The 50,066-nt window shown below is 66.9% G+C and carries 52 protein-coding genes and 1 tRNA gene; 21 read left to right on the top strand and 32 right to left on the bottom strand.

From position 1 onward, the window contains the following. Nucleotides 1-17: 17 nt before the first annotated feature. The 4 genes from hutU to hutI are packed head-to-tail and all read right to left on the bottom strand — an operon-like array spanning nt 18 to nt 5,294. Entirely contained in the window at nt 18-1,685 is a 1,668-nt protein-coding gene (gene hutU, locus QRO93_RS02135; protein ID WP_180880111.1) for a urocanate hydratase, read from the bottom strand. Beyond that, nucleotides 1,682-2,536, bottom strand: coding sequence for an N-formylglutamate deformylase (hutG, locus tag QRO93_RS02130; RefSeq protein WP_053450187.1), 855 nt, complete (start codon nt 2,534-2,536; stop codon nt 1,682-1,684). Before hutG ends, hutU begins: the two co-directional genes overlap by 4 nt. After that, nucleotides 2,533-4,074, bottom strand: coding sequence for a histidine ammonia-lyase (gene hutH / locus QRO93_RS02125; RefSeq protein ID WP_180880113.1), 1,542 nt, complete (start codon nt 4,072-4,074; stop codon nt 2,533-2,535). Before hutH ends, hutG begins: the two co-directional genes overlap by 4 nt. Next, nucleotides 4,071-5,294, bottom strand: coding sequence for an imidazolonepropionase (gene hutI, locus QRO93_RS02120; protein ID WP_180880115.1), 1,224 nt, complete (start codon nt 5,292-5,294; stop codon nt 4,071-4,073). Before hutI ends, hutH begins: the two co-directional genes overlap by 4 nt. Before the next feature lie 67 nt (nt 5,295-5,361). On the opposite strand from hutI, the gene QRO93_RS02115 reads away from it, so the two are divergent. After that, nucleotides 5,362-6,732 (top strand): formimidoylglutamate deiminase, encoded by a 1,371-nt coding sequence (locus tag QRO93_RS02115; RefSeq protein ID WP_180880117.1) that lies wholly within the window; start codon nt 5,362-5,364, stop codon nt 6,730-6,732. Nucleotides 6,733-6,759: 27 nt separating this feature from the next. After that, complete coding sequence (hutC, locus tag QRO93_RS02110; RefSeq protein ID WP_180880119.1) at nt 6,760-7,488, top strand: histidine utilization repressor; 729 nt, start codon at nt 6,760-6,762, stop codon at nt 7,486-7,488. Nucleotides 7,489-7,589: 101 nt separating this feature from the next. Here the strand turns inward: hutC and QRO93_RS02105 are convergent, their stop codons facing one another. From QRO93_RS02105 to QRO93_RS02095, 3 genes are all read right to left on the bottom strand, one after another. Continuing rightward, nucleotides 7,590-8,573, bottom strand: coding sequence for a restriction endonuclease (locus QRO93_RS02105; RefSeq protein WP_180880121.1), 984 nt, complete (start codon nt 8,571-8,573; stop codon nt 7,590-7,592). A 237-nt stretch (nt 8,574-8,810) separates the two neighbouring features. Then, complete coding sequence (locus QRO93_RS02100; RefSeq protein ID WP_180880123.1) at nt 8,811-9,302, bottom strand: phasin family protein; 492 nt, start codon at nt 9,300-9,302, stop codon at nt 8,811-8,813. 80 nt (nt 9,303-9,382) lie between these two features. Further along, nucleotides 9,383-9,658 (bottom strand): polyhydroxyalkanoic acid system family protein, encoded by a 276-nt coding sequence (locus tag QRO93_RS02095; protein WP_005417302.1) that lies wholly within the window; start codon nt 9,656-9,658, stop codon nt 9,383-9,385. Between the two features lie 125 nt (nt 9,659-9,783). Here QRO93_RS02095 and QRO93_RS02090 point away from each other — a divergent pair, with 125 nt between their 5' ends. The 4 genes from QRO93_RS02090 to aroA all read left to right on the top strand — a co-directional run bounded on the left by QRO93_RS02090 (nt 9,784) and on the right by aroA (nt 14,528). Then, entirely contained in the window at nt 9,784-10,590 is an 807-nt protein-coding gene (locus tag QRO93_RS02090; protein ID WP_180880125.1) for an FHA domain-containing protein, read from the top strand. Nucleotides 10,591-10,807: 217 nt separating this feature from the next. Next, entirely contained in the window at nt 10,808-11,893 is a 1,086-nt protein-coding gene (gene serC, locus QRO93_RS02085) for a 3-phosphoserine/phosphohydroxythreonine transaminase (RefSeq protein WP_180880127.1), read from the top strand. A gap of 51 nt (nt 11,894-11,944) precedes the next feature. Continuing rightward, nucleotides 11,945-13,144 carry a prephenate dehydratase gene (pheA, locus tag QRO93_RS02080; RefSeq protein ID WP_180880129.1) on the top strand — a complete coding sequence of 400 codons (1,200 nt, stop codon included), beginning with the start codon at nt 11,945-11,947 and terminating at the stop codon, nt 13,142-13,144. Between the two features lie 76 nt (nt 13,145-13,220). Then, nucleotides 13,221-14,528, top strand: a complete 1,308-nt coding sequence (gene aroA / locus QRO93_RS02075) for a 3-phosphoshikimate 1-carboxyvinyltransferase (RefSeq protein ID WP_053450177.1) — start codon at nt 13,221-13,223, stop codon at nt 14,526-14,528. A 158-nt stretch (nt 14,529-14,686) separates the two neighbouring features. Here the strand turns inward: aroA and QRO93_RS02070 are convergent, their stop codons facing one another. Both QRO93_RS02070 and QRO93_RS02065 read right to left on the bottom strand, forming a co-directional pair. Further along, a complete protein-coding gene (locus QRO93_RS02070) occupies nt 14,687-15,259 on the bottom strand; it encodes an energy transducer TonB (RefSeq protein WP_006452398.1) in 573 nt (190 codons plus the stop codon). A 119-nt stretch (nt 15,260-15,378) separates the two neighbouring features. Then, nucleotides 15,379-16,017 (bottom strand): energy transducer TonB, encoded by a 639-nt coding sequence (locus QRO93_RS02065; protein ID WP_180880133.1) that lies wholly within the window; start codon nt 16,015-16,017, stop codon nt 15,379-15,381. Nucleotides 16,018-16,130: 113 nt separating this feature from the next. Between QRO93_RS02065 and serS the strand changes: the two genes are divergently transcribed. Beyond that, complete coding sequence (gene serS / locus QRO93_RS02060; protein WP_049458692.1) at nt 16,131-17,411, top strand: serine--tRNA ligase; 1,281 nt, start codon at nt 16,131-16,133, stop codon at nt 17,409-17,411. A gap of 142 nt (nt 17,412-17,553) precedes the next feature. Here the strand turns inward: serS and QRO93_RS02055 are convergent, their stop codons facing one another. Next, nucleotides 17,554-17,904 carry a ligand-binding protein SH3 gene (locus QRO93_RS02055; protein ID WP_180880135.1) on the bottom strand — a complete coding sequence of 117 codons (351 nt, stop codon included), beginning with the start codon at nt 17,902-17,904 and terminating at the stop codon, nt 17,554-17,556. A gap of 136 nt (nt 17,905-18,040) precedes the next feature. Beyond that, a complete protein-coding gene (locus QRO93_RS02050) occupies nt 18,041-18,628 on the bottom strand; it encodes an FMN-dependent NADH-azoreductase (RefSeq protein WP_049458690.1) in 588 nt (195 codons plus the stop codon). 127 nt (nt 18,629-18,755) lie between these two features. On the opposite strand from QRO93_RS02050, the gene QRO93_RS02045 reads away from it, so the two are divergent. The 3 genes from QRO93_RS02045 (at nt 18,756) to QRO93_RS02035 (ending at nt 20,599) form a co-directional block, all read left to right on the top strand. Beyond that, a complete protein-coding gene (locus QRO93_RS02045) occupies nt 18,756-19,748 on the top strand; it encodes a LysR family transcriptional regulator (RefSeq protein ID WP_005410175.1) in 993 nt (330 codons plus the stop codon). A 104-nt stretch (nt 19,749-19,852) separates the two neighbouring features. Further along, nucleotides 19,853-19,942, top strand: a tRNA-Ser gene (locus QRO93_RS02040). 174 nt (nt 19,943-20,116) lie between these two features. After that, nucleotides 20,117-20,599, top strand: coding sequence for a hypothetical protein (locus QRO93_RS02035; protein WP_164087413.1), 483 nt, complete (start codon nt 20,117-20,119; stop codon nt 20,597-20,599). A gap of 62 nt (nt 20,600-20,661) precedes the next feature. On the opposite strand, the gene QRO93_RS02030 is transcribed toward QRO93_RS02035, so the two are convergent. Together QRO93_RS02030 and QRO93_RS02025 are read right to left on the bottom strand one after the other, a co-directional pair. Next, the gene (locus QRO93_RS02030) at nt 20,662-23,415 is read right to left on the bottom strand and encodes a UvrD-helicase domain-containing protein (RefSeq protein WP_180880163.1); all 2,754 of its coding nucleotides are present in this window, start codon (nt 23,413-23,415) and stop codon (nt 20,662-20,664) included. A 120-nt stretch (nt 23,416-23,535) separates the two neighbouring features. Further along, the gene (locus tag QRO93_RS02025) at nt 23,536-24,525 is read right to left on the bottom strand and encodes an MDR family oxidoreductase (RefSeq protein ID WP_180880137.1); all 990 of its coding nucleotides are present in this window, start codon (nt 24,523-24,525) and stop codon (nt 23,536-23,538) included. Between the two features lie 102 nt (nt 24,526-24,627). Between QRO93_RS02025 and QRO93_RS02020 the strand changes: the two genes are divergently transcribed. Further along, nucleotides 24,628-24,975, top strand: coding sequence for a helix-turn-helix domain-containing protein (locus tag QRO93_RS02020; RefSeq protein ID WP_006452252.1), 348 nt, complete (start codon nt 24,628-24,630; stop codon nt 24,973-24,975). A 590-nt stretch (nt 24,976-25,565) separates the two neighbouring features. On the opposite strand, the gene QRO93_RS02015 is transcribed toward QRO93_RS02020, so the two are convergent. After that, nucleotides 25,566-26,858 carry a PAAR domain-containing protein gene (locus QRO93_RS02015; RefSeq protein ID WP_258011006.1) on the bottom strand — a complete coding sequence of 431 codons (1,293 nt, stop codon included), beginning with the start codon at nt 26,856-26,858 and terminating at the stop codon, nt 25,566-25,568. Nucleotides 26,859-27,391: 533 nt separating this feature from the next. Between QRO93_RS02015 and QRO93_RS02010 the strand changes: the two genes are divergently transcribed. Together QRO93_RS02010 and QRO93_RS02005 are read left to right on the top strand one after the other, a co-directional pair. Beyond that, nucleotides 27,392-27,799, top strand: a complete 408-nt coding sequence (locus tag QRO93_RS02010; RefSeq protein ID WP_180880139.1) for a hypothetical protein — start codon at nt 27,392-27,394, stop codon at nt 27,797-27,799. A gap of 102 nt (nt 27,800-27,901) precedes the next feature. Next, nucleotides 27,902-28,357 carry a hypothetical protein gene (locus tag QRO93_RS02005; protein ID WP_180880141.1) on the top strand — a complete coding sequence of 152 codons (456 nt, stop codon included), beginning with the start codon at nt 27,902-27,904 and terminating at the stop codon, nt 28,355-28,357. Nucleotides 28,358-28,514: 157 nt separating this feature from the next. Here QRO93_RS02005 and QRO93_RS02000 read toward each other — a convergent pair whose 3' ends face one another. The 7 genes from QRO93_RS02000 to QRO93_RS01970 form a co-directional block, all read right to left on the bottom strand. Then, nucleotides 28,515-28,892 carry an EF-hand domain-containing protein gene (locus tag QRO93_RS02000; protein ID WP_133935032.1) on the bottom strand — a complete coding sequence of 126 codons (378 nt, stop codon included), beginning with the start codon at nt 28,890-28,892 and terminating at the stop codon, nt 28,515-28,517. 30 nt (nt 28,893-28,922) lie between these two features. Then, nucleotides 28,923-29,309, bottom strand: coding sequence for a hypothetical protein (locus tag QRO93_RS01995; protein WP_180880143.1), 387 nt, complete (start codon nt 29,307-29,309; stop codon nt 28,923-28,925). Nucleotides 29,310-29,400: 91 nt separating this feature from the next. After that, on the bottom strand, nt 29,401-31,371 hold the full coding sequence (locus QRO93_RS01990; protein WP_180880145.1) for a MacB family efflux pump subunit: 1,971 nt from the start codon (nt 31,369-31,371) through the stop codon (nt 29,401-29,403). Next, a complete protein-coding gene (locus tag QRO93_RS01985; RefSeq protein WP_180880146.1) occupies nt 31,368-32,558 on the bottom strand; it encodes an efflux RND transporter periplasmic adaptor subunit in 1,191 nt (396 codons plus the stop codon). Before QRO93_RS01985 ends, QRO93_RS01990 begins: the two co-directional genes overlap by 4 nt. A gap of 135 nt (nt 32,559-32,693) precedes the next feature. Beyond that, nucleotides 32,694-33,119 carry a hypothetical protein gene (locus QRO93_RS01980; protein WP_285303931.1) on the bottom strand — a complete coding sequence of 142 codons (426 nt, stop codon included), beginning with the start codon at nt 33,117-33,119 and terminating at the stop codon, nt 32,694-32,696. Nucleotides 33,120-33,432: 313 nt separating this feature from the next. Next, nucleotides 33,433-34,782 carry a HAMP domain-containing sensor histidine kinase gene (locus tag QRO93_RS01975; protein WP_053450162.1) on the bottom strand — a complete coding sequence of 450 codons (1,350 nt, stop codon included), beginning with the start codon at nt 34,780-34,782 and terminating at the stop codon, nt 33,433-33,435. Continuing rightward, on the bottom strand, nt 34,782-35,456 hold the full coding sequence (locus QRO93_RS01970; protein ID WP_053510310.1) for a response regulator transcription factor: 675 nt from the start codon (nt 35,454-35,456) through the stop codon (nt 34,782-34,784). The genes QRO93_RS01975 and QRO93_RS01970 overlap by 1 nt, the downstream gene beginning before the upstream one ends. Nucleotides 35,457-35,650: 194 nt before the next feature. Between QRO93_RS01970 and QRO93_RS01965 the strand changes: the two genes are divergently transcribed. Beyond that, complete coding sequence (locus QRO93_RS01965) at nt 35,651-35,932, top strand: hypothetical protein (RefSeq protein WP_180880148.1); 282 nt, start codon at nt 35,651-35,653, stop codon at nt 35,930-35,932. Between the two features lie 54 nt (nt 35,933-35,986). On the opposite strand, the gene QRO93_RS01960 is transcribed toward QRO93_RS01965, so the two are convergent. Further along, nucleotides 35,987-38,128 carry a TonB-dependent receptor gene (locus tag QRO93_RS01960; protein ID WP_285303930.1) on the bottom strand — a complete coding sequence of 714 codons (2,142 nt, stop codon included), beginning with the start codon at nt 38,126-38,128 and terminating at the stop codon, nt 35,987-35,989. A 75-nt stretch (nt 38,129-38,203) separates the two neighbouring features. Next, nucleotides 38,204-38,848 (bottom strand): TetR/AcrR family transcriptional regulator, encoded by a 645-nt coding sequence (locus QRO93_RS01955; protein WP_180880150.1) that lies wholly within the window; start codon nt 38,846-38,848, stop codon nt 38,204-38,206. Nucleotides 38,849-38,931: 83 nt separating this feature from the next. Here QRO93_RS01955 and QRO93_RS01950 point away from each other — a divergent pair, with 83 nt between their 5' ends. Next, nucleotides 38,932-40,464, top strand: coding sequence for an FAD-dependent monooxygenase (locus tag QRO93_RS01950; protein WP_180880152.1), 1,533 nt, complete (start codon nt 38,932-38,934; stop codon nt 40,462-40,464). A gap of 45 nt (nt 40,465-40,509) precedes the next feature. On the opposite strand, the gene QRO93_RS01945 is transcribed toward QRO93_RS01950, so the two are convergent. From QRO93_RS01945 to QRO93_RS01930, 4 genes are all read right to left on the bottom strand, one after another. Next, nucleotides 40,510-40,755, bottom strand: a complete 246-nt coding sequence (locus QRO93_RS01945) for a hypothetical protein (protein ID WP_053450157.1) — start codon at nt 40,753-40,755, stop codon at nt 40,510-40,512. A 126-nt stretch (nt 40,756-40,881) separates the two neighbouring features. Further along, complete coding sequence (locus tag QRO93_RS01940; protein ID WP_053450156.1) at nt 40,882-41,151, bottom strand: hypothetical protein; 270 nt, start codon at nt 41,149-41,151, stop codon at nt 40,882-40,884. A gap of 89 nt (nt 41,152-41,240) precedes the next feature. Continuing rightward, nucleotides 41,241-41,717 (bottom strand): hypothetical protein, encoded by a 477-nt coding sequence (locus QRO93_RS01935; RefSeq protein WP_053450155.1) that lies wholly within the window; start codon nt 41,715-41,717, stop codon nt 41,241-41,243. Nucleotides 41,718-41,809: 92 nt separating this feature from the next. Then, entirely contained in the window at nt 41,810-43,048 is a 1,239-nt protein-coding gene (locus tag QRO93_RS01930; protein WP_053450154.1) for an NADH:flavin oxidoreductase/NADH oxidase family protein, read from the bottom strand. Nucleotides 43,049-43,137: 89 nt separating this feature from the next. Between QRO93_RS01930 and QRO93_RS01925 the strand changes: the two genes are divergently transcribed. Further along, nucleotides 43,138-43,617, top strand: coding sequence for a MerR family transcriptional regulator (locus tag QRO93_RS01925; RefSeq protein ID WP_164241865.1), 480 nt, complete (start codon nt 43,138-43,140; stop codon nt 43,615-43,617). Nucleotides 43,618-43,633: 16 nt separating this feature from the next. On the opposite strand, the gene QRO93_RS01920 is transcribed toward QRO93_RS01925, so the two are convergent. Further along, nucleotides 43,634-44,845 (bottom strand): MFS transporter, encoded by a 1,212-nt coding sequence (locus tag QRO93_RS01920; protein WP_180880154.1) that lies wholly within the window; start codon nt 44,843-44,845, stop codon nt 43,634-43,636. Between the two features lie 119 nt (nt 44,846-44,964). Further along, nucleotides 44,965-45,639 carry an HD domain-containing protein gene (locus tag QRO93_RS01915; protein WP_258011008.1) on the bottom strand — a complete coding sequence of 225 codons (675 nt, stop codon included), beginning with the start codon at nt 45,637-45,639 and terminating at the stop codon, nt 44,965-44,967. A 265-nt stretch (nt 45,640-45,904) separates the two neighbouring features. On the opposite strand from QRO93_RS01915, the gene QRO93_RS01910 reads away from it, so the two are divergent. Then, nucleotides 45,905-46,162 (top strand): YjhX family toxin, encoded by a 258-nt coding sequence (locus QRO93_RS01910; RefSeq protein WP_040007459.1) that lies wholly within the window; start codon nt 45,905-45,907, stop codon nt 46,160-46,162. Nucleotides 46,163-46,235: 73 nt separating this feature from the next. After that, nucleotides 46,236-46,742: a GNAT family N-acetyltransferase gene (locus QRO93_RS01905; RefSeq protein WP_053510293.1), complete on the top strand. Its 507-nt coding sequence runs from the start codon at nt 46,236-46,238 to the stop codon at nt 46,740-46,742. A 22-nt stretch (nt 46,743-46,764) separates the two neighbouring features. Here the strand turns inward: QRO93_RS01905 and QRO93_RS01900 are convergent, their stop codons facing one another. The 3 genes from QRO93_RS01900 to QRO93_RS01890 all read right to left on the bottom strand — a co-directional run bounded on the left by QRO93_RS01900 (nt 46,765) and on the right by QRO93_RS01890 (nt 48,302). Next, entirely contained in the window at nt 46,765-46,971 is a 207-nt protein-coding gene (locus QRO93_RS01900; protein ID WP_006452125.1) for a hypothetical protein, read from the bottom strand. A 58-nt stretch (nt 46,972-47,029) separates the two neighbouring features. Further along, nucleotides 47,030-47,467 (bottom strand): acetyltransferase, encoded by a 438-nt coding sequence (locus tag QRO93_RS01895; protein WP_053450149.1) that lies wholly within the window; start codon nt 47,465-47,467, stop codon nt 47,030-47,032. A 67-nt stretch (nt 47,468-47,534) separates the two neighbouring features. Then, nucleotides 47,535-48,302 (bottom strand): NAD(P)H-dependent oxidoreductase, encoded by a 768-nt coding sequence (locus QRO93_RS01890; protein ID WP_180880156.1) that lies wholly within the window; start codon nt 48,300-48,302, stop codon nt 47,535-47,537. Nucleotides 48,303-48,380: 78 nt separating this feature from the next. Between QRO93_RS01890 and QRO93_RS01885 the strand changes: the two genes are divergently transcribed. From QRO93_RS01885 to orn, 3 genes are all read left to right on the top strand, one after another. Continuing rightward, nucleotides 48,381-48,740, top strand: a complete 360-nt coding sequence (locus QRO93_RS01885; RefSeq protein ID WP_053510287.1) for a helix-turn-helix domain-containing protein — start codon at nt 48,381-48,383, stop codon at nt 48,738-48,740. A 75-nt stretch (nt 48,741-48,815) separates the two neighbouring features. Beyond that, nucleotides 48,816-49,340, top strand: a complete 525-nt coding sequence (gene tadA / locus QRO93_RS01880) for a tRNA adenosine(34) deaminase TadA (RefSeq protein WP_053450147.1) — start codon at nt 48,816-48,818, stop codon at nt 49,338-49,340. A gap of 75 nt (nt 49,341-49,415) precedes the next feature. Beyond that, nucleotides 49,416-49,988: an oligoribonuclease gene (orn, locus tag QRO93_RS01875; protein WP_008268480.1), complete on the top strand. Its 573-nt coding sequence runs from the start codon at nt 49,416-49,418 to the stop codon at nt 49,986-49,988. Nucleotides 49,989-50,066: the final 78 nt, after the last annotated feature.

Raw genomic sequence — 50,066 nt, 5'->3', positions numbered from 1 at the left:
GCCCGGCACCCCTGCGATCAGCCCAGGATTCCCGGCAGATCCAATCCCTTTTCCTTCGCGCAGTCGATCGCGATGTCATAGCCGGCATCGGCGTGGCGCATCACGCCGGTGGCCGGGTCGTTCCACAGCACGCGGCCGATGCGCTTGGCGGCGGCTTCGGTGCCGTCGCAGACGATCACCATGCCGGCGTGCTGCGAGAAGCCCATGCCGACGCCGCCGCCGTGGTGCAGCGACACCCAGGTGGCGCCGCTGGCGGTATTGAGCAGGGCGTTCAGCAGCGGCCAGTCGGATACTGCATCGGAGCCGTCGGCCATGGCTTCGGTTTCGCGGTTCGGCGACGCCACGCTGCCGCTGTCCAGATGGTCGCGGCCGATCACCACTGGCGCCTTCAGTTCACCATTGGCGACCATTTCGTTGAAGGCCAGGCCGAGGCGATCGCGGTCACCCAGGCCCACCCAGCAGATGCGCGCCGGCAGGCCCTGGAACTTGATCTTCTCGGCGGCCATGTCCAGCCAGCGATGCAGGTGCGGGTTGTCCGGAATCAGTTCCTTCACCTTTGCATCGGTCTTGGCGATGTCTTCCGGGTCACCGCTCAATGCCGCCCAGCGGAATGGGCCGATGCCGCGGCAGAACAGCGGACGGATATAGGCCGGCACGAAACCGGGGAAGTCGAACGCGTTCTCCACGCCTTCTTCCAGCGCCATCTGCCGCAGGTTGTTGCCGTAGTCCACGGTCGGCACGCCCAGCGCGTGGAAGCCGAGCATGGCGCGGATGTGGTTGGCCATCGACGCGCGTGCAGCCTTCTCCACTTCCTTGGGAGCGGATGCGCGCTTGTCGTCCCATTGCTCGACCGTCCAGCCCTGCGGCAGGTAGCCGTTCACCGGGTCGTGCGCGGAGGTCTGGTCGGTCAGCAGGTCCGGCTTGATGCCACGCGCCAGCAGTTCGGCCAGTACATCGGCCACATTGCCCAACAGGCCCACCGACTTCGGTGTACCGGCCTTGCACGATTCGTCGATCAGGCGCAGCGCTTCGTCCAGGTTGTCGGTCCACGTATCCAGATAGCCGGTGCGCAGGCGCATGTCGATGCTGCTCTTGCGGCATTCCACCGCCAGGCACGAGGCGCCGGCCATCACCGCGGCCAGCGGCTGCGCGCCGCCCATGCCACCGAGGCCGCCGGTGAACAGCCACTTGCCGGTCAGGTCGCCCCCGAAGTGCTGGCGGCCCATCTCCACGAAGGTCTCGTAGGTACCCTGCACGATGCCCTGCGCGCCGATGTAGATCCAGCTGCCGGCGGTCATCTGGCCGTACATGGCCAGGCCCTTCTTGTCCAGCTCGTTGAAGTGGTCCCAGTTGGCCCAGCGCGGCACCAGGTTGGAATTGGCGATCAGCACGCGCGGTGCGTCGGCGTGGGTGCGGAACACGCCCACCGGCTTGCCCGACTGCACCAGCAGGGTCTGGTCGTCGTCCAGGCGCTTGAGCGTTTCGACGATCGCATCGAAGCTCTCCCAGTCGCGCGCGGCGCGGCCGATGCCGCCGTACACCACCAGTTCCTGCGGCCGTTCGGCCACGTCCGGGTGCAGGTTGTTCATCAGCATGCGCAGCGGCGCTTCGGTCAGCCAGCTCTTGGCGTTCAGCGTGGTGCCGGTCGGCGCGGCAATGGTGCGGGACGGGTCGTTGCGGGTCATGCGGCGCTCCGGTTCGTTGCGAATTCAAGGCAGGCATTGAGCACCTGCGCCAGGGTGTGGCGCAGCGGTGCGGCGTGGTCGGGGTCGAGCGGGGTGGGCCAACTGTGTTCGTCCACCTGGTCGGGCAGCGGCTCGTGCATGTAGCCGCGGCAGGCCAGTTCCATCTGCAGGCTGTGCACGCCGCCGGCGACGTTGCTGTAGTGGCGTGTGATCCAGCCGCCCTTGAAGCGGCCGTTGCGCACCTGGCTCATGCCGCTGATTTTCAGCAGGTTCTCCACTACATCGCTCAACGCGTTGTCGCAGGACGTGTCCGGCGCACCGGAGGGGCCGGCGGTGCCCAGGTTGAACTGCGGCAGTTCGCCGTCGAACAGGTGTGGAATGTGCGAGCGGATCGAGTGCGCGTCGTACACCACCACGGTGCCATGGCGTGCGCGCAGGCGGGTGATCTGCGCGGCCAGCGCATCGTGGTAGGGCAGGAAATAGGTATCGCGGCGGCGCGCGATTTCCGCGTCGTCCGGTTCGCGCCCGGCGTGGTACAGCGGCTGGTTGTCGAAGGTGGTCAGCGGGCACAGCCCGGTGGTGTTCTGGCCCGGGTAAAGCGAGACACCGCTGGGATCACGATTGAGATCGATCACCGAACGTGAGATCGCCGAGCGCACGGTGGTTGCGCCCATGCCACGCACGAAGTCGTACAACTCGTGCACCCACCAGTCGGCATCGCGGCGTGCCAACCACGGCGAGTGGTAGTGGCCGATCAGGTCATGCGGCAGCTCGCTGCCGGTATGCGGGAAGCTGACGATGAGGGGGGCGTCGCCCTCGTGCACGGTCAGCCATTCGGGATGGGCATTCATGCCTGCGGTTCCACGGTCGGCAACAGATCGCTCAGGCCCTGCGCCAGCGCGCCGCTGCGCACCAGGTTCGTGGCGGTCACCATGTCCGGGTGGAAGTAGCGATCTTCTTCCAGCGTCGGCACCTGTGCGCGCAGGGTGGCGCGCACGCTTTCCAGCGCGGTGCTGGAGCGCAGCGGGGCGTGGAAGTCGCAGCCCTGCGCGGCGGCCAGCAGCTCGATGCCGATCACGTTGGCCGCGTTCTCGGCCATCTGCATCAGGCGGCGCGCACCGTGCGCGGCCATCGACACATGGTCTTCCTGGTTGGCCGAAGTCGGGATCGAATCAACGCTGGCCGGGTAGGCGCGCTGCTTGTTTTCCGAGACCAGTGCGGCGGCGGTCACCTGCGGAATCATGAAGCCGGAATTCAGCCCCGGGCGCGGGGTCAGGAACGCCGGCAGGCCGGACAGCGCCGGGTCCACCAGCATCGCCAGGCGGCGCTCGCTGATCGAACCGATCTCGCACACCGCCATCGCCAGCATGTCGGCGGCAAAGGCGACCGGCTCGGCGTGGAAGTTGCCACCGGAAAGGGCTTCGCCGGTGTCGGTGAACACCAGCGGATTGTCGGACACGCCATTGGCTTCGATTTCCAGCGTGGTCGCGGCCTGGCGCAGGATGTCCAGTGCGGCGCCCATCACCTGCGGCTGGCAGCGCAGGCAGTACGGGTCCTGCACGCGCACGTCGTTGTCACGGTGCGATTCGCGGATGTCCGAGCCCTGCATCAGCGTGCGCAGCGTGGCCGCAGTGGCAATCTGCCCGCGCTGGCCGCGGATGGCGTGGATGCGCGGATCGAACGGCGTATCGGAGCCCTTGGCCGCTTCCACCGACAGCGCACCGGTGACCAGCGCGGCCTGGAACACGGTCTCGATCTCGAACAGGCCGGCCAGCGCATAGGCGGTGGAGAACTGGGTGCCGTTGAGCAGCGCCAGGCCTTCCTTTGCACCCAGTTCGATCGGCTGCAGACCGGCGCGTGCCAGTGCATCGATCGCCGGCAGGCGTTCGTCGCCGATGAAGGCTTCGCCCACGCCCAGCATCACGCTGGCGAGGTGCGAGAGCGGTGCCAGGTCACCCGAAGCACCCACTGAGCCCTGTGCCGGCACCACCGGCAGCACGCCCTTGACCAGCATCGCTTCCAGCAGCAGCAGGGTTTCTTCGCGGATGCCCGAAGCACCCTGCGCCAGGCTGACCAGCTTCAGCGCCATCATCAGGCGCACCACGCTGGCCGGCATTGGTTCGCCGACGCCTGCCGCATGCGAGAGCACGATGTTCCGCTGCAGGGTGGCCAGGTCCTCGCGCTCGATGCGCACGCTGGCCAGCTTGCCGAAGCCGGTGTTGATGCCATAGACCGGCGCGCCCTTGGCGACGATGGCGGCCACGGCCGCGGCACTGGCACGCACCACCGGCAGCGCGGCCGGGTCCAGTGCCAGCGGTGAACCGCGATAGACCTGCCGCCACTGGGCGAGAGTGACGTGGCCGGGGCGAAGAACCAGGGTGTTGCTCATGTGTTGCTCCAGGAGGCAGGCAGGTCGGGCTGTCCGCGCACCACGCGCGCGTGCAGCGGGTTGAATCCAATGCGATAGACCAGGTCGGCGGGGGCGTCGATGTCCCAGATCGCCAGGTCGCAGTCCATGCCCACGGCCAGGCGGCCGATACGGTTGCCATGGCCCAGTGCACGCGCCGCTTCACGGGTGAAACCGGCGATGCACTCGTCCACGGTCAGGCGGAACAGGGTGGCGCCCATGTTCATCGCGAGCAGTGGGCTGGTCAGGGGCGAGGTGCCCGGGTTGCTGTCGGTGGCCAGCGCCAGCGGCACCCCGGCCGCACGCAGCGCCGCGATCGGCGGCAGGGTGGTATCGCGGGTGAAATAGAAGGCGCCGGGCAGCAGCACGGCGACGGTGCCGGCGGCGGCCATCGCGGCGATGCCGGCGTCATCGAGGTGTTCGATATGGTCGGCCGAGAGTGCACCGAAGCCGGCCGCCAGTTCGGCGCCATGCTGGTTGCTCAGCTGCTCGGCATGGATCTTCACCGCCAGCCCGTGGGCACGTGCCGCCTCGAACACCTGCCGCGCCTGTGCGGGCGAGAAGGCGATGTTCTCGCAGAACACGTCCACCGCTTCGGCCAGGGCTTCGGCGGCGATGGCCGGAATCATCACGTTGCACACCTCGTCGGTGTACTCCTGTGCCTCGCGGCCCGGCGGGATGGCATGTGCGCCGAGGAAGGTGGTCACCACGTTGACCCGGCATTCCTCGCCCAGCGCACGCGCCACCTGCAACTGCTTGCGTTCGTCGGGCAGGGTCAGGCCGTAGCCGGATTTGATCTCGAGCGTGGTCACGCCTTCGGCGCGCATCGCCAGCAGGCGTGGGCGGCTTTCGCGGGCCAGCTGTTCCGGCGTCGCGGCGCGGGTGGCGCGTACGGTGGAGACGATGCCGCCGCCGGCACGGGCGATCTCCGCATAGCTGACGCCCTGCAGGCGCTGCTCGAACTCGTTGGCGCGGTTGCCGGCGTAGACCAGATGGGTGTGGCAGTCGATCAGTCCCGGCGAGATCCAGCGGCCTTCGCCGTCGATGCGGGTGGTCGGTTGCAGGTGGGCATCGCTGCCGGCGGTGCCGACATGGACGATGCGTCCGTCGGCGCAGGCCAGCACGCCATCGCGGATGACGCCCAGGCCGTCGCCGTCGAGGGTGATCAGGTGGACGTTGGACCAGAGGGTATCGACGTGCATGGCATCCACAACGCGGCTGTGCTTATATGTCTATACAATATAGGCGTCCATTTCGGGTTGTCCAGCCATGTCCGATTCGCGTTCCCCCCACAGATTCCATGCCGCCCACGCCCTGCTAGCCGGGGGCTGGGCCCGCGATGTCCAGCTGCAGGTGCAGGACGGCCGCATCACGGACATCCGCGCGGGCCAGGGTACGCAGCCGGGCGATACCCGGGTCGGCATCCTGGTGCCGGGCCTGCCCAACCTGCACAGCCACGCGTTCCAGCGCGGCATGGCCGGCCTGACCGAGATCGGCGGCGGTGACGGCGACAGTTTCTGGAGCTGGCGCGAGCTGATGTACCGCTTCCTGGCCCACCTGCGCCCGGATGCGGTGCAGGCCATCGCCGCCCAGGCCTATATGGAAATGCTGGAAAGCGGCTTCACCCGCGTTGGCGAATTTCACTATCTGCACCACGATGCCGACGGCCGCCCGCATGCCAACCGTGCCGAGATGAGTGCGAGGATTGCGGCGGCGGCCGATCAGACCGGCATCGGCCTGACCCTGCTGCCGGTGTTCTATGCCCATGCCGACTTTGGCGGTGCGGCGCCGAATCCCGCGCAGCGTCGCTTGATCCACGATGTGGACGGCTTCGCGCAGCTGTTGGAGGCCGCCAAGCCGGCATTGGACGCGCTGCCCGATGCGGTGCTCGGCATCGCTCCGCACAGCCTGCGCGCAGTCACGGGCGAGGAACTGGGTGCATTGTTGCCGCTCACCGAAGGCCCGGTGCATATCCATATCGCCGAGCAGGTGCGCGAAGTCGAGGCCTGCCTGGCCTGGAGCGGCCAGCGCCCGGTGCAGTGGCTGTTCAACCATGCGCCGGTGGATGCGCGCTGGTGCCTGGTGCATGCCACCCACATCACCGATGACGAGCGCGCAGCCATCGTAGCCAGCCAGGCCGTGGCCGGCCTGTGCCCGATCACCGAGGCCAACCTGGGCGACGGCCTGTTCCCGATGCAGGCGTTCGCACGCGAAGGCGGTCGCTTCGGCGTCGGTTCCGATTCCAATGTGCTGATCGATGCCGCCGAAGAGCTGCGCCTGCTTGAGTACGGCCAGCGCCTGACCCTGCGCGGGCGCAATGTGCTGGCCCCGGATGCCACCCGCAGCACCGGTCGCTTCCTGTTCGAGGGCGCACTGCACGGCGGTGCGCAGGCGCTGGGCGTGGCCGCCGGACTGCGGGTCGGTGCCAGTGCCGACCTGGTTGAACTGGACGCTGCGCATCCCGCGCTGCAGGCGCGACAGGACGACGCATGGCTTGACAGCTGGGTGTTCGCCGCACGTAATGGCGCGCTGCGATCGGTCTGGCGCCATGGCCGCCAGTGCGTGGCCGACGGCCGCCACCTGCAGCGCGAGGCGATCACCACCGCCTTTGCCGCCGCCCTGAAGGGCGTGCTGGGCTGATCGCCCCCGCCACCGAGACCCCATTACGTGAAGGCCAGCAAGTCCGCCACGCTCAACCAGCGTATCCGCAGCGATCTGGAAAGCCGCATCCTCAGCGGAGAGTGGGCGCCGGGCTTCCGTATTCCGTACGAGCACGAGCTGATGGAGCAGTACGATTGCTCACGGATGACGGTGAACAAGGTGCTGACCGCACTGGCCGAGAGCGGCATGATCGAGCGCCGCCGTCGCGCCGGCTCGTTCGTGGCGCGGCAGCCGCCGCACCTGGAGCAGGTGGCGCTGGAGATCCCCGATATCGCGATGGAGGTTGGTTCGCGCGGTCATCAGTACGGCTACCAGCTGCTGCAACGCGAGCTGCGCCTGGCCGACGCCGGCAATGCCGGTGAAGTGGAGCTGGCCGGCCAGCAGAAGCTGTTGGCGATGCGCTGCCTGCACCTGGCCGATGGTCGCCCGCTGGCGCTGGAACACCGCTTGATCAGTCCGGTGGGCGTGCCCGAGGTGCTGGAGGTCGATTTCAACACCACAGCGCCGGGTAGCTGGCTGCTGCAGAACGTGTCATGGACCCGGGCCCAGCACCGCATCAGTGCCTGGGGCGCGGACACCGCCACGGCCAAGCTGCTGGAGGTGAAGCCCGGCACCGCCTGCCTGGTGATCGAGCGGCTGACGTGGCGCGGTGAACAGCCGATCACCCGCGTGCGGCAGGTGTTCCTGGGCGACGCCTGGGATCTGGTGGCGCGGTTTGCGCCGGGGGCGCGGTAAGGGCGGATCCACGCATCGCGTGGATCTACTGAATCCCGGTTGGGATTACGCGATGCGTGCGAACCCTTGGTAGATCCACGCCATGCGTGGATGCTGCCTCATCAATAGGTAGCGCACTGCCGCCAGCGCACCGGCTCATCCACGCCGGGGCGGGCATTGAGCTGGATGCGCACGTTGCGCAGCGCGGGGTAGTGCAGCACTTCCTCGCAGACCCGTGGCCACACCGCGTCCAGTTCACCAGTGCGGTTGATCGCCAGGGTCTGGCGGGTCAGCCACACGCCGCTGGCAATGCCGGGCTTGCCGGCCAGCGCACGGGCCAGCTCGGCCTGGTAGCGATCCAGGGTGGCCGCATCCGGGTTCGGATTGCGGCGCGCGTCAGTGTCCGAGGGGGCCGGTGGAGTGGCCGGTGCGGCCGGGGCCGGCTCGGTTGCAGGCGCGACCGCAGGCGTCGCCGCCATCGGTGCAGCGGCAACAGGTCTGGCCTCTTCCATGTGCAGCCCCTGCAGGCCCAGGCCGACCAGCAACCCGAGCGTGACCGAGCCCAGTGCGGCTATGGCGATCCGGCGCAGCGCCTCATGCCTGGCGCTGGCGCGCACGCGCGCTTCGATGTCGCCCGGCAGGTAGGGTTGCAGCAGTGGCCACAGGCGTGGGCCGTCCAGCACTTCAACCGCCTGCTTTTCCGCAGCACTGCGGCCATCGCGTTCGATCCGGCCCTCGGTCAGCAGCACACCGCCCCTGGCGCCGGCCAGGCGTGCAGCCGCGCCCAGTTCATTCACTGCGGCGGTGCCGATGCGGTAGGCCAGGCCATGCTTGCATGACACCAGCCACTGGTTCGGGCCGTCGCTGAGCAGGAAATCACTGCTCGGCTCGCGGGATTCCTCGGCAGGGTCATTCAGTTCGCGCAGGCCACGCTGCTCGCGCAGCATGCGCTTGACCAGTACCGAGAATTCGCGCCAGTGCATGCCGGCCAAGGCCTGCAGGCCGAGTTGCATCTCCTTCTGCCGCCGCTTGATCCACCACAGATAGACAACGGCAAGGGAACAGCTAAACAGGGCCGACAGCAGGGCCAGGATCCAGGGGAGCATGCAGGAGGTGCGCGGAGGGGACGAGTGCGGAAGACGACAGTGTAAAGGTCGTATCGCGCCGCTGGGTCAGGAGGTTCCTGACAGGAAACGTGACGGCGCACGCAGATTCGGCATACGACGGACACGAAAAACCCGCCAATCCTGAAGCCGTGAGGGGAGGGAACAAACGGCAGCCGAAGCGATTGGCGGGTTGCTCGCGATTGTCAATCAAAATTTATTGCATTGCAACAATGGCGGTCAGGGCACGCTGTCCGGTGACTGATGGCTGCCCGGGGCGGGAGCGTCGGCACCGGAGGCGGCGCGGTTCTCCAGCTTTGCCAGGCGCGCATGCAGGGCATCGATGCGGGCTTCCAGCGCCGTCACTTCGTCGGCGGTGGGTACATGCAGGCGCTTGAGGACGCCCTGCACCTGGTCGTCGAAGGCCTTTTCGACCTTGTTCCAGGTGCCGGAGGCCTTTTCGCGGGCTTCGTCCAGCGACGATTCCACGTTGTCACGCCAGCCCGGGCCCTGCTCGCCGCTGCGTTCACGGCGGCGCGACTCCCAGGCCTCGCCTTCCTTCACCAGGCCATCAAAGAAACGGCTGCCTTCGGCCTGGGCACGTCCCAGCGCGCCGAGGCCGGCCAGCCAGACCTGCTGGGCCGAGTCGCTCAGCTTGCGCGAGAAGCGCTCGGCCTGATCACCGAAAGAGGCGTCGTCGTCGCGGCGGTCGTCGTTCTCGTACTGGTTCATCGTACTTCCCGTGGGAGTTGGGCCTGCCCCGAGAGTAGCGCGCGTTGGCGTTGCACGGCCGTGACGGCCGCCGCCGGGGTTCAGCCCAGCTTTTCCTTCAGCACGCGCTGGATCTCGCCTTCGACCATGCCCTTCATCGCCGACAGCAGGAAACCCAGCTTGGCGGTCACGCGCACGGCGCCCGGCTGCAGTTCGATCGCGCCGTCCACGCCGCTGCCGGAAAAGTTCAGGACGTCCGCGGTCCAGGACGACTTCAGGCCGAAGCGCTCGGACAGCTTGGCGGCGACCTGTTCGATTGCCGCGCGCGCCTGTGCGTCGGGCAGGGCGTGGGCGTGGCGGACATCGATGGTGGACATGCAGGCTCCTGGCGCAGGGCGGGGATGATCAATGAGGGCGAGCATTGTGCGCATCGAGGGCCTTCGCGCCAAGCACTCATCGCAGGTTCTTCTTCGTTGGCGGCCAACCTGCTAGGCTGCGCCGCGTGCAGAACCTGCTTGTTCACTTCAGTCAGCAACAACAGCCCGACCAGCCCCTGCGGCCCGGGGTGCAGCGCATCGTGCGCCAGGCCAACGGCAGCGTGCGGCTCGGCGACGCCGGCAACGGCGCCCTGCTGCTGGCGCAGTTCTGCATGGACGACCGCGGCCTCTGGCTGCAGGTCGGCAACGGTATCCGCGGCATCCACGTGAACGGCCGGCCGGTGCGCCGGATGGCCCTGCTGCGTGCAGGCGACGCAGTGTATGTGGATGGCGTGGAGATGGTGCTGCAGGGTGAGGTCGAAAGCCTGTTGCAGGCGCCGGCGCCGAAAAACGAAGAGGTCAGCGACGAACAGCAGCGCCTGCTGCGCGGTGTCGGTGGCCTCCATCATGGGCGCGGCTTCAATCTGTCGCGGGCCCGCCTGATTGGCCGCGGCAGCGAGGCCGACATCGCCATCGATGACCCGGCGTTCGCCGAGCAGCACGCCCGCGTAGAAGTGCACGGCGAGCGCGTACTGCTTCGCGACCTGGGCAGTGCCGACGGTACCCGGGTCAACGGCGTGGCCGTGCGCCACTGCTGGCTGCAGGCCGGCGACCAGGTGGTGTTCGATGGCCAGCACCGTTTCGTGCTGGAAGTACCGCATGATCCGCGTCGGCGACCGCTGCCGGTCGAGGACGAGTCGAGCCAGGATGCCGAGCAGGCGTCGGTGCTGCCGGCTGCATCGCGCAAGGTGCGGCGCTGGCCGTGGCTGCTGGCGAGCGCACTGCTGCTGGCCGCGCTGCTCAGCCTGCTGCTCTGGTTCGGCGCGCGCTGACCTGAACCCTCGGGGGCCGCTCTGGTGGGTGCCGACCTTGGTCGGCACGCTTCTTCGGCGGGCTTGACGCCTGACGGCGTACGCCGACCAAGGTCGGCGGCTACCGGCACCATGCTGGCGGCGAATGGATTCCAATGAAACCAAATTTCCCTTGCCGCACTAGGCCGCAAGGCTGGTGCACTGCGGCATACTAGGGGTCTTGCCCCACAGGTGTGACATGACGCGCGCGTTCAACTTCAGTGCCGGCCCTGCAACCTTGCCGGAATCGGTCCTGCGCCAGGCGCAGGCGGAAATGCTGGACTGGCACGGGTCCGGCGCCTCGATCGTGGAAATGAGCCATCGCGGCGCGGAGTTCATGTCCGTGGCGGCCGAGGCCGAGGCCGACCTGCGGCGACTGCTCGACATCCCCGACGACTATGCGGTGCTGTTCCTGCCCGGTGGCGCCACCACCCAGCAGGCGCTGATCCCGCTCAACTTCGCCGCCCCCGGCCAGCGCGCCGACTACGTGGTCAGCGGTCACTGGGGCAAGACCGCGGTCAAGCAGGCCGGTGTCTACGTCGACGTCAACATTGCCGCCAGCAGCGAGGCCGATGGCTACCGCACGCTGCCGCCGCGTGCCGACTGGCAGCTCTCGCCTGAGGCCGCCTACGTGCACATCACCGCCAACGAGACCATCCACGGCGTCGAGTTCCGTGATGTGCCCGACACCGGCAACGTCCCGTTGATCGCCGATTTCAGTTCGTCCATCGCCAGCGAGCCGCTGGATGTGCGCCGCTATGGCGTGATCTACGCCGGTGCGCAGAAGAACCTCGGCCCGGTCGGTATCGCGGTGATGATCATCCGCCGTGACCTGCTTGAACGCAGCGGCCAGCCGCGCGCGGACATCTTCGATTACCGCTCGCACGTTGCCCGCGATTCGATGCTCAATACCCCGCCGACCTGGAACTGGTACCTGGCCGGGTTGGTGTTCAAGTGGATGCTGGCCGAAGGCGGGGTGACCGAGTTCGCCAAGCGCAACGCCGCCAAGGCCGCCCTGGTGTACGGCGCCATCGACGGCTCCGGTGGCTTCTATCGCAACGAAGTCGCGCATGCGGCGCGTTCGCGGATGAACATCCCGTTCTTCCTGCCCGATGCCGACCTCGATGCCCGCTTCGTGGCCGAAGCCAAGGCCGCCGGCCTGCTGGCGCTGAAGGGGCACAAGGTGGTCGGGGGCATCCGCGCCTCGCTGTACAACGCCATGCCGCTGGCCGGGGCCGAGGCGCTGGTCGCCTTCATGGCCGATTTCCAGCAGCGTCACGGTTGAGCAATGAACGGCGCGCACCGTCGGGTGCGTGCCCCGCAACAAGGAACTCCGATGGCAAGCAGCAAATCCAGCAAGAAGGCGCCGAAGAAGGCAGAACCGGCCAAGGACAGCGCGCCCGCCAGGGCGAAGGGCAAGGCCAAGGCCGCGTCGAACCCGGCACCGACCCTGGCGCCGCTGGCGTTGGCCGATGTGCGCTCGAAGATCGACCAGATCGACCGTGACATCCAGAACCTGATTGCCGAGCGCGCGCGCTTCGCCCATCAGGTGGGCAAGGCCAAGGGCAAGCTCGCCGCCGCCGTCGACTACTACCGCCCCGAGCGCGAAGCGCAGGTGCTGCGCATGGTGGTGGACCGCAACGAAGGCCCGCTCAGCGACGAGCTTCTGGTGCACGTCTACCGCGAGATCATGTCGGCCTGCCTGGCCCAGCAGGAGCCACTGAAGATCGGCTACCTCGGCCCGGAAGGCACCTTCAGCCAGCAGGCCGTGCTCAAGCACTTCGGCCGCTCGGCGCTGGGCCTGCCGATGGCGAGCATCGAAGAAGTATTCCAGGAAGTGGAAGCGGGCAACGCCGATTTCGGCGTGGTACCGGTGGAGAATTCGGGCCAGGGCACCATCCAGATCACCCTGGACATGTTCCTGACCTCCAACCTGAAGATCTGCGGCGAAGTGGAGCTGCGCGTGCAGCAGTACCTGATGTCGCGCAGCGGCCGCATCGAGGACATCGAGCGCATCTACGCACACCCGCAGTCGTTCATGCAGACCTCGGCCTGGCTGCGCGCCAACCTGCCGAAGGCCGAGAAGATTCCGGTGTCGAGCAATGCCGAAGGCGCGCGCCGTGCGCGCAACGCCGACGATGCAGCGGCCATCGGTGGCGAGAGCGCCGGCCATGTGTACGGCCTGAAGAAGGTGGTCACCAAGCCGATCCAGAACGACGCCGACAACACCACCCGTTTCCTGGTGGTGGGCCGCAACATCTTCCCGACCTCCGGCCATGACCGCACCTCGGTGCTGGTGTTCATCCATGACAAGCCCGGTGCGCTGTTCGACGTGCTCAGCCCGTTCGCCCGCCATGGCATCAGCATGAACCGCATCGAGTCGCGCCCGTCGCACCACGGCAAGTGGGAATACGGCTTCTTCATCGACCTGGCCGGCCATATCGACGACGCGCCGATGCAGGCTGCGCTGGCCGAACTGGAAGCGCACTCGGCGCAGATCAAGGTGCTGGGTTCCTATCCGGTGGCCGTGCCCTGAGTGCTGCTGTGGCGGCTGCGGCCGCTGCCCCCTGATGCATCGCCGGCGCTGCCGGCGTTTACGGAATGATCGAACGATGAGCAACGCGCAACACTGGATTGCCCGCAAGGGCCAGCCGCTGCAGGGCAGCCTGACCATTCCCGGCGACAAGTCGGTCTCGCACCGCTCGGTGATGTTCGCCGCGCTGGCCGATGGCACCTCGCATATCGACGGCTTCCTGGAAGGCGAAGACACCCGCGCGACCGCGCGCATCTTCAGCCAGCTGGGCGTGCGCATCGAAACGCCTAGCCCGTCGCAGCGCATCGTGCACGGCGTCGGCCTCGACGGCCTGAAAGCACCGGACGCGCCGTTGGACTGCGGCAACGCCGGTACCGGCATGCGCCTGCTGGCCGGCCTGCTGGCCGGGCAGGCGTTTGATTGCACGCTGATCGGCGATGAATCGCTGTCTGGCCGCCCGATGCGCCGCGTCACCGGCCCGCTGTCGCAGATGGGTGCGAAGATCGATACCGAGAGCGATGGCACGCCGCCGCTGCACGTGCATGGCGGCCAGACGCTGCACGGCATCGATTTCGCCTCGCCGGTGGCCAGCGCACAGATCAAGTCGGCCGTACTGCTGGCCGGCCTGTATGCGCAGGGCGAAACCCAGGTGACCGAACCGCACCCGACCCGCGACTACACCGAGCGCATGCTGTCCGCGTTTGGCGTGGACATCGAATTCTCGCCGGGCAAGGCGCGCCTGCGTGGCGGCCAGCGCCTGCGTGCCACCGACATCGTGGTCCCGGCCGACTTCTCCTCGGCTGCGTTCTACCTGGTGGCGGCCAGCATCATTCCCGGCTCCGAGCTGCGCCTGAAGCAGGTCGGCCTGAATCCGCGCCGCACCGGCCTGCTGCATGCACTGCGCCTGATGGGCGCAGACATCACCGAAGAGAATCCGGCCGAGCAGGGTGGTGAACCGGTGGCTGATCTGCTGGTGCGCTACGCGCCGCTGAAAGGCGCACGCATTCCGGAAGCGCTGGTGCCGGACATGATCGATGAGTTCCCGGCGCTGTTCGTGGCCGCTGCCGCCGCCGAGGGCGAGACCGTGGTCAGCGGTGCCGCCGAGCTGCGGGTCAAGGAATCCGATCGTCTGGCTGCGATGGCCACCGGCCTGCGCGCGCTGGGCATGCAGGTGGACGAAACCGAAGATGGCGCCACCCTGCATGGTGGTGTGCGCCTGGGCAGCGGCACCATCGAAAGCCACGGCGACCACCGCATTGCCATGGCGTTCGCCATCGCCGGCCAGATCAGCGATGGCGAAGTGCGCATCAACGACATCGCCAACGTCGCCACATCCTTCCCGGACTTCGACGGCCTGGCACGCAGCGCCGGGTTCAACCTGGCCTGAGCGGCCAGGTCCGGCGGACGACACAACCCGGTAGGTGCCAACCTTGGTTGGCACGCTTTCATCGACCGGTAGGTGCCAACCTTCGTTGGCACGCTTCTCCAGATAAAAAGACGGAGGCCGAAGCCTCCGTCGAAACATCACGAACCCCTCGTCCGCGATCAACGCTGCTCGGTGCGGAAATCCACCGGGACCCGCACCACGCTTGCTACTGCGCGGCCGTCATGCACCGCAGGCTGGAACTTCCAGTTCTGCACGGTGTTGAGCACCGCACGATCCAGGTCGCGGCTGCGCTCGCCACTGCGCGAAACAATCGCAGCATTGGCGACATTGCCGCGGGTATCGACATTCAGGCTGGCGATCACGCTGCCCTGCACGCCACTACGAAGTGCAGCGGCGGGGTAGGTCGGCATGCGGTTGCTGGCCAGCGGGCGCGCTTCACGATTGCGCACCACCGGTGCGGCCTTGCGCTGGCTGGAAGCCGGTGCGGCCTGACGCGCGGCAGGCGCCGCAGCATCGGCAACCGCAGCCTGCTCAGGAGCCGGCAGCATGCGCTCGCCAACCGGTGCCGGCGCCACATCTTCCTGGTTCGAGTGACGCAGCCACAGCAGGGCGGCCGCGAACATCGCCACGATCAGCGCGATCCACATCCACGGTGATGTGGGCCTGTGCTGCAGGCTGGAATCCTGCTGCAGCTGCGGCGAATGGAGGTCTTCGTGGGTGGTGGCAGTCATCGCAAACTCCTTCCGTCAATGGACGACGTGGGCAGTGTTGCCCGAGCCATGGACGAGGAGTGTCAGCGTTGCGTCAACGCAACCGGCAGGGTTCAGTTTGCCTGCCGGCAAGCGTTCAGTTACTGCGTCTTGAAGTCGAACGGCACTTCAATGCTGCCGGGTACGGCCTGGCCGTTGCTCTGCGCCGGAGTAAAGCGCCAGCGGCGCACTGCATCGGTGGCGGCACGGTCGAGCTCGCGTGAGCCGCTGCGCTGGATCACCGTGGCGTTGTTCGGGTAGCCGGTGGCATCCACATCCACGCGCACCACCACGCTGCCGGTCTCACCGGCACGCAGGGCGGCGGCAGGATAGGCAGGCGGCGGCGACTGGCCGGCAATCGGCATCGGCTGGCTGTTGCCGGTGGCCGCCGGCGCAGGGCCCGGTGCAGCCGGGGCCGCTTCCGCCACCGGGGCAGGCGGCGGCGGGGCGGTTTCGACCAGCTTCGGGGCTTCTTCCTCCACCGGGGCCGGTTTGGCATCGGGCATGTCGCTGGAGCCCGCGGCCGCGGCCAGCGGCTCCGGCAATGGCTCCACCTGGGCCGTTTCCTGCGGGGTCTGCGCGGCCGGGTCGGCGCGGAAGAATTCCTTGTCGCGGCCGGTCAGCCAGACCAGCACGAACAGCAGGATGCCCACGCCGAACGCGATGCCGGCGATCTTCAGGGCGTTGCGCGGGATATGCAGGGTGAACGACTTGGCGGACGACGAGCGGGGTGCAGACATGGACCGGACCAGTGCGGAATAGCCCGATTCTGCCACGGCGGGAATGAACCGGGCGGCAGAAATCCGTATAACAAGCGATAATCCCGTCCCTGATACCCACCACGACACCTGCCATGCTTGATCCAGCCCTGCTCCGCCACCAGCCCGCCGACCTCGCCGAACGCCTGCGCACCAGCCGCGGCTTCGAGCTCGACGTGTCTGCCCTGGAGTCCCTGGAGGCCGATCGCAAGCGCATCCAGGTGCGTACCCAGGAGCTGCAGAGCCTGCGCAACAGCCGTTCCAAGGCCATCGGCCAGGCCAAGGCCAAGGGCGAGGACGTCTCGGCCATCATGGCCGAGGTCGCCGCGTTCGCCGACGAGCTGAAGGCTTCGGAAGTGGCCCTGGACGAACTGCGCGAGAAGATCGATGCGATCTCGATGGGCATCCCGAATATTCCGGCCGATGACGTGCCGGCCGGGGCCGACGAGAACGACAACGTCGAGCAGGCGCGCTGGGGTACCCCGCGCCAGTTCGATTTCAAGGTGCTGGATCACGTCGAACTCGGCGCCCGCAATGGCTGGCTGGACGGCGAGACCGCCGCCAAGCTGTCCGGCTCGCGCTTCACCGTGCTGCGCGGCCCGATCGCGCGCCTGCACCGTGCGCTGGCCCAGTTCATGGTCGACCTGCATACCGGCGAGCACGGCTATGAAGAGACCAACGTACCGCTGCTTGTCAACGCCGATTCGCTGCGTGGCACCAGCCAGCTGCCGAAGTTCGAGGACGACCTGTTCAAGACCGCCGTGGGTGATTCCACGCGTTACCTGATCCCGACCTCGGAAGTGCCGCTGACCAACATCGTGCGCGACGAGATCGTGGATGCCGAGCGCCTGCCGCTGCGCATGACCGCGCATTCGATGTGCTTCCGCGCCGAGGCTGGCAGCGGTGGCCGCGACGTGCGCGGCATGATCCGCCAGCACCAGTTCGAGAAGGTCGAGCTGGTCTCGATCAGCCGCCCGGAAGACAGCGACGCCGAGCACCAGCGCATGACCCGCTGCGCCGAAGTGGTGCTGGAAAAGCTGGGCCTGCCGTACCGCAAGGTGCTGCTGTGCACCGGCGACATGGGCTTCTCGGCGATCAAGACCTACGACCTGGAAGTCTGGCTGCCGTCGCAGGAGACCTACCGCGAGATTTCCTCGTGCTCGAACTGCGGTGATTTCCAGGCCCGCCGCATGCAGGCCCGCTGGCGCAACCCGGCCACCGGCAAGCCGGAGCTGGCGCACACCCTGAATGGCTCGGGCGTGGCGGTGGGCCGCGCGATGATCGCGGTGATGGAGAACTACCAGAACGCCGACGGCAGCATCACCGTGCCGGAAGCGCTGCGCCCGTACATGGGCGGCCTGGAAACCATCGCCTGACACCCTGATCGGGTGGGTGCCATGCTTGCATGGCACCGCCGTGGCTCTGGTGGGTGCCATGCTTGCATGGCGCCGAATCCACGCACGGCGTGCATCTACAATGCCGGTTACATCCACGCCCTGCGTGGATGAACCACCGCGATCACGCCATGGCGCGCACCTTCTCCAACGGCACCCATCCGGGTTCGCCCGTTTCCGGTACGCACCACGCCCAGCCATTGAGCGTGCGTTCCCCGCGCAGCACCTGCCCGGGATCCACATCCAGTTCCCGCGCGCAGTAGTCCTCCGTGGCAAAAGCGCCACCCTGCGCATCGCGGCCGATCACCGGCGCCGGTACGAAACCGGGCTGCTGTCCCTCGGCTTCGCACAGGAACCAGTCGTCCCAGCCCTCCGGGCCTTCATAACGCTCGCCCACCACCAGCGCCTGGCCGCGGCGCAGGGTGATCGGGTGCGGAAATTCGCTGCGGTGCGCAGCCGTCACGATGTAGTTCATGCCTCAGCCTAACGCGTCGCCCAAGAAAACGGCCCCGCAATGCGGGGCCGCCGGGGTGGGCCGGGATGGGGGAGGGGATCCCGGCCCTCGTTCAGCGCCCAGACGAGGAGAGAGGGGCGCGGAACGCTGGAACGCGTTATGCCGCGACGGCTTCGGCCACTTCGTGCGACGGCAGGGTGGCCAGCGCGCCGGCAATGGCGTCTTCACGGTGCTGCGGCGAGTAGGCGATGCCTTCGGCACGCACGAACTCGACCTCGTTGATGCCCATGAAGGCGAACACCTGGCGCAGGAACGGCTCCTGGAAGTCAGCCGGCGAGTCGGTGTAGATGCCGCCACGGCTGCTGGCGATGATCACCCGCTTGCCACCGGCCAGGCCGACCGGGCCGTTCTCGGTGTACTTGAAGGTGCGGCCGGCCACAGCCACGCGGTCGATCCAGGCCTTCAGCGTGGACGGAATGCTGAAGTTGTACATCGGCGCGCCGATCACCACGATGTCGGCGTCCAGGAACTGCTGCATCACCTGTTCAGCATCGGTCGCCTCGGCGGCATCGGTCTTGGCCAGCGAGCTGCTGCGCAGATGCGGTACCGGATTGGCGTCAAGATCGCGATAATCGACCTGCAGGCCATCGACTTGGCCGGTGAAGCGGGCGACCACGGCGGCCGACAGCTGGCGGGACACGGAGTTGTCGCCAAGCACGCTGGCGTCGAGATGCAGAAGCTTCATGGCAGTCACCTATGTTCTGGGAGGAAGGGGCGGGGTGCCCCCGCCGACGGAGAGAACGATAGGTTGTTGCAAAGGCGGGATAAAGGTGGTTGAATGCCACGTATTGTTCTAGATATGGAACTCGGGCATGCATGACCTGAATGATCTGTACTACTTCGCGATGGTGGTCGACCACGGCGGATTCGCCGCCGCCGAGCGCGCACTGGGCATCCCCAAGTCTCGCCTGAGCCGCCGCATCAGCCAGCTGGAAACCGACCTGGGCGTGCGCTTGCTGCAGCGCTCGACGCGCCGTTTCGCGGTCACCGACGTCGGCACCAGCGTGCACCGCCACGCGCAGACCATGCTGGCCGAGGCGCAGGCCGCACGCGAAGTGGTGGACCGCCTCAGCGCGGAACCGCGCGGCGTGGTGCGCGCCAGCGTGCCGGTGTCGCTGGCGCAGATGCAGCTGCCCAAGCTGCTGCCCAAGTTCCTGGAGCAGTACCCGAAGGTGCGCCTGCAGCTGAACATCAGCAACCGCCGCGTGGACATCATCAATGAAGGCTACGACGTCGCGCTGCGCGTGCGTTCGCGCCTGGACGACGACGGCAGCCTGGTGATGCGCAGCTTCGGCCAGGTGCAGGAACTGCTGGTAGCCAGCCCGAAGTACCTGGATCGCGCCGGCCGCCCGAAGGACCCGGAAGAGCTGACCCAGCACGTCACCCTCAGCATCAGCGAAGACGAAGCGCGCCAGCGCTGGGAGCTGCATGGCCCGGAAGGCGAAGTGCGCCGGGTCGACCTGCAGCCGCGCGTGGCCGGCTTCGACTTCCCGCTGCTGCAGAGCATGGTGAAGGACGGCTTCGGCATCACCATGCTGCCGGAAACCGTGTGCGCCGACGCGGTGCGCAATGGCGAGCTGGAAGTGGTGCTGCCGGACTGGTCGCTGCCACAGGGCGTGTGCCACGCCGTGTTCGCCTCGCGCCGCGGCCTGCTGCCGGCGGTGCGGGTATTCATCGACTTCCTGGCCGAGCACCTGCCGCCGCAGCTTGAGGCCTCGCGCCTGGACTGCGGTGGTGCCTGTGAGAAGGCCAAGGAGCGGATCAAGGCCAGTGCACTGGGCGCGTTGGCGGTGGACGCGGGCTGAGGCCTGCTGTGGGAGCGCTGGGTGATGCCCGGCGCCACGCCGGTCTTGGGCAAATCGCCCGGCCGTGCGAGAATACGCGCCCGGCCAGCGGGCTGGGTCGATACGGAGAGATGGCCGAGCGGTTTAAGGCACCGGTCTTGAAAACCGGCGAAGGGTTAAACCTTCCGTGGGTTCGAATCCCACTCTCTCCGCCAGAATTCTCAAGAAGCTCCTGGAAACAGGGGCTTTTTTGTTGCTGTCGCATCAGCCACGGCAAAGGCCACAGCGCCGCAGACTGCCGAGCCTGTCATATTCGGCGGCGCAGGGGCTGGCTAGACTCGGCCGGCACGCATGATGCGTGCACTTCGCCAATTCCGAGGACGATAGTCATGTTGAAAGGATTTAGACCTCTCACCGCAGCTGCGTTGTGCCTGCTTGGCCTCTCTGCCTTCGCCCAGACCGCCGCCGCGGCGCAATGGGTCGACAGCGGCCGCACTGCATACCTCAAGTACAGTTTCTTCGGCAGCTTCGCCGAACATACCTGCAACGCTGGCACTGCACCGATCCAGGGCTATCCGGGCAGCTGCGCCAATGATGCACCCAGCGGCTGGACGGCCAACTACACCGCCTCCAGTGGACTGGCCAACGACCAGGTGAATGCCTGCGGGCACAACCCGTTCCAGCTCGGTTCGGCCTGCTATGGCCTGGCGTATGCGATCAACGGGCAGGTCTACGCCGGTGGGCTGCCGGCCGCATGCAATGTCGGCGCGCGTGCCGTAGTCACCTCCGCCCGCATGGAAACCGTCGAAATCCAGTACGAAGAACTCGACGTTGATTTCATCGAGTCGGCGCAGGAGTACATCTGCCAGTAAGCCCGTCGCAGGACGCTGCCGAGCACGGCAGCGTCCTGCCTTTTACGGCGCCGGCAGCTTCATCAGCCGCGACGATACCCCGCGTTGGGCTTGTTGTGGCACAACGGGTAACTGGAACACGACCGGAACGGCCCATGCGGTCCATTCCGCTGCACAAACACCCCCACCTTGCACACTGGGCATCGTTCCTCGTTGATGGCCGCGCCTGAAATCCCGGTCACTTCCACAGCCCCGTCCTTGACCAGCTCATCCAGGAACGGCGAGTGCTTGCCCTGCAGGGTGAACATCACCACCGAGCGCCGCGCACGCGTCAGTGCCACATAGAACAGCCGCCGTTCTTCGCTCAGCGGGTAGGTATCGCCCTCCGGCATCGTCAGCGACAGCACCGGGTCATCCGAGCGCAGGCTGGGGAACCCACGGTTCACCATGCCCGGCAGGATCACGTAGTCCGCCTCGCGCCCCTTCGAGCGATGCGCGGTCAGGAACTCGACGTCCATCGTGCTGCCAAACGACGTTCTCCACTCCGCAGGCACCGCACTGCGATCGGCCTGATAGCGCCCGAGGATGAAGACCGTCACGCGTCCGTTGCGACCCTGCGGCACCGCACCGGACAACAGTTGCTGATGCAGCCTGGTGAGGTACTGGCGCACACCGTCCTGCACCTCCTCACGCCGGCTCATCTGGAAGGCCCGCAGCACCGGGCCGGTTGCCGACGCAGCAGAACGGACCGCCTTGGCAATCTGCGCCGGATTGCGACTGATGAAGCGGCTGGACACATCGCACAGTGCCTGCGGGCAGCGGAAGGTCTGCTCCAGTTTCAACACCTGGCCATGTCCCATCCACTCACGGAATCCGGTCATCACCGAAACGTCGGCGCCGGCGAAGCGGTTGATCGACTGCCAGTCATCGCCCACCGCAAACAGGTGGCGGCCCGGCTGGCTGACCAGCGCACGGCAGAGGCGGGCGCGGGCGCGCGAGGCGTCCTGGAATTCGTCGGCCAGCACCAGGTCGTAGGGCGACGCATAGTGTCCCTGCTCCAGCAGCCCGGCGGCCATGTTGAGCATGTCTTCGAAATCGATGCCGCGTTCGTCGGCCAGTGCGTTGTCCCAGGCCTGGAATACGGGGCCGGCGATTTCCAGGAAGCGGCGGTACCGTTCCTTGAATTGGTCTTCGGGCATCTGTCGCAAGCGCGCAGCCATATCGTCCAGCGTCAGGCAGTTGCTCTTGGCATGGGCAATGAACGTGCGCATCAATCCGATCAGGTCTGCATCCGGCATCGGCTTGGCGCCGGCATCGGGCAGTTCGCGGTCGGGGTTCGGGTCGAGCTCGACGCCGCACTCGCCCAATTTCTCCGTCAGGTCGTGCAGGGCGTGCCCGCTGCGCAGGCCAAACGAGGTGGTCTCGACAAGCGCAGTGCCACGCGCCACATGCTGTTGCCGCTTCCAGTGCATGCCCTCAGCATAGTTGGCGAAATGCTTCAGTGGCTGGCCATCGGCATCCAGCGCAAAGTGCTCGTGATACAGCGCGGCGTCCGGGTAATAGAAGTCCGGCCGATACTGGCGATGGGTGTCGGTGGCCGTATCAAATTCATAGCGTCGCTCGTAGTCGTACGCAACGCCGTTGTAGAACAGCCAATCGGCAATGACGCACTCTTCCAGGCTCTTTACCCGTTCACCCTGCAGGGAGCGGATGTAGGGCGTGCCGTCGCGGTCGAAGCCATCGGCCATCATCTCGGCGCCGAACGGCGGAAGGTCGCGGCCGAACACCAGCCGGAACATGTCCCACTGGGTGCGGAAGTGGATCGAGCGATCCTTCAGATCATCCACCAGCTCGGCCAGCTTGTTGAAGCCCTGCGTGGCATCGATGGCCCATTCGGGAATGTCGGGCTTGCGGCCGGTGGCCTTGCCGATGATGGCCAGGCCCAACGCATGGAAGGTCCGCGCCTCGACCACGGTGTCACCCATGCCGAGCCGATCAAAGGAGCGCTGCGCGCGCGCTTCCAGTTCCTTGGCCGCATCTTTGTTGAAGGCGAGCATGACGATCCGCTCGGGTTCGACAAAGCCGCGATCGATGGCATAAGCCGCCTTGGCGACCATCGTGGAGGTCTTGCCAGAGCCGGCCGCGGCCACGACCTGCACGCGGTTGTCGAAGCAGATGACCGCGCGGGCCTGTTCCTCGGTCAGCGGTCTGCTCTCGACCCGGTCCAGGAAGTCCTTGGCCAGGACCAGCTCACGCATGGCCATGGCGTCGTTCGCTTCGGCCCATACGGCAGGCCAATCCAGATGCCAGTCGTTCAGCGCTTCCAGCGCGGCCAGATGGTGGCTGGAGCGTAGGTCGTCATGCACGCTGGCATCGAGGAACAGGCGCTCCAGCTCATCCGGGGAGAGTGGCAGGGCGGGGCGGTCGGCCAGCAGCGCTTGTTGTTGTTCGTGGGTGATCCAACGCCGGCTGGCGTGACCGCGATCGGTCAGTGCGTCCGCTGCACTTAGCCAGGCCTGGATCTGCGCCAGCACGTCCTCGAACAGGCCTTTGCGCCCGCGTGTGCTGCGCGCGGACAACACGTCCTGCACCGCCGCGGCGAATTGGGACGCTTGCCGATTGGGCAGCCCGCCCACGGACACAGGACCCCGTTCAGTTTGCAGCGCAACCCGGGCCCAGAACAGCCCGGGGACAACCTGCACACGATGATCGCCATCCACGTGCTGGCGGTATTGCTCGCCCCCAAGGGTCAGCTCGAGGTGTTCGCCATCAAGCCGCAGCCGCCACAGTGGCGAGCGGGTCACACGCTGGCCCCAGCCCGAGGGGCGCCATTCCATAGACATCCAGATACTGCCTTGCATGCTTCACCGGGCGTATAGCGCCCTTACAACCCCATGATAAGGGGCCTTGGTGCCGCATGTGGCGCCCGCGCATCTGGCGCGCTGGCTGATGGCGTGTCACGCGTTCACATCCACGACAATCCGCCCACGCACCTTGCCCGGGATGATCTGCTCGTACACGTCCAGCACCTCGGCAAGGCCGATCTGCTGCACGGTGCTTTCCAGCTTCTGCAGGTCCAGATCGGTGGCGAGGCGGTCCCATGCACGCTGGCGTACGTCCTGCGGGGCATTCACCGAGTCCACGCCGGCCAGGGTCACGTTGCGCAGGATGAAGGGAATGACCGACCCGTGCAGCGCATCACTCTGTGCGAGGCCACACGCTGCCACGGCGCCACGGTACTTGGTCTCTGCAATCGCGTTGACCAGCGTCGGTCCACCGGCCACGTCCACCACGCCGGCCCAGCGTTCCTTGCTGACCGGCCTGTCACGCGGCTCGGAGAACTGCGCGCGGTCGATGATCTCCGCTGCACCGAGGCTGTGCAGATACTCGGCGTGTTCCGGGCGGCCGGTGGCGGCCACTACGCGGTAGCCCAGCTTGGAAAGAATGGCCACGGCAATCGAGCCCACGCCGCCATTGGCGCCGGTTACCAGCACATCGCCCTTCTCCGGGGTCACATCCGCGTCTTCCAGTGCCAGCACGCACAGCATGGCGGTGTAGCCGGCAGTGCCGATGGCCATGGCATCGCGGGTGGTCAGGTTGCCGGGAATCTTGTTCAGCCACTCACCCCGCACGCGGGCGCGCTGGGCCAGGCCACCGTGGTGGCCCATGCTCAGGTCCCAGCCATTGAGCACCACGCGATCACCGGTTTTGAAACCGGCATTGCTGGATTCCAGCACCACGCCCGCCAAGTCGATGCCGGGAATGAGCGGATACGTGCGCATGACCGGGCGCGAATGGGTCAGCGCCAGCGCGTCCTTGTAATTGAGCGTCGAATATTCAACCTGCACCAGGACGTCGCCATCCATCAGGTTGGCTTCATCGAAATCGACAAGTTCGGTGGAAACTCCATCGTCGGTCTTGCGGGTCAGCAGCGCCTTGAAACTCATGGTGGGGCCTCGCGTTCAGGGGATGGCCCCATGCTAGGCTCGCACCGTTATTGCAACAAGAACGATGGTTTTTCGTAGGTACTATGGTTTTCCGGAGTAGGCATGCGTAGCAGGCGTTGGGATGGCAAGAGCGGGTGCGCCGTGGAAGTCACGCTGTCGGTGATGGGCGGCGTGTGGAAGCCGATCATTCTTTTCCACTTGATGACTGGCAAGCGGCGTTTCATGGAATTGACGCGGCGGGTACCCAACGCCACGCAATCCATGCTGACCAGCCAGTTGCGCGAACTGGAGGCCGATGGGGTGGTGATCCGCCACGTCTATGCCGAAGTGCCGCCCAAGGTGGAATACGAACTTTCCGAATTCGGGCGCACGCTGGTGCCGGTGCTGCTGGCGATGCGCGAGTGGGGCGAAACCTATCGCGGGTACCAGAGTACGCGCGGGGACAGTTGAAGGCTGGGAGCCGGTGATGCCGGAAGTGCGGTGAGCCTCCTGCCGCAGCGGTTCATGTGATCGCGCTCTGCGCCACGCGAACCATTAGTCCTCCGCTCATGAGGGAGGCAGCGAAGATTGGGGCACATCCCCGCAGGTCACCACGACAGGCTTCAACTCGCGGCCATCGGCGGATTGACGCAGGTGAAAGCAGGCTCTGAATACACGCAACTTTCCCGAAGTTCCATCGTCCAGGCTATCTGGCGTATACCCAGAGAGCACCACCTGGTAGTACGCGCCCACCTGCAGCGGCGGTGCAGGGGTGGGACCGGATCCATAGGGTATGCACTGGTCAGGTGGGAGCGAAGGTTCGGGAATGTGCTCGTCCATGAAGACCCGTTCCCACGTTGGGTAGAGTCCTTGCCCAGCAGCGCTCACTGCGATGGAGTCGATATCAGGCGGCTCGGATCGATTCCCGCGCGTGTCAGGAACACCAAAGCAAAGCCTGCCGTCAGACGTGCTGATCGTGGCCTTCTGGTAGCGCCCTGGCGGCGCTGAGCAGCTGGCCACGAGAGGTATCAGGATTGCCAAAAGGAACCATGCTTGTCTGATCATCGTGTGGTCCTCGGGAGGTTGCGCTTGTCGGAAGTTGACGCGAGGAATAGTGAGAGGACGCGTTTCAACTGGGCATGGATGCCGAATGTGGTTCGATACCTTGTGTTGCTCATCTTGCTTTGTGAATCACGGAAGGCAACGAGAAAGTAGTCAGCGAGGATGTCGCCTTGCGCCTCCATGTTGTAGTCGTGGAGCAGGCGCACGTCATCGAGGACATAGTCGTAGCTCATGTTCGGTCGCGGTCCACGCACCAGCCTCACGTTGTAGCGGAGCTGATGCTGCCAGACATGGGTCATTTCGTGGATGAAAAGCTGCTGGTTGCGAAGATCGCCAGAAGAGTAATCATGAATGTACAGGTCTTTCGGGAAGTAGATCTCGCCATTTGGCGCAACCACCGTGTCCTCAGGTTGCATCCCAAACAACATCCAGTAGCCATGGTTGTGAATCCTCACCAGGCTGTAGTCAATCGCATCGCCGAACACCAGCTGTGCCATCTCGATCTCGCCTTGTGTCAAGCCGCGTTCATGGCTTGGTACCTGCACCGGTACGATCGACGTTCCCATGGTGTCAGAGGTAGTAATCACACCATCGACATCAAAAACCGCTGCATCATCGATCCCGGCCAACAAGGTGCGTTCGCAACAACCGCTCGTGGCGCTGGGTGGGCGCAACTCCGCGCGCACCACCGCCACGCTCTCGCGGGTTGAAACACGTGACGTCTCGCCCAGTGCGTTGGTCATGCCGGAGAAGGTCTGGCCGTTCGCCAGATGGAGCGTGTAGGGAAGTTCCCGCAACGGCATGCCCTGTGAGCCGGTGAAACGGATAGCCTGGTCGAACTGAAGGCGGCGGCCGCTGGCCAGCGGCGTTTCAGCACGCTGCGTACCGGCCATGTTGGGACTGGCAGTCCCGCCTGTGGTGGCAGTATTGGATACGTACCCCCTGAGCTGTTGGCTTGACATCACCCTGCAGCCACACGCGAGCGCGCATCCGTCCAGCGCAACAGGCTGGCCATCGATGATGATCGTGCTGTCACCTTCGACAATCGCAAACACCCCTTTGTGCATGTGCGGGCACGTCGCCTTGTCGCCCACGCGTGCAACGCCCATGCCCTCGATATCGGTTCGGTTCGACGCAGTGATTACACGCCCACCGCTGGAGGTCGGGTCTCCCATCACAATCCAGTTCCGTGCCATGAATCGCTTCCATTGCTGATCGGTCGGCAGAATCCGATGCAGTTCGGCGTTGCTTCGCGTGGCTTTTGCGACAAGCACGCCGGAGCCCAACTGCAATGGGCTCCGGCGGGTTCATTGGAAGTGCGGGTTCGATCTCTGATGTCGGATCAGCAGAGTCTTCAAGGGTCGAACGCGACACCTGACCTGTTCCGACCTGAGCGGCATCCGGAGAACAGTGAGTCAGCTGTGTCGCGTGTGGCCTGCCCGCATGCACAGCACCAGCCATCTGCAGGCGAACATTCCCGCCCCATCTGGTGGGTTTGATGGATAACTCGCCACGACATGACGCAAGTACCGCGACTGCGCGCCGACGCGGCATTTCCCTACTTCTCATCCACGAACGAGTGCGCCAATCATCGCCGCGCCAAGGCACTCGCCCTGGCCGGGATTGGCGTCCCGAACTTACGTACCGCTACCGGTCGTGTTTGCAGCCTTCGCTGCAGACATGACAATGCACCGCCTGCCAGTTCATGGCGGACGGTGCGTGGGGATCCTTCGATCCGCCGGCTTCAGCGGTACGTATCCGGCACGCCAACCCGCACCGTCCGCCACCTTGCATCTGCAGGTGGCCACACCGTGAGGTTGTCGCCATGCCTGACCGTACTCCCGACATTCCCCGCCTGCGCGAGCTGCTCGGCGCCGCCGCGTGTGATCTTCCCGCCGCCCTGGCCGAAACGCTTGAGGCGGCGCTCTGCGAATCCGCGGAGTCCGTCGCGCCGTCGGCGTTCTTCGCGCACTTGAAAGGCCACGGTGAGAATCTGCGAGCCGATGGCCAGCCTTGGACCGAAACCCGGCTGAGCCCCGGCCGCGCCTTCGATCTGGCCCTGGCCACCCGCAGTGCCTCGGGCATCACCGCGCTGACCGCCATGCTGCACGCCGCGCATGTGGCGCGGGAGAGTGATGATCCCGCCTGTTGCCCGTCCGCAGCGCTGGTCGAAGGCCTGTTCAACGCCTGCCAGGTGCTGTCGCTGCAGGTGGAGCGCTGCCTGGTTCCGTGATGGCGCAGGCTGCGCGGGGCTGTGCTGCAGCCTCACGCGGTCTTTGCAACTCGGCGGGCAGGCATTGCTAAGTTCGCTTGGCATCCATCACAGGAACCTGCAATGACCCGGACGTCCACGCGTGTACTGCTCGGCCTCTGCCTGATTCCGGCCGCAGCCTTTGCCCAATCCGACCGCCAGGTAGCCGAAGACATGGCTACCCGCGCGGCCAATGTCTGCCCCGGCCACAGCAGCGAGCGCACCACGCCGACAGTGAAGAAGGTGCCGGTCGGTGCGCTGCGCGTCATGCTCGACCGTGGGCTGGTGATGTGCCCGGACCGCCGGCTGGATGCTTCTGCGCCCGCGGTGTTCTACGGCCGCGTGGGCGTGTTCGGCTGGAATCCGGAGGTGCCGGCCGCTGCGGCGGTGGTCGTGGCCAAGATCGACCAGATGACCCGCAAGGATGAGTACCCGGTGGAGACGCTGGTGTGGGATGCCAAGGGCACCGCGCTTACCCAGCAGACGGTGCCGGCGTTCGAGCCGCGGCCGGGTGCGGCGGTGCTGTACAAGGTGCGCTGACTGCCGCGCGCTACCCGCTGGATGCCCATTCTGCGGGGCGCTCTGGCGCTCGCGCGTGGTGACGGAGCCGTGCCCACCAAGGTGGGCACCTACCAGAACGATGCAACCTGGCATCCGGCAATGCCGCACGATCAGGCGCTGACCCCGTACCAAGGCGCTACTTCGCCGGGGCGTCTGCCGTCTGCGCGGCCACCATGGCCTGCTGCATTTCCTTCAGCGACAGATAGCCATCGCCATCAGTATCCAGCCCCGCGAAATACTTCTCGATTTCCGGCACCACGGCGGCTTCCTTCCTGCTGATCTTTCCGTCTTTGTCGGCATCCATTTCCTTGAACGCGGCGTCGATGGAGTCGGCCTGCTTGCTGAAGCGTGCCTGCTGGTACTTCGCGTACTCGGCCTTGTCGATGCGGCCATCGCCGTTGCTGTCCATGACGGCGAAGCTGGAATCGATATAGGCCTGCTTCGGGTCGCCGCTGGCGGCGTGGCCGATCAGCGGTGCGGCACACAGGGTGATGATGAGTAGCGTCTTGTTCATGCGGTCGGTTCCTTCGGAATGCAGGGCAGGTCAGCGGCAGGGATAGGTGTAGCCATCCGAGCCACGGTAGGTGTCGTTGCGGCGGTCGTAGTTGCCGTAGCGGTTCATGCAGTAGTCGGCACGTTCGCGGGTCTCGCGCTCGCGCTTGGCCGCCGCAGCGATTACGCCGGCAACTACCGCCGCGCCCACAACGCCCACCACCACGCGCTTGGCCTTGTCGTCATCGCGCCGTTCGCGCTCCCGTTCGCGTTCGCGGCGCTCCCATTCGTCGCGCTGGCGGTCGTGATAGCCCCGGTCCCAGCCGGAGCGGTAGCCATCGCGGTCCTGTGCATGGGCGTCGCCCGCGTATGGAATCAGCACCAGCAGTTGCAGTGCGGCCCCCAGCAGCAACGCCGTACGTCCTGTCTTCTGAAACATCGTTCCGCTCCTGTGCGGCTGTGTCGGTGGTGCCAGTACAGCGCGCGGACATTGCGCGAACCTGTAGTCGTTCTTGTGGAATGCGCGTTGTTCAGCGCACCAGCGCCTCCACCGGGTCCAGCTGCGCCGCGCGGCGGGCCGGCAGGAAGCCGAAACCAATGCCGATCAGGCTGCTGCAGGCAAACGCGGCCAGGATCGAGGCGCTCGAGAACACCAGCGAGAAGCCGATGTCGGCCAGTGCCAGCACGGCCCCCAGCGCCAGCGCCACGCTGATACCCAGCACGCCACCGAGCAGGCAGACCAGTACCGACTCGATCAGGAACTGCTGCAGGATATCGCTGCGGCGCGCGCCCACCGCCATGCGCACGCCGATCTCGCGGGTACGCTCGGTCACCGACACCAGCATGATGTTCATCACCCCGATGCCGCCCACCACCAACGCGATGGCGGCAATGGAGCTGATCATCAGCGTGAGGATGCGGGTGGTCTGCTCGATCGACGTGCGGATCTGCGCGTTGTTGCTCATGTAGAAGTCGCGCCGCCCATGCCGGCGCTCCAGCAGCCGGCCGATGGCGGCCTCCGCCGCCTGCATGCCCACAGTGTCGGACACGCGCACGGTAATGCTGGACACATGGCTCTGCCCCAGCATGCGCGCCATGGCGGTGGTGTAGGGCACCCAGACCTGCAGCAGCGAGGCATCGCCGACGGCACCGGCCTCCTTCTTCACCACGCCCACCACCTGCACCGGAACGTTGCCGAGCAGCAGGGTCTGGCCGATAGGGTCTTCCTGTGCGGCGAAGAACCGTGCCCGTGTATTGGCGTCGATTACCACCACCTGCTGGTAGCCGGTGATGGCGGGCTGGGCAAAGAAGCGGCCTTGCCCGAGCTTCAGGCCGTGCACGCGGAAGTACTGTTCACTCACGCCCTGCATCTGCACGTTGGCCGAGCGGTTGCCGCGCTGGGCAGTGCCACTGCTGGCGACGCCGGGCGTGGCGCTGTCCACGAACGGTTGCGCGGCCAGTGCCGTGCTGTCGCCGGGCGTCAGGGTTTCCACCTGTGCGGCGTGCACATCGCCGAAGCCGGAGCCCGGGTAGACCTCGATGGTGGTGGTGCCCAGCGAGGCGATGTTGGACAGGATGGCCTGGCGTGCGCCGGTGCCCAGGGCGACCACCGATACCACCGAGGCGATGCCGATGATGATGCCGAGCATGGTCAGGAAGGTGCGCATGCGGTGCGCGTTCATTGCGCGCAGGGCCATGCGGAAGGCTTCACCGAAGCGGTCGCGCAGCGCCTGCCAGCCGCTGCCTTCGCTGCGCACCTGCAGGGTGGCTGGGTTGCTGGAGGCCGCCGCTGTCGCGGCAGCGGTAGGGCGATCATCGACGATGCGCCCGTCGCGGATCTCGATGATGCGTTGCGCATGCTCGGCCACGGCCATGTCATGGGTGACCAGCACCACGGTGTGGCCTTCGGCATGCAGTTCGCCGAGGATTTTCATCACCTCCTTGCCGGACTGAGTGTCCAGTGCGCCGGTCGGCTCATCGGCGAAGATCACCGCGCCGCCGTTCATCAGTGCACGCGCGATGGACACGCGCTGCTGCTGCCCGCCGGACAGCTCGCCAGGCAGGTGCTGCATGCGTTCGCCCAGGCCCAGCCGCTGCAACAGCGCCTGCGCGCGGGCATGGCGGTCGGCGCTGGGTTGGCCGGCATAGATGGCCGGCACTTCCACGTTGCCCAGCGCGGTCAGGTCGGTCAGCAGGTGGTAGCGCTGGAAGATGAAGCCGAAGTGCTCGCGGCGTAGCTCGGCCAGTTCGTCCGGCGACATCTGCGCAGTCTCGCGACCGGCAATCTGATACGCGCCGGCCGAGGGCCGGTCCAGGCAGCCCAGGATGTTCATCAGGGTGGATTTGCCCGAGCCGGACTGGCCGACGATGGCCACCAGTTCACCCGCGCGGATGTCCAGGTCGATGCCATCGAGCACGACCAGGGTCTGTTCGCCAGCGGCGAATTCACGGCGGATGCCGCGCACGCGCAGCAGCGGTGTGTCCTTCTCTGCGCTGGTCATGGCTGTGCGGCGGCGGTGGCGGTGGCATCGCCGGCCTGGGCCAGGACCACCTGCTCGCCTTCCTGCAGGCCACTGCGCACTTCCACGTTGATCTGGTCGTCCAGTCCGGTGGTGATGCGCCGCGGGGCAGGGTGGCCATCCGCGCCGCGGACCTGCACGTTGTAGCTGCCATCGGTGGCGCGCGCACCCAGCGCGGCCGAGGGAATGGTCAGCACGCCCTTGGCACGCCCCAGCACGATGCGCACCTGCGCGGTCATGTAGCTGCGCAGGCGGCCATCGGCGTTGTCCACGTCGAACTGGCCGTTGTAGTACATGGCGGTGCGGCTGGCACCCGCCGACGCCCCTGCCGGACTGAAGCCGGAGGTGTCTTCGTTGGTGATTGACTCCGGTGCCGGCGCGATGTCGCGCAGCGTGCTGCTGTAGCGTCGGCCGCTGTCGCCCAGGATGGTGAAGAACGCCTCCTGTCCCAATGCGGTGTGCACCACGTCCGCCTCGGAGATTTCGGCGTAGACGGTCATCACGTCCTGGTTGCCGAGCATCACGATGGTCGGTGCGCTCTGTACCGCATTGACGGTCTGGCCCTGCCGCGCGACCACGGCCAGCACGGTGCCATCGGTGGGCGCGGTGATGCGGGTGTAGCCCAGGTTCGTCTGCGCCACATCCACATCGGTCTGCCGCTGCACCACTTCGCCATCGAGTGCGGCGATCTGCTCCCGCGTGGCATCGACCTTGGCCTTTGCCGCATCGTAGTCGGCGCGTGCGACCAGTTGCCTTGAAACCAGTGCCTGCTGGCGTTGAAGGGTCAGCTGGTACTGGCGCAGGTCGGTGGCCAGGGCATCACGGTTCGCGCGGGCGCTGCGCTGGGCGGCCTGCGCGCTCTGCAGCGCATTGCGCTGGGTGCGCGAGTCGATCTCGGCGATGAGGTCACCGGCCTTTACCTTGTCGCCCAGCTTCACATGCAGGGTTTCGATGCGGCCGGAGACCTGAGCGCCCACGCTCACCAGCCGCGAGGGCTTCAGCGTGCCGGTGGCTTCCACCACCTGTTCGATGTTGCCACGGGTGACCGGCGCCACCTCCAGGCGAGGCGGTGGCGCGGGTCGCAGCCAGGCGAACAGGAGCAGCGCGGAGCAGAGCAGTACGGCGGCAATGATGAGCACGCGGCGACGCTTGCGCGGTACGGCGCTCATCGGCTCAGCATCCAGAAAAGACAGGGCATCGTGGGTCCTCGCGACAGATGGGATGCACGCCTGCGGTGACAGGTGTGGATGGTCGTCGAGTCTCGATGTGCTGGATTGCGTGAACCTTGCGGCGGTGCCGGCCTGTCAGTGCACCGTGCCGAGTGCGAGCAGGGTTACCGCAATGAACTGCAGCACGCTGCCGAGCGCCAGCAGGACGTGGCGCAGGCGTTGCGACACGCGGCGCAGGCTGCAGAGCTGGCATATCGCGCCAGCCAGCAGCCAGGCTGACGTGATGACGGGCCTCGGACCTGTGGCACCGAGGACGATGACCGGCAAGGTAACGGCCAGCATCATGCCGGCGGCACGCGCGTCCAGCACCCGGGGGATCGAGGGAATCGGTCGGGATGCTGCCTCGCGCCACACTGCCAGCATATGCAGCCCCGCATGCAAGGTGACGAACAGCACGATGGCGGCGGCTGTTCCCGGCGCGTGGCGGAATGTTGCAGCCACCAGTGACATGCCAGGCAACAGCAGGAACAGTGCGCCGGCCAGGCGTATCAGGGCGTCCACCCGCTCGGGTTCGGCAGGTATCCGCAGCCAGTGCGGCCAGTGCTTGCCGCCACGGCTGCGCCACGTTCGCGCGCGATGATTCCACGCTGCCGCGGTCAGACTGGACGTACAGCCGGGGGGCGGAGTACGCGTGGTAGACGAAGAGGGATGCGCTCCCTGTGTCACATGCAGGCTTCCTGTCAGACCCGGACGCGGCATCATGAGCAATGCCACGCCTGCAGATGCTGTGCGGCGAACATTGCCGCAACCTTGCGCATCGGCTCCGGCCGCCAGGCGTGGACAGCGGGCAGTCAGCCCCGCAGGTACGCTGCGCTCAGCGCTCCGGTGGCGGCGCGCTGCTGACGCCCGGATGCAGCGGGAACTCGACGCGGATCAATGCGCCGCCGCCGGGTGCATCCAGAATCGTGACGCGGCCGCCATGCCGGTCGATCACCTGCCGCACCAGATTCAACCCCAGCCCGGCACCGGTCTGGCGCGGGCGCAGGCGCTGGAAGGGCTCGAACACGCGCTCGCGCTGGTCGACCGGAATGCCGGGGCCGTCGTCCTCCACTTCCAGGCAGCTGCCCTGCACGCGCACGATGATATGGCGCCCGCCATGCTCGGCTGCATTCAACACCAGATTGGAAAGCACGCGCTCTACCGCGCCGGCCTCGCCCAGCACCGGGAAGTTCGGTTCCACCGCGACGGCGACCGTCTTGTCGGACTGGATCAACAGCGGCGCCAGATCGGCCACGACCCGCTTGGCCACGCGGGCCAGGTTGAGCGAGTCCTTCGGTCCATCTTCTTCCATGCGGTGCAGGTCCAGAAGCTGTTCGGCCAGCGTCGCCAGCCGCGCGACTTCCACGGCCAGGCTGCGGGACGTGGCGTCGTCGGTGGCATCGATCTTGACCCGCAGGATCGCGATCGGCGTACGCAGCTCATGGGCGGCGGCGGCGATGAAGCGACGCTGCCGCTCGTGTCCCTCGTCCAGGCGGTCCAGCGCTTCGTTCACCGCCGTCACCAGTGGAGCGATCTCCACCGGTACGGCGGTCTCGGTCAGGCGGATGCCGCGACGGCTGGCGGAAATGTTGCGGGCCTCCTGCGCGATGCGTTCCACGCCAGCCAGGGCGCGACGGACGATGATCGGGGTCAGGATGAGGGTGGCCAGGCCCAGCAGCAGGAAGATCGGCAGGGTGATGATGTGTGCGGCCAGCGCCATCTGCCAGGTCAGCGAATCGGTTTCGCCATGGGCCATGATGGTCAGCTTGCCGGCCGGGCCGCTGTGCTGGCGTATCGCCACCGCCAGACCATCGCTGCGGTCGCGTCCGCGCAGGTCGCCATAGGGAATGCCGTCCAGGGCGCCGACCAGCGAGGCATAGGCGGGTGGAACATGGCCGAAGGTCACATGGTGGCCATGCTCATCCTCGGCGATGAACCACGCGCCGGGAACGATCTTCAGCAGCTCGGCCAGCTCAGGCGTGTGCTCCACATATAGTTCGCCCGTGCTGTCGCGGTGAACGGCCTCTGCGGCCACCGGGGCAAAGGTCTGGATGGTGTAGTAGCCGCCGCTGTCGGCACGCACCAGCACCATCAGCAGCGCAAAGAACGCCACCAGCAACGCAAGCAGCTGGTAGATCAGCGTTTTGACGATCAGCGGGCGCTTCAGGGAGGGGCGTCGCGCCATTACTTCGTTTCCCGCATCAGATAGCCGACACCGCGGATGGCATGGATTTCCACCCCGGCATCGGCGTCGGCCAATTTGCGCCGCAGGCGCGAGACATGCGAGTCGAGCGTGTTGGAATGGATGCCGTCGTCGAAGCCATACACCGCCATTTCGATGGACTCGCGCAGCACGGTGCGGCCCAGCCGGCGGGCGAGGGCGGCCAGCACCCGGATCTCGCGGCGCGGAAGCTCCAGTCGCTGCCCACCTACCGTGGCCTCGCCCGAGGCGGGGTCGAACAGCAGCCGGCCGATACTCACCGGCTCTACCTGCATGCCGCCCGGCCGGCGCCCGGCTGCCCGGATCCGCGCGAACAGTTCCTCCAGCGCGAAGGGCTTGGCCAGGTAGTCGTCGGCCCCTTCATCCAGGCCGGCGATGCGGTCCGGCAACTGTCCCAGCGCACTGAGCACGATGATCGGTACCCCGGGGTTGTGCCCGCGCAGGACCTGAATCAGGCCCAGCCCGTCACCATCGGGCAGGGTGCGGTCCAGCAGCACCAGATCGTGCGACCCGGAAAGCGCCGCTTCGCGGGCCAGTGCCAGCGTGTTGGCCAGGTCCACCACGTAGCGCTCGCGCTGCAGGGCGGACTTCAGCGTGGCAGCCAGTTCGGCTTCGTCTTCGATCAGCAGGATGTGCATCGGCGGGAATCGGGCGGGAAGGGGCGCAGGGGACTTCGGCAGGCGCCGGCACCGTATTACAGGAACATTGCGTGAACATGGCGTGCCAACGCAGGGCGAGCCCCGCAGCGGTGAGGCCCTCTGGCGCAAGGTTGGCGCAATCCGGGCACTCCAGCCTTGGCGCCCGTCTGCTGATCCCCAACCCTGGAGTGCCCATGAAGTTGTACGTTCCGCTGTTGTTCGTTGCCGCGCTGGGCGGCTGTACCACCGCCAAGATGACCGTCACCCCCGATGGCCGCCGTGGCGTGTCCATCGACTGCAGCGGCTCCAGTTCCTGGAGTGGCTGCTACGAGAAGGCCGGGCAGATGTGCCCGGGAGGCTATGTGGTCTTCAGCAAGGATGGCGATGAAGGAAATGCCATCGCGGTGGGCAACAGGAACGGCTTCACCTCCACCCAGATGGCCACCCGCTCGATGCTGGTGTCCTGCTCGCACTGACGCTGGCAGGGGAAGTGGGTTGCCACTTCCCCCGCTGCTCCCTGCAGCACGGCCTCAGAAGCTGTAGGCCGCCTGCACATACACCCGCCGCGGTTCACCCGGGAAGTGCCCGTTGCGCTCGATGAAGCCGCTGGCGGCGTACACCTTGTCGAACAGGTTCTTGACGTTGGCCTGGAACTGCCACTGCTTCCACGTGGTCTTCCAGCTCACATCGAACACGGTGTAGGCCTTCACCGTCTGCCCGTCCAGGCTGACACGTTCTCCGACATGATCCACGCCGAAGCCAATCGCTGAGTTGATCGAGGGCAGGTCATAGCGCGTCCACAGGCCCACTTTGTTGCGTGGTGCGTTGGCGAAGCGGTCGCCCGAGGCATTGGTGATGCCGCCTGGACCGGCATCCTTCACCCGCGCGTCGTTGTAGGCATAGGTCAGATTCAGCACCCAGCGCTCGGTGATGTCGGCCAGCAGGTCCAGTTCCATGCCGGTGCTGCGCACCAGGCCCAGTGCGGCCAGCTGGTTCACCCCGCCGATCACCTCGCCGGTGGCCTGTACGATGTTGCTGCGGTCGATGCGGTAGGCCGCCATGTTCAAGGTCACGCGGTCGGCCAGCAGGGATTTCAGGCCAACCTCCCACTGCCTGCTGCGCTCGGCATCGAACGGGCCGCCCGCGGCCGGGTTCTGGTTGGCCGCGCTCTGCGGCACGAAGCCACTGGCCACGTTGGCGTATACGTTCAGCCCCTCGCGCACGCTGAAGGTGCTGCCCAGCCGCCAGCTGAGGTCGTTGCCTTCCACGCCGCTGCCACCCAGGCGGTCCTCATCCTTGAAGCCATCCCAGCGCAGCCCGGCCAGCACGTGCCAGCGCGGGCCCAGCGCCAGCTCATCCTGCAGATAGCCGCCGTAGCGCTTGCTGCGCGTGGAGGTGCTGCGCCAGGGCAGGGCGGCCAGGTTGTAGTCATGCCAGGTGCTGGCGCCATAGACCGGGTTGAACAGATCGATGCCGCGCACCGGGCCGGCGCCGCGTGCTAGGTCGGCGCTGTTGGCGGTCTGCGCGGTGAAGTCGGCGTCGAGTTGGTACACATCGGCGCCGAACAACACCTTGTGTTCGATGAGCCCGGTGTTGATCCGCCAGACCGCATTCGCGCTGGCGGTGAACGCCTCGTTGTCGCGGATCTGGTTGCGCAGCTGGCGCGTCATCCACTCGGCCACGCCATCGCGGTCACGGTCGATCAGCCCCATCGGCTCGTGGTACATCTGGTGTTCGTTGTTGCTGAACCAGCGTGCGGCAACGTCCACATCAAGGGTGTCGCGTGGTGCGAAGCGGTACTGCACCAATGCCACCTTGGCGCGCATGTCGAGGAAGTCGTTGGCCTCGTTGTGGTTCCAGCGGCGGTCGGTCAGGAAGGTCCCGGCATCGTTCACCGGCACACCGCGCAGGCGGTTGCCGCCCAGGTTCTGGGTGATGTCGGTGAACTGCAGCACCAGTTCGCCGGTCTGGCCGACATCAAAGGCCAGCGACGCATCGCCGATCACGCTTTCGCTGTCGGCGTTCCAGCGCACGCCCTGTTCGCTGTCGGCATACAGGCCTGCGCGATAGCGAACGCTGCCGGTGGCATTCAACGGCCCGGTGCCTTCGATCGAGCCCGCACGGAAATCCTTGTCGCCCACCTGCAGCTCGATGCGGCGCTCGGCACGAGCCTTCGGCTTGCGCGTCACATAGTTGATGACGCCGCCGGCATCGCCGCCGCCGTACAGCGCACCGGCAGGGCCCTTCAATACCTCCACGCGCTCGATGTTGAACAGCTGCGGTACCGAGAAACCTGCATAGGGATCGCCACGCAGGCCGTCGTACAGCACGTTCTCCTGGCGGAAACCGCGCAGGGTCACGCCGGCATAGCTGAAGAAGCTGATGCCGCTGATGCTGCGGTACAGGTCGGTCACCTGGCGCGCGGCCTGGTCGTCGATCAGCTCGCGCGGGATCACCTGGATCGACTGCGGGACCAGCTCCAGCGGGGTGTCGGTACGAGTACCAACGGCCGCATCGGTGGCGCGGTAGAGGGTCTGCGCACGGCCGCGGACTTCGACCTTGTCCAGGTCCCTGGGGGCGTCTGCCGGGGTCTCGGCGGCCAGTGCGAGGGAGGTCAGGGAAAGGCCCAGCGCAAGGCACAGGGCGCGCGGCAGAGGAGCGGAAAGGGGCATGGGGGCGAGGTGGGGGTGGTTGCAAATGAGAAAGATTAGCATTTGCAACACTTCGTGACCTATCCCCCGAATGCGCTATGGACGCAAGGCCGGGTCTGTATACGGCGTGCCTGCCAAGGCCACCAGCACCCCGGTGGCGCCACGCACGATCAGCTGCTGCATGGCCTCGCGCGGGTCTTCACCCTGCCGCTGGCTGGCCAGGCCCTTCTCGTAGGCCGCCACCATCGACGCCATCAGCATGCCCGCGCCCAGCCTTGCCTCGGCATCGCTGGCGGGCCTGCCGGCAGCATCGGCCATCAGCTGCGCTAGGTCGTCGCTCAGTTGCGCCTGCAGCCTGCGCGCGTGCGCGACAAGCACGGGACTGTCGGCTACGGTCGCCCAGAACGCCGCTGCGCCGGCGTTGATCCGCAGCAGCGGATGGCCGCTGTCCAGCAGTTGCCGTACCAGTGACTGGAAGGCGCCCAGCGGGGCCATGTCGTTGTGGGCCAGCATGCCCTCGCGCAGCAAAGCGCGCGCCTCCTCGTCGCGGTCGAAGACCAGGTCTTCCTTGCTGGCGAAGTAGTTGAAGACCGTCTTGCGCGAGACCCCGGCGGCCTCGGCGATCTCGGACATCGACACCGCCTCGAAGCCGCGCCGGATGATCAGCTCGGTGGCGACGTCTGAAATCGCTTGTCGGGTCTCGGCCTTGCGCTGCTCGCGGCGGCCCGGGGATGGGGTCATCGGAGGTTCACTTGTAGAAACGTACACCGAGTGTAACATTATGATCGCCAGAGCGCCGGCCCGGTGCTCACGAGGAAGTCCCAATGCTGTACGACGTCGTCATCGCCGGTGCGGGCCCGGTCGGCCTGTTCCTGTCCTGCGAACTGGCCCAGGCAGGCTGTTCGGTTCGGGTGCTGGAACAGGCCGAGTCTGCCGAATCCCCGCTGAAACGCTTGCCGCTGGGCCTGCGCGGCTTGAACGCCCCCACCCTGGAGGCGCTGGATCGGCGCGGCCTGCTGGACGCGGTTGCCGCGGCCCAGGTGCTGAAGCCGGACAAGGGCGCCCCCCCGCCCGGCACGGCGCACTGGCTGGCGCAGCCGCGGCCGTTGGGGGGCCACTTCGCCGGCATTCCGTTCGCGCTGGACAACGTGGACAGCGGGCGCTGGAACTGGCGGCTGCCAACGCCGGTCGGCACGCAGATGGCGATCGAGCTGCAGGCGCTGGAAGCGGTATTGACCGAGCGCGCAGTCGGGCTGGGCGTGCACATCGATCGCGGCTGCGCGGTACAAGCGGTGCAGGTGGAGGAGGCTCAGGTCGCTGTGCAGACGACCACACACGGCACCGTCCACGGCCGCTGGCTGGTTGGCTGCGATGGTGCCCGCAGCACCGTGCGCAAGCAATCGGGTTTCAGCTTCGAAGGAACCGAACCGGAGTTCACCGGCCATTCCCTGCTCGTCGAACTGGAAGATCCTTCGATGCTCACGCCGGGTCGCCAGTACACCGCGCATGGGATGTGCAATTTCAATCCTCCGGGTGTGCTGGCACTGGCCGATTTCGACGGCGGCGCTGGCCATCGCACGGCGCTGGACCTGCCGTCGGCGCAAGCGCTGCTGCGGCGCGTGTCCGGTCGCAATGCAACGATCACCGCGCTGCACCTGGCCACCACCTGGACCGACGCCGCGCGCCAGGCCAGCGCCTACCGCAACGGTCGCGTGCTGCTGGCCGGTGATGCCGCACACATGCATTCACCGTTGGGTGGGCAGGGGTTGAACCTGGGCATCGGCGATGCAATGAACCTGGGCTGGAAGCTGGCGGCCGTGGTCCGTGGCGATGCCGGAGAGGCCTTGCTGGACAGCTATCAGGCCGAGCGGCATCCGATCGGCGCGAAGGTGCTGGACTGGTCGCGTGCGCAGGTCGCGCTGATGCGGCCGGGCGCCGGTTCGCGCGCGCTGGCGGCCGTCATCGCCGATCTGGCCGACACCCGCGATGGCGCGACCTATCTGGCCGAGCGGGTCTGGGGCGTGGCGCAGCAGCTGGCGCTGGGCGATGGGCACCCGCTGGTCGGTCGCAGCGTGCCGGACTTCGTGCTGGCCGACGGCCGTCGCACCGGCGAGCTGCTGAGGGCCGGGCAGGGGGCGCTGCTCGTGTTCGATGTGGAATCGTTGCCGTGCAACATCATGGGCGATGCGCCATCGCACCCTGTCTGCATGGGATCGGTGCCGGATGAGGCGACGGGCCTGGGCGCGGTTCTGGTGCGCCCCGATGGCATCGTCGCCTGGGCCTGCGATGCGGGCGCCGACCCGACCGGATTGGCTCACGCGCTGCAGCGCTGGTTCGGGACGACGGCCGTCCGCTGACCTGCACGATGGCGGCGCAGCCGATCCGGGCTGCGCCGGCTGCGCTTACAGATCCTTTTTCTTGCCGCTCAGGTCCAGCGGTTTGTCGCTGCCTTTGCGCTCGCTCGACCACACTTCCATGCCTTTGTTGCAGTGGCTCTCGCGGGCTGCCACGTCGCGCGGCAGGTCCTTCAGATGCGGCGATTCCTGGCAGGCCGGGTGCATCGCGCTGTCGTCGTAGGTGGCACAGCCACCCAGCGGGACCAATACAAGGACGGTGAGTGAGGTGCGCAGCAGGGGCGGCAGGTTCATGCGGAAGTCTCGGGGTGGTGCCGGAGTGGCCCTGCCATTCCAGGCTGTGACCCCAGGCACAGGCAATCGGACTGATCGCACTTGTTATTCTGTAACAATCGCGCGATAGTCCGGCGCCCGATGCGGTCAGGCGATGCAGGCCATCAGTACCACGCACAGGGCCAGCATCAGCACGAACACGCGGCGGCTCAGCGCCAGACACGCCAGGTAGGCGGCCAGGGCCCAGGCGCCCAGCAGGGCGCAGGCCAGCATCCACACCCCGATCACCATCAGTGATCCACTCGCCAGCGCCGACAGCGCAACCGCCTTGAACGCCGCAACGCCCAGCACACTGCCGAGAATGCCTGCCTGCAGGGCGATGGCATCGTGACGTGCAGGGGCGGGCGCGTGAAGCATGGTGGCTGGATGGGTCCAAGCGTGAGCGGCGCACGTACTGTGCCCGACTGCATATCCACGCCATGTGTTCTTCGTGGGCCCAACGCGGCTCAGTCGAACTCGCCCTCGACCGATTCCAGTCGCTTCCGGTACGCCGCGCGATGCTGGTACAGGCGCTGGCATTCGCTCGACCGGTAGATGCGGCTTGCCGGTTCGTTGGCGACCGAATCGCACATCCGCGCGATGTGATTGCTGGCCGCCAGTTCGGTGACGAAGAACACCGCCGTGATGCCGGTGCCCAACAGCACGACGTACAGCAGGCGGCTGAGCCAGCGCGTGCGCTTGCGCTCGAAGTGCTGCTGGAGGGTCAGGTCGAAGCGGATGATGCTGAGCACGATCCAGATGATGGCGACCAGGAAGCACAGCGTGGGCAGCAGCCCGCGCCAGAGCCCGGCCTCGTACACCGATTCGCTGTAATGGACCGCGGCTCCGGCACCGGCGATGGCAATCGCCAGCGCCCAGTTGCGGCCGAGCGAGAGCAGGTCATCGAGCAGTTTTTCGCGGTTGCTGGTCGGTGCTGCTGCCACGTGGGTTCCTTGTGCCTGCTGTGATCGGGAGCGGATTGCCGCCGATCACGCAGATGGTGGAGCATCGCTGCCGCGATGAGAAGCCTGCCCGTTCAGCGGCTGCCTGCGCGCGCAGCGATCCAGCGCCTGTAGCGACGGGTCCGGCACCTGCCCGCTGCCTGCGCCAGCAGCAGCGCCCACAGCGGTGAGACGCCGGGCGCGGTGGGGCGGCACCGGCTCAGCCGACCCAGCTGGTACTTCACCGCCGCCATGTGTGCGCTGGCCGCCAGCGGCTTGCTGCGCCAATCAATGATGCGCAGCATCGGCCCCGCGTCGTGCCCCTGCTGCCAGTGTTTGGGCAGGTCCGGTTCGATCGCCAGCGCGGTGGCGATGCCCACCATCGCAACACCGCTCTCCAGCACCTGCTCAGCCACCGCGTGGCGGCGGATACCGCCGGTGACCATCAGCGGCATCGTCGCCACTGTGGCGATCTCGCGTGCGAACTCGAGGAAATAGGCTTCGCGTGCGAGGCTGCGTTCATCGCGCGCGGCGCCGGTCATGGCCGGTGCTTCGTAGCTGCCACCGGACAGTTCGACCAGATCTACACCCAGCGGGGCCAGCATCTCCACCACCGCGCGCGCGTCCTCCGGCGAGAAGCCGCCACGCTGGAAGTCGGCGGAATTGAGCTTCACCGCCACCGCGAACGTGGGCGACACCGCAGTGCGCACCCCTTGCACGATCTGAAGCAACAGGCGTGCTCGGTTCTGCAGGCTGCCACCCCAGCGATCATCGCGGTGGTTGGAGAGCGGCGACAGGAACTGGCTGAGCAGATAGCCGTGCGCGGCATGGATCTCCACCCCGCTGAAGCCAGCACGCTCGGCCAGCTCGGAACTGCGGATGAAGCGGGCGATCACCTCTTCGATGTCGGCCTCGGTCATCGCCCGCGGCGGTGCGAACTGGCTGGACAACGCCCCCATCTGCAGCGGCACCGCTGAAGGCGCCAACGTCGGTTGGCCGAGCGCTGCCGGCATCTGCCGCCCGGGATGGTTGATCTGCATCCACATCTGCACGCCGCGCGCGCGGGCCGTGTCCGCCCAGGCGATGAAGCGATCGAGGTGGCGGTCGTCTTCCAGCACCACGCCGCCCGGTCCGGTCATGGCACGGCCATCGACCATCACATTGCCGGTGATGATCAGCCCGGCACCGCCGTCGGCCCAGCGCTGGTAAAGCTGCAGCAGCGCGGGCGAGGGCGCGTGGTCGGCGTCGGCCATGTTTTCCTCCATCGCGGCCTTGGCGATGCGGTTGTGGATGACGGCGCCCGAAGGCAGGGCCAGCGGCGAGAACAGGGACATCGGACAGCTCCGGGACAGGGGAATGGCGCTACGCTAACCTTCAAGTTTGATTGAAGGTCAACCGGTTCCGATGTCGAGGATTCAGGCCCATGAAGATCGGTGAGCTGGCCCGCCGCACGGGCCTGGCCGCGTCGCGCATCCGCTTCTACGAGGATGCCGGGCTGCTGGTGGTGCAGCGCCAGGCCAACGGCTACCGCGACTACCCGGAGCAGGCGGTGCTGCTGCTGGAGCTGATCATCGGCGCGCAGCGCGCAGGCTTCAGCCTGGAAGAGATCCGCGCGCTGCTGCCGCCGGACATGGGCCAGTGGCAGCACGATGCGCTGATCACGATGCTGCGGCGGAAGGTGGCCGATATCGAGGCGCTGCAACTGCGCCTTGCGCAGAGCCGGGCGCACCTGCTGGCCTTGATCGAGGATATCCAGGCGCGGCCGGACGGCATTGATTGCGCGGCCAATTCACGGCGGGTACTGGACCGCGTACAGCGTGGCGAACTGGCACGGCCCACGCTGGCAGCCGGCGATGGTGCGTTGCTGCGACCGGGCCGCCGCCGCCGCAACGGCAGCGACTGACGACCCGGCGCGATGCTCAGTGGCCGCCGGCGACGGCGTGCTTGCGCTTCCTGTCCAGCATCACCGCCACACCCCACAGCAGCAGGCCGCCGAGGGCGGTGGCGGCGCCGACGTAGCCGGTGCTGGCCGGGCTGAAGCCGGCGCTGATCGCCATGCCGCCCAGCCAGGGGCCCAGGGCATTGGCGGTATTGAACGCGGCATGGTTGGAAGCGGCGGCAAGCGTCTGTGCTTCGCCGGCCACGTCCATCAGGCGGGTCTGCAGCACCGCCGCCAGCGCGCCCATGGTGCCGACAGTGATGATCATCGGGCCGATCGTCCACACCGACTGCGCCGCCAGCGGATACAGCAACAGCATCACGATCGACCACAGCAGCACCACGGCGGCGGCCTTGAAGTGGAACTTGTCCACCAGCCAGCCACCGGCGATGTTGCCGATGATCGCGCCGATGCCGAACACGCCCACCGCCAGCGGCATCCACGATTCGGCCACGCCGGTGACCTGCACCAGGGTCGGTGCCAGGTAGGTGAACACACAGAACATGCCGGCGAAACCGACCGCACCGATCGCCAGCGCCAGCCACACCTGGGTGGTGTTGAAGGCGCGCAGTTCGCGCATCGGCGAGGTACGCACCTCGTCCGGATCGGGCAGCAGGAAGCGCGCGATCATCACCACGGTGGCGATGGCCAGCAGGCTGACCAGGGCGAAGGCGGTGCGCCAGCTCAGCTGCTGGCCCAGCCAGGTGGTCAGCGGATTGCCGACCAGGATCGCGATCGACAGGCCGAGCAGCACGCGCGACATCGCCTGGCCACGCTGGCCGGCGGGGCTGATCGCCGCAGCCACCAGCATCGCCACGCCGAAGTAGGCGCCATGTGGCAGGCCGGCGACGAAACGCGCCAGCAGCATGGTGGCGTAGTTCGGCGCCAGCGCGCTGGCCAGGTTGCCGACGGCATAGAAGCCCATCAGCGCCAGCAGCAGCTTGCGGCGCGGGAAACTGGCGCCGACGAACGCCAGGATCGGCGCACCGACCACCACGCCGATGGCGTAGGCGCTGATCAGGTGACCGACCTGGGTTTCAGAGATCGACAGGCCCCGGCTGATCTCCAGCATCAGGCCCATGCTGGCGAACTCGCTGGTGCCGATGGCGAAGCCGCCCAATGACAGGGCGAGAATGATCAGGGTGCGCTGACGGGGCGTCAGCCGCGCAGCCAGGGAAGAGTTGGGGCTCATGCGGGGGCGCGATGGGGACGGGGAGCCGCCCATTGTACTGCTGCACCGCAGCAGTGATCAGTGCCCATGGCCAAGAATCAGCGTTTGACCGGTGGCACCCGGGCTGCATCGGGCGGTGGTCAGGGCTGCACGTACATGTCGCTCCAGATGACGAAGGTCTCCGGTGTCATCTGTGCCTCCACTTCGGCACGCACGACTTCGCATACGGTGAGCAGCGCCGCCTGGCGTGGGTACGGAGCGTCCTGGCCGCCGCCGGCGGTCACTTCAGGTTCGCTGGCCAGCGCTGCCAACGTGTGTGCTGCATCCATCAGCTGCAGCAGCCGTGTGGTTGCCGTAGCGGGTGTGGCGGTGGCCGCGCGTTGGCCGCCAAGGGCGACCAGCGCGGCGGCGTACTTGCTGCGCAGGCGGTCGGCCAGTGCCGGGGCGAGCTGCAGCAGCCGGCGCGGGTGGGCGTTGTCGGCGATGTCGGCCAACTTCACCTTCAGGGCAAGTGGATGCTGGCGGATGCGCGCGTAGTACTGATCGGCATCAGCGGCGGTGTGCCGGCTGAGCAGGCTCACGGTGTCACGGATCGGCGCCGGGAACGCCTGCACCTGCGCCGCGTACTGGGGGCAGTCCTCGACCACGTCGTGCAGCCAGGCAGCCGCCTTGGCCATGTCATCGTCATGGATCGCCGCCGCCACGCGCGCCACGTGCTCGATATAGGGCTGGCCTGCCTTGTCCTGCTGCCCGGCATGGGCCTGGGTCGCCAGTGCGCGCGCCTGTGCCACCCAGTCCATCGTTGGCTGCTGCATCGTCGGCTCCTGCGGATGAAAGATAAATTATCGCCCAATCGCGGTAGTGCCGAGGTTGACCCGCCGCAGGCGGCTGGGTAACGTGCGCGTGCCTGCAGCACGCAGGCGCCTGCCGAGTGTAGTTTTTCATGTTGGAGATTGCCGTCATCGGATAACCCTTCCCGTGTGTCTGCCGGGAGTGGTTATCGAATGCGTGTTCCCCTGGCCGGGTGCCGTTGGCAGCCCGTGTCGTCCGCATTTCCGATTACGCAGGATCTCTTTTCCCATGAATATCTCCCGAGCGGAGCAGAGGACGTTGCACGTTCTCGCCCAGGGCGGCTGCATTGCCTTCAGCCGCGACGGCTCTGGCCGTGTCCGCAGCGTTGAATGCTTCAATCGTGAAGGCCTGTTGCTGAGCGATTGCACGCTGGCCGTCTTCAAGAAGCTGAAAAACAAGCGCTTGATCAGTTCGCATGACGGTCGTCCCTACCGCATCAACCGCGCCGGACTGGTTGCGGTGCGCCCGCAGCTGGACAATCGCTGATGCACGCCATGGCGATCCTTTTCCTTCACCGCGTACCCGCTGCCCGGGTGCGCCGCATCGATCGAGGTGCCCCTTGAACTACACCCTCCGCAATGAAGCCGCGGCCGACATCGCCGCCATCCATGCGCTGACAGCCGCAGCCTTCGCTACCGCCGAGCACAGCAGCCATACCGAACACTTCATCGTCGATGCACTGCGCGCGCGTGGCGAGCTGGCGGTTTCGCTTGTGGCCGAGGTCGATGGCGAGCGGGTTGGCCATGTCGCGATTTCGCCGGTGGCGGTCAGCGATGGCAGCAGCGGCTGGTTCGGCCTCGGGCCGATCTCGGTATTGCCTGGATGGCAAGGGCAGGGCATCGGTGCGGCGTTGATGCATGCCGCGCTTGAAGCCCTGCGCCAGCAAGGAGCACGGGGCTGCGTGCTGCTGGGCGAACCGGGCTATTACGGACGCTTCGGTTTCCGCGCCGAACCAGGCCTGATACTGCCGGGCGTGCCCGCGGAGTACTTCCAGGCCCTCTGCCTGCGCCCACCGATGGCGCAGGGCGAGGTGCAGTACTCACCGGCATTCGAGGCCACCTCCTGAGCCGGGCCTGGCGCGCTCCTGCTCAGGGCGCGCGCCAGGCGGTCGGTTCGGGTTGCGGCCTGGGAATGCGGTAGCCGCCGATATGCTCGAGCAGTTCGTTGGTGCGGCGCTGTTCGACCAGCACCTCGCGCAACAGATTGCGCACGGCGAAGATGGCGAACGGCACCAGGATCCAGACCAGGCTGATGCCCAGCGCGAACAGGGTCAACAGGGCTTTTGCACCATCCATGCACGGCATTCCTCGATTCGAAGCGGCCACGCTAGCATGGGGCGGCTGCTGGAGAATGTCAGCCGTTGTGCCGCAGATGGATCAACGGATACGGGCGGCCCTGTGAATCCACAGGTGAGCGTCCGGTTTCGACAAAGCCCATGCGCAGGTAGAAACCCACGGCCTGCGCGTTCTGCGCGTTGACGTCGGTGCTCAGCTGCGGATGCAGGGCCAGTGCATGCTGCAGCAGCTGCCGGCCGATGCCGGTGCCACGCACGTCCGGGTCGATGAACAGTGCTTCCATGTGGCTGCCGTCGATCAGCATGAAACCCAGTGGGCGATCCTGAGCATCAGCGGCGACGGTCATCGGCGCCTGCGGCAGGAAACCGGCCACTTCGGCATCGATGGCCTGGCGATCTTCGGCGCTGAGGAAGTCGTGGGTGGCGTCGACGGCGCGACGCCACAGGTCGACGAGGGCGGCGCCGTCGTCGGCGCGCGAGGGGCGCAGGGTGGTCATGGGTCACCAAGGTGCTTTGGAAGAATGTGCAGTATGCAGATTCCGGGCGATGGCTGCAGGCGTGGATTCATTCCCCGTTGCGATGGCGGATGAAGGGGCTGAACGCGGTTGCGTCCGCACGAAGCACGACGCCCTCCTCGAAGTCCTCGCTGTTGTTGAACGGCACGCTCGGCCATTGTTGCCAGTGCGCCAGCCGTTCACGGTAGTTGCCGGTGGCGGCCTCCAGCGCGGCATCGTGTGCCTGCACACGTTCGGGCGGAAGCCCGGAACGCACACCATGCACCACGTGCGGCTCCATCACCTCGAAGCCGACGTAGCGCAGGCTGTACATCAACGGCCACAGCAGCAGCCGGGTGTCGCCCTCGCGGCCGTCCACCGCGCATGCCCGCGCCGATGAGCCGGTGGTGACGCTCAGCAACGCTCGCTTGCCGCGCATCATGCCGTGCTCGTGGCGCTGCCGGCTGTTGTAGATCGGTCCGTAGACCAGCACGCGATCCAGCCAGCCCTTCAGCAGGGCCGGCGCCGCGAACCACCACAGCGGAAACTGCAGGATCAGCAGGTCGGTGGCCCGCAGCAGGCGCAGGTGGCGCTGCACCTCGGCCGGCAGCTGTCCCTGCTCGGCGCTGTGCCGCTGCTCGCGCTGCGCATCGAAGCGGCCGGGCCGCAGGCGCTGCGGATGGTGGCGGGCCGCTTCCAGCGGGTCGAAGGCATCCGCGTACAGGTCGATCATGTCCACCTGCAGGCCTTCATGTTGCAGCTGCTCGGTTGCCTGGGCAGCCAGATGGGCATTGAACGAGCGCGGTTCGGGATGGGCCAGCAGGATCAGGGCATGCATGCGGAAAGGGCGTGATGGAGTGTGCGACCATCCTCGCGAGGCCGGCGCACCCCGGCAATTACGCACCTTGAGGTAACCATGCCCTTTCCCGGCGATGTCTATGCGGCGGACTGCTCGGCGCGCGATGCGTTGGCGCTGATCTCCGGCAAGTGGGTGATGCTGCTGTTGCCTGCCTTGGCACAGGGCCCGATGCGCAATGGCGCGCTGCTGCGGAAGATCGAAGGCCTCTCGCAGAAAGTACTGACCCAGACCCTGCGGCAACTGGAGCGCAACGGCCTGGTTGAGCGCTGCGACCGGGGCAGCAAGCCGCTGCACGTGGAGTACCGACTGACCGAGGTCGCGCGCAGCCTGGTCGACACGCTGGCTGCGCTGGACCGTTGGGCCGAGCACAACTTCCCCGCACTGGATGCGGCCCGCGATCGCTTCGACGCGCGTTAGCGACGCCTGCACGAGCCGGGGCGTACACTATCGCCCCGGCGGCCATCCTGGCCCAGCAACGACGCGAGAACCGCCATGACCGACACCCTGGGTGTACCGGTGCACGACGCCGATGAGCACTGGATGCGCCATGCACTGGCGCTGGCCGAACGCGCGCAGCGCGAGTTCGACGAGATTCCGGTCGGGGCGGTGCTGGTCGGCGCCGATGGCCAGCTGCTGGGCGAGGGCTGGAATCTCAACATCGCCTCGCACGATCCCAGCGCGCACGCCGAGATCGTGGCCATGCGGGCAGGGGGCAGGCTGCTGGCCAATCACCGGCTGCTTGGCAGCACCCTGTACGTGACCCTGGAGCCGTGTGCGATGTGCGCGATGGCGATCGTGCATGCGCGCGTCTCGCGCCTGGTTTACGGGGCCAGCGACCCCAAGACCGGGGCGTGTGGCAGCGTGTTCGATCTGCTCGGCGACGCCCGCCACAATCACCGCGTCGAGATCCACGGCGGCGTCCTGGCCAAGGAAGCCAGCACGCGCCTGACCAATTATTTCCGTGCCAAGCGGGGCAAGCCGCCGCTGCTGCTGGAAGGCCACGCCGACGAGGGCTGAACGGCGAACGGGTATGATGGGCGCCTCTTTCCCTATCCGGTAGGCCGCGCGCCTGCCCAGCAACGAGGCGACATAATGGCGGACAACGGCGCGGCCAACGAACGACTGATCTGGATCGACCTGGAAATGACCGGGCTGGATACCGACAACGATTCGATCATCGAGATTGCCACCGTGGTCACCGACGCCCAGCTCAACGTGCTGGCCGAAGGGCCGGAGTTCGCCATTCATCACCCGGTGGAAACACTGGAGGCGATGGATGAGTGGAACCGCAACCAGCACCGCCGTTCGGGCCTGTGGCAGCGTGTGGTGGACAGTACCACCACGCTTGGCCAGGCCGAGGCGCAGACGGTGAACTTCCTGGCGCAGTGGATTCCGGCCGGCCTGTCGCCGATGTGCGGCAACTCCATCTGCCAGGACCGCCGCTTCCTGCATCGCCAGATGCCGCGCCTGGAGAAGTACTTCCATTACCGCAACCTGGACGTGTCCACGGTGAAGGAACTGGCCAAGCGCTGGGCGCCGACCGTGGCCGCCGGGGTCGGCAAGAACAGCAACCATACCGCGCTGAGCGATGTGCACGACTCGATCGCCGAGCTGCGCCACTACCGCCAGTTCATGGGCGCGCTGTCGGGCCTGCCGACTGCCTGAACAACGACACCGGGCATGGCCCGGCGCTACCGGGTGACACGCGAACTGGTAGTGCCGGCCGCTGGCCGGCAATTCAGC

The organism is Stenotrophomonas maltophilia group sp. Smal17 (genome assembly GCF_030237045.1).
In the GTDB taxonomy this organism is placed as follows: domain Bacteria; phylum Pseudomonadota; class Gammaproteobacteria; order Xanthomonadales; family Xanthomonadaceae; genus Stenotrophomonas; species Stenotrophomonas forensis.
The sequence above is the reverse complement of the archived record's forward strand: the minus strand, read 5'-3'. Positions and strand labels throughout refer to the sequence as shown.

Coding starts and splice junctions, on each gene's coding strand:
- hutU (WP_180880111.1), bottom strand. CDS start 1,685: ATGACCCGCAACGACCCGTCCCGCACCATTGCCGCGCCGACCGGCACC.
- hutG (WP_053450187.1), bottom strand. CDS start 2,536: ATGAATGCCCATCCCGAATGGCTGACCGTGCACGAGGGCGACGCCCCC.
- hutH (WP_180880113.1), bottom strand. CDS start 4,074: ATGAGCAACACCCTGGTTCTTCGCCCCGGCCACGTCACTCTCGCCCAG.
- hutI (WP_180880115.1), bottom strand. CDS start 5,294: ATGCACGTCGATACCCTCTGGTCCAACGTCCACCTGATCACCCTCGAC.
- QRO93_RS02115 (WP_180880117.1), top strand. CDS start 5,362: ATGTCCGATTCGCGTTCCCCCCACAGATTCCATGCCGCCCACGCCCTG.
- QRO93_RS02105 (WP_180880121.1), bottom strand. CDS start 8,573: ATGCTCCCCTGGATCCTGGCCCTGCTGTCGGCCCTGTTTAGCTGTTCC.
- QRO93_RS02100 (WP_180880123.1), bottom strand. CDS start 9,302: ATGAACCAGTACGAGAACGACGACCGCCGCGACGACGACGCCTCTTTC.
- QRO93_RS02095 (WP_005417302.1), bottom strand. CDS start 9,658: ATGTCCACCATCGATGTCCGCCACGCCCACGCCCTGCCCGACGCACAG.
- serC (WP_180880127.1), top strand. CDS start 10,808: ATGACGCGCGCGTTCAACTTCAGTGCCGGCCCTGCAACCTTGCCGGAA.
- pheA (WP_180880129.1), top strand. CDS start 11,945: ATGGCAAGCAGCAAATCCAGCAAGAAGGCGCCGAAGAAGGCAGAACCG.
- aroA (WP_053450177.1), top strand. CDS start 13,221: ATGAGCAACGCGCAACACTGGATTGCCCGCAAGGGCCAGCCGCTGCAG.
- QRO93_RS02070 (WP_006452398.1), bottom strand. CDS start 15,259: ATGACTGCCACCACCCACGAAGACCTCCATTCGCCGCAGCTGCAGCAG.
- QRO93_RS02065 (WP_180880133.1), bottom strand. CDS start 16,017: ATGTCTGCACCCCGCTCGTCGTCCGCCAAGTCGTTCACCCTGCATATC.
- serS (WP_049458692.1), top strand. CDS start 16,131: ATGCTTGATCCAGCCCTGCTCCGCCACCAGCCCGCCGACCTCGCCGAA.
- QRO93_RS02055 (WP_180880135.1), bottom strand. CDS start 17,904: ATGAACTACATCGTGACGGCTGCGCACCGCAGCGAATTTCCGCACCCG.
- QRO93_RS02050 (WP_049458690.1), bottom strand. CDS start 18,628: ATGAAGCTTCTGCATCTCGACGCCAGCGTGCTTGGCGACAACTCCGTG.
- QRO93_RS02045 (WP_005410175.1), top strand. CDS start 18,756: ATGCATGACCTGAATGATCTGTACTACTTCGCGATGGTGGTCGACCAC.
- QRO93_RS02035 (WP_164087413.1), top strand. CDS start 20,117: ATGTTGAAAGGATTTAGACCTCTCACCGCAGCTGCGTTGTGCCTGCTT.
- QRO93_RS02030 (WP_180880163.1), bottom strand. CDS start 23,415: ATGGAATGGCGCCCCTCGGGCTGGGGCCAGCGTGTGACCCGCTCGCCA.
- QRO93_RS02025 (WP_180880137.1), bottom strand. CDS start 24,525: ATGAGTTTCAAGGCGCTGCTGACCCGCAAGACCGACGATGGAGTTTCC.
- QRO93_RS02020 (WP_006452252.1), top strand. CDS start 24,628: ATGCGTAGCAGGCGTTGGGATGGCAAGAGCGGGTGCGCCGTGGAAGTC.
- QRO93_RS02010 (WP_180880139.1), top strand. CDS start 27,392: ATGCCTGACCGTACTCCCGACATTCCCCGCCTGCGCGAGCTGCTCGGC.
- QRO93_RS02005 (WP_180880141.1), top strand. CDS start 27,902: ATGACCCGGACGTCCACGCGTGTACTGCTCGGCCTCTGCCTGATTCCG.
- QRO93_RS02000 (WP_133935032.1), bottom strand. CDS start 28,892: ATGAACAAGACGCTACTCATCATCACCCTGTGTGCCGCACCGCTGATC.
- QRO93_RS01995 (WP_180880143.1), bottom strand. CDS start 29,309: ATGTTTCAGAAGACAGGACGTACGGCGTTGCTGCTGGGGGCCGCACTG.
- QRO93_RS01990 (WP_180880145.1), bottom strand. CDS start 31,371: ATGACCAGCGCAGAGAAGGACACACCGCTGCTGCGCGTGCGCGGCATC.
- QRO93_RS01985 (WP_180880146.1), bottom strand. CDS start 32,558: ATGAGCGCCGTACCGCGCAAGCGTCGCCGCGTGCTCATCATTGCCGCC.
- QRO93_RS01975 (WP_053450162.1), bottom strand. CDS start 34,782: ATGGCGCGACGCCCCTCCCTGAAGCGCCCGCTGATCGTCAAAACGCTG.
- QRO93_RS01970 (WP_053510310.1), bottom strand. CDS start 35,456: ATGCACATCCTGCTGATCGAAGACGAAGCCGAACTGGCTGCCACGCTG.
- QRO93_RS01965 (WP_180880148.1), top strand. CDS start 35,651: ATGAAGTTGTACGTTCCGCTGTTGTTCGTTGCCGCGCTGGGCGGCTGT.
- QRO93_RS01960 (WP_285303930.1), bottom strand. CDS start 38,128: ATGCCCCTTTCCGCTCCTCTGCCGCGCGCCCTGTGCCTTGCGCTGGGC.
- QRO93_RS01955 (WP_180880150.1), bottom strand. CDS start 38,848: ATGACCCCATCCCCGGGCCGCCGCGAGCAGCGCAAGGCCGAGACCCGA.
- QRO93_RS01950 (WP_180880152.1), top strand. CDS start 38,932: ATGCTGTACGACGTCGTCATCGCCGGTGCGGGCCCGGTCGGCCTGTTC.
- QRO93_RS01945 (WP_053450157.1), bottom strand. CDS start 40,755: ATGAACCTGCCGCCCCTGCTGCGCACCTCACTCACCGTCCTTGTATTG.
- QRO93_RS01940 (WP_053450156.1), bottom strand. CDS start 41,151: ATGCTTCACGCGCCCGCCCCTGCACGTCACGATGCCATCGCCCTGCAG.
- QRO93_RS01930 (WP_053450154.1), bottom strand. CDS start 43,048: ATGTCCCTGTTCTCGCCGCTGGCCCTGCCTTCGGGCGCCGTCATCCAC.
- QRO93_RS01925 (WP_164241865.1), top strand. CDS start 43,138: ATGAAGATCGGTGAGCTGGCCCGCCGCACGGGCCTGGCCGCGTCGCGC.
- QRO93_RS01920 (WP_180880154.1), bottom strand. CDS start 44,845: ATGAGCCCCAACTCTTCCCTGGCTGCGCGGCTGACGCCCCGTCAGCGC.
- QRO93_RS01915 (WP_258011008.1), bottom strand. CDS start 45,639: ATGCAGCAGCCAACGATGGACTGGGTGGCACAGGCGCGCGCACTGGCG.
- QRO93_RS01910 (WP_040007459.1), top strand. CDS start 45,905: ATGAATATCTCCCGAGCGGAGCAGAGGACGTTGCACGTTCTCGCCCAG.
- QRO93_RS01900 (WP_006452125.1), bottom strand. CDS start 46,971: ATGGATGGTGCAAAAGCCCTGTTGACCCTGTTCGCGCTGGGCATCAGC.
- QRO93_RS01895 (WP_053450149.1), bottom strand. CDS start 47,467: ATGACCACCCTGCGCCCCTCGCGCGCCGACGACGGCGCCGCCCTCGTC.
- QRO93_RS01890 (WP_180880156.1), bottom strand. CDS start 48,302: ATGCATGCCCTGATCCTGCTGGCCCATCCCGAACCGCGCTCGTTCAAT.
- QRO93_RS01885 (WP_053510287.1), top strand. CDS start 48,381: ATGCCCTTTCCCGGCGATGTCTATGCGGCGGACTGCTCGGCGCGCGAT.
- tadA (WP_053450147.1), top strand. CDS start 48,816: ATGACCGACACCCTGGGTGTACCGGTGCACGACGCCGATGAGCACTGG.
- orn (WP_008268480.1), top strand. CDS start 49,416: ATGGCGGACAACGGCGCGGCCAACGAACGACTGATCTGGATCGACCTG.